Source organism: Tahibacter amnicola, assembly GCF_025398735.1.
In the GTDB taxonomy this organism is placed as follows: domain Bacteria; phylum Pseudomonadota; class Gammaproteobacteria; order Xanthomonadales; family Rhodanobacteraceae; genus Tahibacter; species Tahibacter amnicola.
In genome coordinates, this window is sequence record NZ_CP104694.1 from 1,265,001 (window position 1) to 1,321,165 (window position 56,165).

Annotated in this window: 53 protein-coding genes, 2 rRNA genes and 2 pseudogenes (2 of these 57 cut by a window edge); 36 read left to right on the plus strand and 21 right to left on the minus strand. The window is 66.0% G+C overall.

What is annotated here, in order from left to right; genetic code table 11:
* Positions 1-1,036, plus strand: a 23S ribosomal RNA gene (locus N4264_RS05220); it begins 1,837 nt to the left of the window's first position.
* A 118-nt stretch (positions 1,037-1,154) separates the two neighbouring features.
* Positions 1,155-1,267, plus strand: a 5S ribosomal RNA gene (rrf, locus tag N4264_RS05225).
* Positions 1,268-1,971: 704 nt separating this feature from the next.
* Here rrf and N4264_RS05230 read toward each other — a convergent pair.
* Positions 1,972-2,907, minus strand: a complete 936-nt coding sequence (locus N4264_RS05230) for a carbohydrate kinase family protein (RefSeq protein WP_261696014.1) — start codon at positions 2,905-2,907, stop codon at positions 1,972-1,974.
* 133 nt (positions 2,908-3,040) lie between these two features.
* Positions 3,041-3,637 carry a DUF924 family protein gene (locus N4264_RS05235; RefSeq protein ID WP_261696015.1) on the minus strand — a complete coding sequence of 199 codons (597 nt, stop codon included), beginning with the start codon at positions 3,635-3,637 and terminating at the stop codon, positions 3,041-3,043.
* A 105-nt stretch (positions 3,638-3,742) separates the two neighbouring features.
* Between N4264_RS05235 and N4264_RS05240 the strand changes: the two genes are divergently transcribed.
* The gene (locus tag N4264_RS05240) at positions 3,743-4,813 is read left to right on the plus strand and encodes a diguanylate cyclase (protein WP_261696016.1); all 1,071 of its coding nucleotides are present in this window, start codon (positions 3,743-3,745) and stop codon (positions 4,811-4,813) included.
* A 48-nt stretch (positions 4,814-4,861) separates the two neighbouring features.
* Here N4264_RS05240 and N4264_RS05245 read toward each other — a convergent pair whose 3' ends face one another.
* The 5 genes from N4264_RS05245 to N4264_RS05265 all read right to left on the minus strand — a co-directional run bounded on the left by N4264_RS05245 (position 4,862) and on the right by N4264_RS05265 (position 10,154).
* The gene (locus N4264_RS05245) at positions 4,862-5,227 is read right to left on the minus strand and encodes a BON domain-containing protein (protein ID WP_261696017.1); all 366 of its coding nucleotides are present in this window, start codon (positions 5,225-5,227) and stop codon (positions 4,862-4,864) included.
* A gap of 179 nt (positions 5,228-5,406) precedes the next feature.
* Positions 5,407-6,117: a pseudouridine synthase gene (locus N4264_RS05250; protein WP_261696018.1), complete on the minus strand. Its 711-nt coding sequence runs from the start codon at positions 6,115-6,117 to the stop codon at positions 5,407-5,409.
* Positions 6,118-6,190: 73 nt separating this feature from the next.
* Positions 6,191-8,224: a sensor domain-containing protein gene (locus N4264_RS05255; RefSeq protein ID WP_261696019.1), complete on the minus strand. Its 2,034-nt coding sequence runs from the start codon at positions 8,222-8,224 to the stop codon at positions 6,191-6,193.
* 59 nt (positions 8,225-8,283) lie between these two features.
* The gene (locus tag N4264_RS05260) at positions 8,284-9,066 is read right to left on the minus strand and encodes a nucleotidyltransferase domain-containing protein (protein ID WP_261696020.1); all 783 of its coding nucleotides are present in this window, start codon (positions 9,064-9,066) and stop codon (positions 8,284-8,286) included.
* Complete coding sequence (locus N4264_RS05265) at positions 9,063-10,154, minus strand: DNA polymerase beta superfamily protein (RefSeq protein WP_261696021.1); 1,092 nt, start codon at positions 10,152-10,154, stop codon at positions 9,063-9,065. Before N4264_RS05265 ends, N4264_RS05260 begins: the two co-directional genes overlap by 4 nt.
* A 146-nt stretch (positions 10,155-10,300) precedes the next feature.
* Here N4264_RS05265 and N4264_RS05270 point away from each other — a divergent pair, with 146 nt between their 5' ends.
* The 4 genes from N4264_RS05270 (at position 10,301) to N4264_RS05285 (ending at position 13,009) form a co-directional block, all read left to right on the plus strand.
* Positions 10,301-10,534 (plus strand): hypothetical protein, encoded by a 234-nt coding sequence (locus tag N4264_RS05270; RefSeq protein ID WP_261696022.1) that lies wholly within the window; start codon positions 10,301-10,303, stop codon positions 10,532-10,534.
* Between the two features lie 31 nt (positions 10,535-10,565).
* Positions 10,566-11,096 (plus strand): DNA-deoxyinosine glycosylase, encoded by a 531-nt coding sequence (locus N4264_RS05275; protein ID WP_261696023.1) that lies wholly within the window; start codon positions 10,566-10,568, stop codon positions 11,094-11,096.
* A 66-nt stretch (positions 11,097-11,162) separates the two neighbouring features.
* Entirely contained in the window at positions 11,163-11,897 is a 735-nt protein-coding gene (locus N4264_RS05280; RefSeq protein ID WP_261696024.1) for a hypothetical protein, read from the plus strand.
* Positions 11,898-11,911: 14 nt separating this feature from the next.
* Complete coding sequence (locus tag N4264_RS05285) at positions 11,912-13,009, plus strand: DegT/DnrJ/EryC1/StrS family aminotransferase (protein ID WP_261696025.1); 1,098 nt, start codon at positions 11,912-11,914, stop codon at positions 13,007-13,009.
* Here N4264_RS05285 and N4264_RS05290 read toward each other — a convergent pair.
* On the minus strand, positions 13,006-13,359 hold the full coding sequence (locus N4264_RS05290; RefSeq protein ID WP_261696026.1) for a glutaredoxin family protein: 354 nt from the start codon (positions 13,357-13,359) through the stop codon (positions 13,006-13,008). The genes N4264_RS05285 and N4264_RS05290 overlap by 4 nt on opposite strands.
* Positions 13,360-13,493: 134 nt before the next feature.
* Positions 13,494-14,054 carry a glycine zipper 2TM domain-containing protein gene (locus N4264_RS05295; protein WP_261696027.1) on the minus strand — a complete coding sequence of 187 codons (561 nt, stop codon included), beginning with the start codon at positions 14,052-14,054 and terminating at the stop codon, positions 13,494-13,496.
* Positions 14,055-14,298: 244 nt separating this feature from the next.
* On the opposite strand from N4264_RS05295, the gene N4264_RS05300 reads away from it, so the two are divergent.
* Complete coding sequence (locus N4264_RS05300; protein ID WP_261696028.1) at positions 14,299-14,568, plus strand: hypothetical protein; 270 nt, start codon at positions 14,299-14,301, stop codon at positions 14,566-14,568.
* A gap of 58 nt (positions 14,569-14,626) precedes the next feature.
* Here the strand turns inward: N4264_RS05300 and N4264_RS05305 are convergent, their stop codons facing one another.
* The 3 genes from N4264_RS05305 to N4264_RS05315 all read right to left on the minus strand — a co-directional run bounded on the left by N4264_RS05305 (position 14,627) and on the right by N4264_RS05315 (position 16,507).
* Positions 14,627-15,085, minus strand: a complete 459-nt coding sequence (locus N4264_RS05305) for an OsmC family protein (RefSeq protein ID WP_261696029.1) — start codon at positions 15,083-15,085, stop codon at positions 14,627-14,629.
* A gap of 60 nt (positions 15,086-15,145) precedes the next feature.
* The gene (locus N4264_RS05310) at positions 15,146-15,607 is read right to left on the minus strand and encodes a DUF2721 domain-containing protein (protein WP_261696030.1); all 462 of its coding nucleotides are present in this window, start codon (positions 15,605-15,607) and stop codon (positions 15,146-15,148) included.
* Between the two features lie 75 nt (positions 15,608-15,682).
* Positions 15,683-16,507 (minus strand): universal stress protein, encoded by an 825-nt coding sequence (locus N4264_RS05315; RefSeq protein ID WP_261696031.1) that lies wholly within the window; start codon positions 16,505-16,507, stop codon positions 15,683-15,685.
* Between the two features lie 185 nt (positions 16,508-16,692).
* Between N4264_RS05315 and N4264_RS05320 the strand changes: the two genes are divergently transcribed.
* The 5 genes from N4264_RS05320 to trhA all read left to right on the plus strand — a co-directional run bounded on the left by N4264_RS05320 (position 16,693) and on the right by trhA (position 20,783).
* The gene (locus tag N4264_RS05320) at positions 16,693-17,070 is read left to right on the plus strand and encodes a hypothetical protein (RefSeq protein WP_261696032.1); all 378 of its coding nucleotides are present in this window, start codon (positions 16,693-16,695) and stop codon (positions 17,068-17,070) included.
* A 134-nt stretch (positions 17,071-17,204) separates the two neighbouring features.
* Positions 17,205-17,633 carry a hypothetical protein gene (locus N4264_RS05325; protein ID WP_425508311.1) on the plus strand — a complete coding sequence of 143 codons (429 nt, stop codon included), beginning with the start codon at positions 17,205-17,207 and terminating at the stop codon, positions 17,631-17,633.
* A gap of 138 nt (positions 17,634-17,771) precedes the next feature.
* Positions 17,772-19,112, plus strand: coding sequence for a sensor histidine kinase (locus tag N4264_RS05330; RefSeq protein WP_261696033.1), 1,341 nt, complete (start codon positions 17,772-17,774; stop codon positions 19,110-19,112).
* Positions 19,109-20,011 (plus strand): response regulator, encoded by a 903-nt coding sequence (locus N4264_RS05335; RefSeq protein WP_261696034.1) that lies wholly within the window; start codon positions 19,109-19,111, stop codon positions 20,009-20,011. Before N4264_RS05330 ends, N4264_RS05335 begins: the two co-directional genes overlap by 4 nt.
* A 112-nt stretch (positions 20,012-20,123) precedes the next feature.
* Entirely contained in the window at positions 20,124-20,783 is a 660-nt protein-coding gene (gene trhA / locus N4264_RS05340) for a PAQR family membrane homeostasis protein TrhA (RefSeq protein WP_261696035.1), read from the plus strand.
* A 53-nt stretch (positions 20,784-20,836) separates the two neighbouring features.
* Here trhA and N4264_RS05345 read toward each other — a convergent pair whose 3' ends face one another.
* Positions 20,837-22,591, minus strand: coding sequence for a DUF885 domain-containing protein (locus N4264_RS05345; protein ID WP_261696036.1), 1,755 nt, complete (start codon positions 22,589-22,591; stop codon positions 20,837-20,839).
* 174 nt (positions 22,592-22,765) lie between these two features.
* Here N4264_RS05345 and N4264_RS05350 point away from each other — a divergent pair, with 174 nt between their 5' ends.
* Positions 22,766-23,164, plus strand: coding sequence for a GFA family protein (locus tag N4264_RS05350; RefSeq protein ID WP_261696037.1), 399 nt, complete (start codon positions 22,766-22,768; stop codon positions 23,162-23,164).
* Positions 23,165-23,231: 67 nt separating this feature from the next.
* On the opposite strand, the gene N4264_RS05355 is transcribed toward N4264_RS05350, so the two are convergent.
* The 3 genes from N4264_RS05355 to N4264_RS05365 form a co-directional block, all read right to left on the minus strand.
* Positions 23,232-25,628: a WD40/YVTN/BNR-like repeat-containing protein gene (locus N4264_RS05355; protein WP_261696038.1), complete on the minus strand. Its 2,397-nt coding sequence runs from the start codon at positions 25,626-25,628 to the stop codon at positions 23,232-23,234.
* A gap of 179 nt (positions 25,629-25,807) precedes the next feature.
* Positions 25,808-26,290 (minus strand): DUF456 domain-containing protein, encoded by a 483-nt coding sequence (locus N4264_RS05360; RefSeq protein WP_261696039.1) that lies wholly within the window; start codon positions 26,288-26,290, stop codon positions 25,808-25,810.
* Positions 26,291-26,323: 33 nt separating this feature from the next.
* Complete coding sequence (locus N4264_RS05365; protein WP_261696040.1) at positions 26,324-26,959, minus strand: PdaC/RsiV family protein; 636 nt, start codon at positions 26,957-26,959, stop codon at positions 26,324-26,326.
* A gap of 216 nt (positions 26,960-27,175) precedes the next feature.
* Here N4264_RS05365 and N4264_RS05370 point away from each other — a divergent pair, with 216 nt between their 5' ends.
* Positions 27,176-27,850 carry a protein kinase family protein gene (locus N4264_RS05370; protein ID WP_261697578.1) on the plus strand — a complete coding sequence of 225 codons (675 nt, stop codon included), beginning with the start codon at positions 27,176-27,178 and terminating at the stop codon, positions 27,848-27,850.
* Between the two features lie 43 nt (positions 27,851-27,893).
* On the opposite strand, the gene N4264_RS05375 is transcribed toward N4264_RS05370, so the two are convergent.
* Positions 27,894-28,553, minus strand: a complete 660-nt coding sequence (locus tag N4264_RS05375; protein ID WP_261696041.1) for an energy transducer TonB — start codon at positions 28,551-28,553, stop codon at positions 27,894-27,896.
* 208 nt (positions 28,554-28,761) lie between these two features.
* Between N4264_RS05375 and N4264_RS05380 the strand changes: the two genes are divergently transcribed.
* From N4264_RS05380 to N4264_RS25785, 5 genes and pseudogenes are all read left to right on the plus strand, one after another.
* Complete coding sequence (locus N4264_RS05380; RefSeq protein ID WP_282563031.1) at positions 28,762-29,772, plus strand: sulfate ABC transporter substrate-binding protein; 1,011 nt, start codon at positions 28,762-28,764, stop codon at positions 29,770-29,772.
* 84 nt (positions 29,773-29,856) lie between these two features.
* Entirely contained in the window at positions 29,857-30,675 is an 819-nt protein-coding gene (gene cysT / locus N4264_RS05385) for a sulfate ABC transporter permease subunit CysT (protein WP_261696043.1), read from the plus strand.
* A 19-nt stretch (positions 30,676-30,694) separates the two neighbouring features.
* On the plus strand, positions 30,695-31,558 hold the full coding sequence (gene cysW / locus N4264_RS05390; RefSeq protein WP_425508335.1) for a sulfate ABC transporter permease subunit CysW: 864 nt from the start codon (positions 30,695-30,697) through the stop codon (positions 31,556-31,558).
* Between the two features lie 2 nt (positions 31,559-31,560).
* Positions 31,561-32,274, plus strand: a pseudogene (locus N4264_RS25780) (sulfate/molybdate ABC transporter ATP-binding protein); the annotation flags it as partial.
* Between the two features lie 18 nt (positions 32,275-32,292).
* Positions 32,293-32,700 (plus strand): TOBE-like domain-containing protein, encoded by a 408-nt coding sequence (locus tag N4264_RS25785; protein WP_425508336.1) that lies wholly within the window; start codon positions 32,293-32,295, stop codon positions 32,698-32,700.
* A gap of 4 nt (positions 32,701-32,704) precedes the next feature.
* Here the strand turns inward: N4264_RS25785 and N4264_RS05400 are convergent, their stop codons facing one another.
* Positions 32,705-33,640: an NUDIX hydrolase gene (locus N4264_RS05400; RefSeq protein WP_261696046.1), complete on the minus strand. Its 936-nt coding sequence runs from the start codon at positions 33,638-33,640 to the stop codon at positions 32,705-32,707.
* A gap of 66 nt (positions 33,641-33,706) precedes the next feature.
* Positions 33,707-34,282: a hypothetical protein gene (locus N4264_RS05405; RefSeq protein WP_261696047.1), complete on the minus strand. Its 576-nt coding sequence runs from the start codon at positions 34,280-34,282 to the stop codon at positions 33,707-33,709.
* A 112-nt stretch (positions 34,283-34,394) separates the two neighbouring features.
* Here N4264_RS05405 and N4264_RS05410 point away from each other — a divergent pair, with 112 nt between their 5' ends.
* Positions 34,395-35,369: a helix-turn-helix transcriptional regulator gene (locus N4264_RS05410; protein ID WP_261696048.1), complete on the plus strand. Its 975-nt coding sequence runs from the start codon at positions 34,395-34,397 to the stop codon at positions 35,367-35,369.
* 49 nt (positions 35,370-35,418) lie between these two features.
* Positions 35,419-36,372 carry a patatin-like phospholipase family protein gene (locus N4264_RS05415; RefSeq protein WP_261696049.1) on the plus strand — a complete coding sequence of 318 codons (954 nt, stop codon included), beginning with the start codon at positions 35,419-35,421 and terminating at the stop codon, positions 36,370-36,372.
* 87 nt (positions 36,373-36,459) lie between these two features.
* Here N4264_RS05415 and rho read toward each other — a convergent pair whose 3' ends face one another.
* Positions 36,460-38,271, minus strand: a complete 1,812-nt coding sequence (gene rho, locus N4264_RS05420) for a transcription termination factor Rho (protein WP_261696050.1) — start codon at positions 38,269-38,271, stop codon at positions 36,460-36,462.
* Between the two features lie 237 nt (positions 38,272-38,508).
* Positions 38,509-38,835, minus strand: a complete 327-nt coding sequence (gene trxA, locus N4264_RS05425; RefSeq protein ID WP_261696051.1) for a thioredoxin TrxA — start codon at positions 38,833-38,835, stop codon at positions 38,509-38,511.
* 234 nt (positions 38,836-39,069) lie between these two features.
* Between trxA and N4264_RS05430 the strand changes: the two are divergent.
* The 14 genes and pseudogenes from N4264_RS05430 to N4264_RS05495 form a co-directional block, all read left to right on the plus strand.
* A pseudogene (locus N4264_RS05430) lies at positions 39,070-40,410 on the plus strand (DEAD/DEAH box helicase); the annotation flags it as partial.
* Between the two features lie 188 nt (positions 40,411-40,598).
* The gene (locus N4264_RS05435; protein WP_261696052.1) at positions 40,599-41,264 is read left to right on the plus strand and encodes a type II secretion system protein N; all 666 of its coding nucleotides are present in this window, start codon (positions 40,599-40,601) and stop codon (positions 41,262-41,264) included.
* Complete coding sequence (locus tag N4264_RS05440) at positions 41,212-41,535, plus strand: PDZ domain-containing protein (RefSeq protein ID WP_261696053.1); 324 nt, start codon at positions 41,212-41,214, stop codon at positions 41,533-41,535. The genes N4264_RS05435 and N4264_RS05440 overlap by 53 nt, the downstream gene beginning before the upstream one ends.
* A gap of 11 nt (positions 41,536-41,546) precedes the next feature.
* Positions 41,547-43,595, plus strand: a complete 2,049-nt coding sequence (gene gspD, locus N4264_RS05445) for a type II secretion system secretin GspD (RefSeq protein ID WP_261696054.1) — start codon at positions 41,547-41,549, stop codon at positions 43,593-43,595.
* On the plus strand, positions 43,592-45,070 hold the full coding sequence (gspE, locus tag N4264_RS05450) for a type II secretion system ATPase GspE (RefSeq protein WP_261696055.1): 1,479 nt from the start codon (positions 43,592-43,594) through the stop codon (positions 45,068-45,070). The genes gspD and gspE overlap by 4 nt, the downstream gene beginning before the upstream one ends.
* A gap of 60 nt (positions 45,071-45,130) precedes the next feature.
* Positions 45,131-46,549, plus strand: a complete 1,419-nt coding sequence (locus tag N4264_RS05455) for an APC family permease (protein WP_261696056.1) — start codon at positions 45,131-45,133, stop codon at positions 46,547-46,549.
* Between the two features lie 115 nt (positions 46,550-46,664).
* Complete coding sequence (locus N4264_RS05460) at positions 46,665-47,318, plus strand: LysE family translocator (protein ID WP_261696057.1); 654 nt, start codon at positions 46,665-46,667, stop codon at positions 47,316-47,318.
* 101 nt (positions 47,319-47,419) lie between these two features.
* The gene (locus N4264_RS05465) at positions 47,420-48,856 is read left to right on the plus strand and encodes an amino acid permease (RefSeq protein ID WP_261696058.1); all 1,437 of its coding nucleotides are present in this window, start codon (positions 47,420-47,422) and stop codon (positions 48,854-48,856) included.
* A 762-nt stretch (positions 48,857-49,618) separates the two neighbouring features.
* Positions 49,619-50,197: an acyl carrier protein gene (locus N4264_RS05470; RefSeq protein ID WP_261696059.1), complete on the plus strand. Its 579-nt coding sequence runs from the start codon at positions 49,619-49,621 to the stop codon at positions 50,195-50,197.
* Positions 50,198-50,302: 105 nt separating this feature from the next.
* The gene (locus tag N4264_RS05475) at positions 50,303-51,613 is read left to right on the plus strand and encodes a beta-ketoacyl-[acyl-carrier-protein] synthase family protein (protein WP_261696060.1); all 1,311 of its coding nucleotides are present in this window, start codon (positions 50,303-50,305) and stop codon (positions 51,611-51,613) included.
* Positions 51,613-52,749 (plus strand): beta-ketoacyl synthase N-terminal-like domain-containing protein, encoded by a 1,137-nt coding sequence (locus tag N4264_RS05480; RefSeq protein ID WP_261696061.1) that lies wholly within the window; start codon positions 51,613-51,615, stop codon positions 52,747-52,749. Before N4264_RS05475 ends, N4264_RS05480 begins: the two co-directional genes overlap by 1 nt.
* Positions 52,746-54,053, plus strand: coding sequence for a beta-ketoacyl-[acyl-carrier-protein] synthase family protein (locus N4264_RS05485; RefSeq protein ID WP_261696062.1), 1,308 nt, complete (start codon positions 52,746-52,748; stop codon positions 54,051-54,053). The genes N4264_RS05480 and N4264_RS05485 overlap by 4 nt, the downstream gene beginning before the upstream one ends.
* On the plus strand, positions 54,043-55,329 hold the full coding sequence (locus tag N4264_RS05490) for a beta-ketoacyl synthase N-terminal-like domain-containing protein (protein ID WP_261696063.1): 1,287 nt from the start codon (positions 54,043-54,045) through the stop codon (positions 55,327-55,329). The genes N4264_RS05485 and N4264_RS05490 overlap by 11 nt, the downstream gene beginning before the upstream one ends.
* A 17-nt stretch (positions 55,330-55,346) precedes the next feature.
* Positions 55,347-56,165, plus strand: the beginning of a protein-coding gene (locus N4264_RS05495) for an aminotransferase class III-fold pyridoxal phosphate-dependent enzyme (RefSeq protein WP_261696064.1). 2,055 nt of this gene lie beyond the right edge of the window; 819 of the gene's 2,874 nt are visible here — the first part of the coding sequence; it begins with the start codon at positions 55,347-55,349; its stop codon lies off the right edge, out of view.

The window sequence follows — 56,165 nt, forward strand, 5'->3', positions numbered from 1 at the left end:
AGCCGCAAGGCGAAGCTCTTGATCGAAGCCCCAGTAAACGGCGGCCGTAACTATAACGGTCCTAAGGTAGCGAAATTCCTTGTCGGGTAAGTTCCGACCTGCACGAATGGCGTAACGACAGCGGCGCTGTCTCCACCCGAGACTCAGTGAAATTGAAATCGCTGTGAAGATGCAGCGTTCCCGCGGCAAGACGGAAAGACCCCGTGAACCTTTACTATAGCTTTACACTGAACGTTGAGTTCGTCTGTGTAGGATAGGTGGGAGGCTTTGAAGTGTCGGCGCTAGCTGGCATGGAGCCATCCTTGAAATACCACCCTGATGTGCTTGACGTTCTAACCTGGATCCGTAATCCGGATCGGGGACCGTGTATGGTGGGTAGTTTGACTGGGGCGGTCTCCTCCCAAAGAGTAACGGAGGAGCTCGAAGGTACGCTCAGCGCGGTCGGACATCGCGCACTGTGTGCAAAGGCATAAGCGTGCTTGACTGCAAGATCGACGGATCAAGCAGGTACGAAAGTAGGACTTAGTGATCCGGTGGTTCTGTATGGAAGGGCCATCGCTCAACGGATAAAAGGTACTCCGGGGATAACAGGCTGATACCGCCCAAGAGTTCATATCGACGGCGGTGTTTGGCACCTCGATGTCGGCTCATCACATCCTGGGGCTGTAGTCGGTCCCAAGGGTATGGCTGTTCGCCATTTAAAGTGGTACGCGAGCTGGGTTCAGAACGTCGTGAGACAGTTCGGTCCCTATCTGTCGTGGGCGTTGGAGGTTTGAGAGGGGCTGCTCCTAGTACGAGAGGACCGGAGTGGACGATTCTCTGGTGTTCCGGTTGTCACGCCAGTGGCACTGCCGGGTAGCTATAATCGGAAGCGATAACCGCTGAAAGCATCTAAGCGGGAAGCGCGCCTCAAGATGAGACCTCCCGGAGCTTAAGCTCCCTAAAGGGCCCAGGTAGACTACCTGGTTGATAGGTTGGGTGTGTATCGCAGTAATGCCGAGCTAACCAATACTAATGACCCGTGCGGCTTGATCATATAACTCCAAGACGCTTCGCTAGCTTCAACACACCGTTCTAGCTCGCAAGTCCCAACTCTGTTCACATCCCAAGTCACAACGCCGAGTCCGCGCATAACTGCGCGACTCCAACGTCTCCCTGGCGGCCATAGCGGTTTGGTACCACCCGATCCCTTCTCGAACTCGGAAGTGAAACGAACCCGCGCCGATGGTAGTGTGCATCCGCATGCAAGAGTAGGTCACTGCCAGGGCCTTATCGCTCAAAAGGCGTCTCCGTTAGGAGACGCCTTTTGTCTTTTTCCGGCCGGCTCGTTCCCCGTGCGTAGACGTCGGATCTAAGCGTCTGCCGACGCATGTTCGCAGCGGTCGACCACCGCTCCGCAGGGCGGAGTCGCTCAGACCGAATACCAGCACCGCGGTCACGTGTGGTGTTACCGACCGGTCGGTGGCACTCCTGTCGATCGCCAACGACGAACGTCTCAGTCAATCCCCCCGCCATGCGCCAAATGAGGGCTGCACGACAGCGGAGCGATCTGCTAAGCGCCAAAGGGGGGGCGTTACAAGCAAATGGGCGAGACGTGCCTCACGTCGCACGAGCGTAGCGTGGTCGCCCCGACGTTTGCGGACCGTCGCGCTACAGCGTTCCCAAAAAGTCCACGCGTAACGCGTAACTCCCCGGGAGAACTCCAGAGCGCTAATGCATTGGTCAGTACTCTTCAACGGGCAAAGTCGTCGAGACTGATAAGGTGCGAAATGCCGGCAGTCGCGTGGTGCAGCCGGTCTGAACGCCGTCGGCGAGAGCGGGAATTCACCGGCACCTCCATTCAGGCGTCGAGCCGGCGAGCGGCAATCCTGCTGCGTCCCCGGGCTGGGCGTCGCGCCGTTCTTGCGGACTCGATCGCAAAAAAAACGCCGGCAAAAAGCCGGCGTTTCTCAACCTGGTCGGACAGCACACTCAGTCGAGAGCGTATCCGAACTGCTGGCGGAACTGATCGGCAAACTCGTCGTAGGTGAAGCGCTGGTTCTGTGTGCCAGGATGTTCAACCTTCAGCGCCCCCATGAGCGACGCCACGCGGCCGACGGTGGACCAATCCATGTCGCGCATCATCCCGAAGATGAGCCCCGCCCGGTAGGCATCGCCACAGCCCGTCGGATCCGAAACCCGACGCTCGTGCGCCGGCGGGATGTCGAAGGTTTCGCCGCGCGTGTGGATGAGCGAACCCTTCGGACCACGCGTGACGATATACGCCTTCACACGATCGGCAATTTGCTCCGGGCTCCAGCCCGTCCGCTCCTGGAGCAGCTGCGACTCGTAGTCATTGACGGTCACGTACTGGGCTTTCTCGATAAAGGCGCGGAACTCCTCGCCGTTGAACAGCGGCATGGCCTGGCCGGGATCGAAAATGAAAGGAATGTCCCGCTCGGCGAAGTCCTGCGCATGCTGCAGCATGGCGTCGCGGCCGTCCGGCGCCACGATGCCGAACGTCACATCCGCCACGTCACGCACGCGATTTTCGAACGATCGCATCATCGCGCCGGGATGGAAGGCGGTGATCTGGTTGTCGTCCAGGTCGGTCGTGATGAAGGCCTGCGCGGTGTAGAGGTCTTCCAATTCCTTGACGTGGTCCAGGCGGATTCCGCAACGCGTGAAATGCTCGCGATAGGGCGCGAAGTCCTGGCCTACGGTTGCCATGGGAATTGGATTCTCGCCGAGCAGCTTCAGGTTGTAGGCGATATTCCCGGCGCAGCCGCCGAATTCCTTGCGCATGCGCGGAACCAGGAAGGCCACATTCAGGATATGCACTTTGTCCGGAAGGATGTGATTCTTGAACTGGTCCTGGAACACCATGATGGTGTCGTACGCGAGCGAGCCGCAGATCAATGCAGACATGGAGCCGAAATCCTGGTTCTGGAGATGGGGCGATACCGCCCGGCCGGGCGGAGGGCGCGCATTGTCGCAGATTCAGCGCGAACGCGTGGATAGCCCGGGGCCCATGGCGCCGCCGATGGCTGGGGTCCGGCTGTCAGAATCCGCCGCCGTCTCGCAGGTAGGCCTCTTCGGCGGCCGTGTCGGCCCGGCCCAGTGCGCGGTTGCGGTGGGGGAATCGCCCGAAGCGGTGGATGACGTCCGCGTGCCGCCGCGCGTAGTCGAGAAAGCCTTCGAACTGACTGCGCTCGGCCGGGGGCGCGTCTGCAAGCAGGGCGGTGAACGCCTCGACACTGCGTGCCTGCAGACCGCCATCCTCGGCGTGTTCCAGCGGCAGGTACGCAAATACCCGTTGAACAGGCGGCAAAGCCAGATCCCACCCCTTGTCGATGCCTGACAACGCCACGCGTTGAGCCAGTGAATCACCGGCAAACGCGAGCGCGGTGCCGCGGTAGATATTGCGGGGGAACTGGTCCAGCACCAGGAGCAGAGCCAGCCAACCTCTCGGCTCGGCCGCCCAGTCCGCGCGAAGCCCTTGACGGGCGGCCGTAACGTGTTCCGCGAAGCGGTCGCGGATCGCCTCATCAAATCCGGCATCGGAGCGGAACCAGCGTCGGCTGACAGCGTCCTGGGATTCCCCTTCGGCTGGTAGAAACCAGAAGCCGAGAATGGCGTCGATGGTCGTGTCCGTCATGGGCTGCTGTCTGGCGATAGGGTCTGGCACCATGTATGCACCGATGGTCCGCAGATCAAGCCGTAATGTAGAGAGCGCCGCTTCCTTCCGGGAATCCAGCCGCCGATGGCCACTCCGCTTGCCGAAGCCATTCGATTCGTCCGCCGGGTCTACCGGCTGCGGATGCTCGGCCTCGGCTTGGGAGTGCTGTGCGCGGGAGCGGTACTTTACGAACAGCGGGCCGGCCCGATCTGGTGGATCCTCCTGTTCGTCAACGGCTACGTCTGGCCCCATCTGGCGTACTGGCGGGCGCGGCGGGCCGCCGCGCCGGAAAACGCCGAGCGGGAAAACCTGGTGATCGATTCCGCCTTCGGCGGATTCTGGATCGCGGTCATGGCGTTCAATGCGCTGCCGAGCGCGCTCTACGTGACGATGCTGGGCGTCGACAAGATTGCCGTCGGCGGGCCCAGGCTCTGGCGCCAGGCTGTGATTTCCCAGGCGCTGGCCACCCTGGTGACGTCGGCGGCACTCGGTTTCCCGTTCGCACCGGCCACCTCGATGGAAGTCGTGCTGGCGTGCCTGCCCTTCATGGTCAGCTATCCAACGGCTATCGGACTCGCCGCATACACATTGGCCCACACCGTCCGTCGCCAGAACCGCCTGCTGGATGAGCTCAACCGGATCGATTCGCTCACCGGCCTGCCCAATCGCAAGCATTGGAACGAGGCGGTTGCCGTGGAATTGCGGCGGCATCATCGCAATGGCCGCCCCGCGGCATTGCTCATGCTCGACGTCGATCATTTCAAGCTGATCAACGATGAATACGGCCATGCGGCAGGCGACACAGTGCTGCGCTGCGTCGCGGATGTGCTGCGCCGGTGCGTGCGTGACATCGATACGCCGGGACGGTTCGGCGGCGATGAGTTCGGCGTGGTCCTGGCGGAAACGACGGCTACGCAGGCTGCCGAAATTGCGGAGCGGATCCGCAGTCTGGTTGCGACGGAAACCCGCCTCGGAAACGGGTTGCCCGGCGCTACGGTGAGCGTTGGTGTCGCCACCGCCTCACCCGTGATCGGCGACCTGCGGATGTGGATGGAAGCGGCTGACGCGGCCCTCTATGCGGCCAAGCATGCGGGGCGGAACCGCGTTGAGCCCTTGCCGGCTGCGGCAAAGGCGGCGCTGGCGATGGACTCGTGAAGTCCGGGCCGTCCCTGGCCCCAGGGGCGATCCCTGCACGGTGAGCAACTACTTGCGCAGTTTCAGTGCGCGCGTGTCGACGTCAGTGACGCCCTTGACGTTCTTGGCGATGGTGATCGCCTTGTCGATGGCGACCTGGTTGTCGAGCACGCCGGCCAGGGTGACCACGCCGTTGATGGTCGTGACGTTGATATCGGTGCCCTTGACCGCCGAATCGGCCAACAGCTCGGTCTTCACCTTGGTGGTGATCCAGGTGTCGCCCATCGGCTGGCTGGAGTCGTGATCATTGTCGTGCTTGACCTGTTCCTGGCGGTCCTTGGCGTCGGTCTTGGGCGGATCATTCGCCCAGACCGCGATCGAGGTAACGCCAAGAAGCAGCGCGGCAGCGGACTTCGCGATGAACGGAATGCGCATGGTTGGTCTCCTTGGTGGGGTTGCGCGATCGACCGCTTCTCCGGTCGACACATCGGATCTCCCTACAAGGGATGTGCCAGCTACAATTCAATACAGATCAACGTGTTGCGCGATGGTGGATGCGGCAGAATGCACGTGTCCGCCGGTCAGGCTCGTGCAAGATGCCCTGGCATCGTGCACTACCACTCGGTGCGATGCGGCAGCAGGCCTTTCAATTCTGCCGGTGTCAGGTTGCGCCACTGGCCGAGCTTGAGATTGCCCAGCTTGATATTGACGATGCGGACGCGCCGCAACTGTTTGACCCGGTAGCCGAAGGCGGCGGCCATCAACCGGATCTGGCGGTTCAGTCCCTGGGTCAGAATGATGCGGAAGCCAAACTTGCCCAGCTTGTACGCCTTGCAGGGCTTGGTCATCTGGCCATGGATGCGCACGCCCCGGGCCATGCCGAGCAGGAATTCATCGGTCACCGGCTTGTTCACCGCGACCAGATACTCCTTCTCGTGCCGGTTCTCCGAACGCAGGATTTCATTGACGATATCCCCGTTGTTCGTGAGCAGGATCAGGCCTTCGGAATCCTTGTCGAGTCGACCGATCGGGAAAATACGTTCCCGGTGATCGATGAAATCGATGATGTTGTCTTTCACCGTCGATTCGGTCGTACAGGTGACGCCGACTGGCTTGTTCAGCGCGATATACACCGATTTTGCGCCGCCACGCTGGTTCTTCAGGCGCAGCAGCTCGCCGTCGACGCGCACTTCGGCGCCGTCCTCGACCACGCCGCCCACGGCCGCCTTCCTGCCGTCCACCGTCACCCGCCCGGCTTCGATCAGCGCGTCGGCCTCCCGGCGCGAGCATAAACCGGTATCGCTGATGAACTTGTTCAGACGCATGGACGCACAGCCAGCCAGTCGGACGGGCGCGAATGCTGGCACAGCCCGGCGCGCCACTCCAGTGACGCCGCGTCTATTCGGACACACGGTAGGTGTCACGGCCAGCCTGCTTGGCCCGGTAAAGGGCCTGGTCGGCCAGCTCCAGCAGCGCCGACGTCGACTGGGTGCCATCGCTAAAGGCCAGTCCCACGCTCGTACTCACCCGCACGGTCTGGCCGTCCAGCAGGAAGGGGCGCCGCATCGCCGTCACGATCTTCGCCGCCACCGCCGCCGCGTACTCGCGACGGCGCACGTTTTCGGACACCACCACGAACTCGTCGCCGCCCAGGCGCCCGACGGCGTCAGAGGTCCGCAGCGCGTCCGTCAGCCGCTGGGCAAAGGCCTTCAGGAGTGCGTCGCCGATGCCGTGCCCGAGCGTGTCGTTGACCTTCTTGAAGTAGTCCACATCCAGATACATCAGCGCGGCCTGGGTCTTCTGGTCGCGCGTGCGGGCGAGGGCGCGGGTGAGGCGCGCCATGAAGCCGGCGCGATTGAGCAGGCCGGTCAGGGGATCCTGCTCGGCCAGGTGCAGCAGCCGCTGTTCTTCGCGCTTCTGCGGCGTGACGTCCTGCACCATCGAGTGCACGCCAATGACTTCGCGTTCGTCTTCGTCCAGTTGCGGAATATAGGAGAATTCAAAAACGCGACGCTCTTCGTCCTGCGCATGTTCATCCTCGAAGACGATACGTTCACCCTGCAGTGCGCGCTCGATGTTGGCCCGGCGGCGTTCGAACTGGTCGGGGCTGAGGACATCGATGACCTGCCGCCCCACCACGCTGCGGCCTTGCGCAAACGTGGCCTCGTAGCGCGCATTGGCGAACACGAAACGCCACCCGGCATCCACGTAGGCGACCATCGCCGGCAAGGCGTTGGTAATCGTCCGCAGGCGCTGCTCGCTGCGGCGCAACGATTGCTCGGCATGCTGACGCGCGGTCACATCCTCGACGCTGCCCGCGAAGCCGGCGATTTCGCCGTCGACGACCACCGGGGCCGCCTGCACGTCGACCCAGAGCACGCGGCCGTCGGCCTGCTGGAAACGGAACTGGCGGAAGAACCGCCCGCGCGCGGCGACGCTGTCCTGCCAGGCGCGCTTGACTGCCACGCGGTCGTCGGCGTGGACAGCGTCGAGCCATCCGCTGCCGAGCGCGCTGCGGGTATACAGGCCTGAGAGGCGTTCATAGGCCGTGTTGACGTAGGTGACGTCGCCCTTGATATCGGCCCGGAACAGGCCGATCAGTGCGGCGTCGTTCACGGCTTCGAGCTCGGCCAGTCGCGCTTCTTCGCTCCGGCGTTCGAGACGCTCGGCCGTCACATCGTGGGCATTGCCGACGACCACCTCGCGCCCGTCGGGCAGCGACACCGAGCAATTGGCGTATTTCCAGTAGCGCAGACGGCCGTCGCGGTGCCGCAGTGCGAACACCCCCGTGTCCAGCCCATTCGCGCGCAGACGCTTCAAATAGCCGGGAAAGCGCCGGCTCATCGCGGGACCGAGATTCTTTGCCAGCGATAGTCCCTCCACCTGGTCCACCCGGTATCCCAGCGCCGTCGCGGCAGCGTCGTTGACCGCGAGAAGGCGCCCGTCCATGTCGTGGACGCAGAGCAGCGTGACGCTCTCGTCGAACGCGGCGAGCGCCAGGGATGTCCGCGGATACGCCGTGCGTGCACGCCCCTGTCGCCGTGCGAGCGCGAAATGCACGTGCCGGATGAGGTCGACATCTTTCTCGTCCGTGCGTACGCATTCGTCGATGCCGCGCGCCAGCACCAGACGGGCCTGCGCGTCGTCGCGCACGTCGACCGCCACCAGGCACAGCGTTTCCGGCGCATGCGCCACGACCGTGTCGATGACGGCCACCGAGCCGTGCAGCTCGGCCATGCCGAGCACGAGCACATCGACAGAGGGACCACCAGCGGAGACCAGGTCACCCAGCCGACAGATCGCCGGGCGGGCAAAACCGCACGCCTGGAGGCGTTCGACCAGGAGTGGGGCGCCGTTCTCGTCGGCGGCCAGCACGGCCAGCCGAGGCGCCGCGGATACATCGGAAACTTCGCCACGGCCGGGCTTTCGCATGCCGCATCGTATGCCGCGCGGCCAGCCGTGGGAAAGGCCAGACAGACGCGGCAGTAGCCTCACTCGGGTGACTGGCGCCACACCGACAGGAACAGGGCATCGAGCGCTGCGCGGTCGGGCGGCGTGCGGGCGCGCAGGCTCTCGCCAATCGCTTGTCCGGCGGCGATGGCGTCGACCAGCCACTGCCGTACCGCGGGATCCAGCGGTTCGCGCTGACCTTCCACGGCCAGCGTCTTGCGCTCCTGCAGCACGCCAATCCATGTACGCTCCTGCGTACTGGCGTCCTCGCCGGCCAGCAGCCGCGCGAAATCCGTCGGTGGCTGCGTCAGCGTCCGCGCAATCCAGCGGCAGCACAGCAGTGCGCGAAGGCAATAAAATACCTTTTTCAGCGTGACCTGATCCCCGGCCAAGTGCTCCGCATACATCTTGCGTGCGGTGGCCCAGTAGTGAAAGTAGGCGCGGGATGGCTGATAGCAGGCCGGCAGCGTGGCGCGCAGCGCGTCCATGAAGCCGTCGCGCTCGCGATAGACGATGGGCGAATCCAGCCACTCGCAAAGTGCGACATTGCCATCGGCAAACAGGCGCAGCGCCTTGCGCACGTCCCAGCCGGACAGGTCCAGGTCGCCCGGCAGCATGGCCTCGATCACGTCCTTGGGCTCGGCCAGTCGCAGGTACCAGTCGCGTCGGTGGGCATAGACGAAGCGCACGTCGTAGTCGCTGTCCGGCGAGGCAAATCCCCAGGCGCGGCTGCCCGACTCCACCGCCATCAGCACACGGATGTTCCGCTCGCGCTCCAGCGTGTCGATGGCCGAGCTGATCGCCTCGTCAATGGCGCGGGTCATTGCCGGCACTCCCATTGCGCCGTGATGGCTGCGAGGAGTTCGCTGGCCTGCGCCGGGTCCGTCGCGGCGGGGAGGTCCGATGCCGCGAGCAGCGGTTCGCAGCGGGCCATGATGGTCTGGGCCATGGCAAGAATTTCCGTGTAGGTGTAGCGCCCGCCGCGAACGTCGCGCAGCAGGGCCAGGTCGTCGCCTTCAAAGCGGACAATCGGTGTGGCGCGGGTCAGGATCGACTCTCCGGACATCAGCAGACGCAGGGTATGCTTGAGGTTCTTCGCGTCGTAGTCGACTTCGCCGCGTTCCTGCATCTGCCAACGCGATTCATTGCGTTCGCGGCGCCAGGTCCAGTAGTTGTGGTGGTCCGCCATGGCCTGGCGCCAGGCGCCTTCGTTGTAGAGCAGCAGGCCGATGTAGTCGGTCGTTTCGGCCTCGACGGGAATGCTCTCGCAGACGAGGTTGTCGCCGCGGAATACGCCAGCCGAACCGCCGCGATAGAGACGGTACACATCCCGGGCATGTTCCAGTCGCGCCACGCGGCAGCGCGACAGGTCAATGCCGCTGGCGTCAACGCGCACGGGACGGGCTGGCGGCGACGCATTACGGTTGCCGCGATCCTGGAGGATCAGGTGGCAGAAATCCTCCTTGCGCGGCGCTTCGACCGGTTTTGGATTGTTGATCCACTTGTTCTGCCCGCGCGCCTTCTTTACTTGTGAAAATGCGTAGTTCAGGTGCGCCTGGGCGCATTCGCGTGTGAGGAACAGGTGCCGGTGCGCCACAAGCTGGGCCATCCCGGGGCTGCTGAAGCGGACGCAATCGTCCGGCATGAACAACAGCTCCAGCAGATTGGGATTGCCTTGCGCCAGCAGCACCATGGCACGGCGCAGGCTGTAGAAAACCCGGTCGTTGCGCGCATCGGCGATCTGGTCTGGCGGTGCCGTGAGGTCCAGGTAACGCCGCATGGGGAAGACGAACAGGCCGCGGATGTCCTCGTCGCTGGCGGCCGTCGCCGTTCCGTAGGCGTGGCTGCCGCTGATGCAGGTAAAAAGGACGGCGGGATGTCCGGGACGAAGCAGACTGTCGATATCGAGCATCCGGCTATTGTGAAGCGTGGACGGCGGCGCGGAAAGCTCACGGCGGCGGTCATCGCAGGGTCGGTCCTAGCGGTTGCCGTGGCGCTTGGCGCCGGCCCCGGTACGCAGGTAGTCTTGGGCCATCCAGGCAGTTGCGTGAGCGATCCATGGCCAATCCCACGGTAGTGAATTCGGTCAATGCGCCGAGCGCCTCGCAGATCGCGCTGGAACTCGCCGCCGCCATCATCTCTTCGGGCCGGTATCCCATCGAAGGCGCCCGGCCGGACATGGCCGCGCAAGATGCGCTGACCCTGTACGAAATCATCCTGCAGCGTTTGAAGGATCGTGTCGCACGCCGGCATGAAGCCGAGGCCGCCAACCCGGAGGTGGCTGCCGAATAGGCTTTGCGTGGCGCAAAAGCGTACACGCCGGGTGCCGGCAGGCTCGGCCTATGTGGAGAGCATGCCGCCACAGGTGCCGGCCGGATGCCGTGTCCTGGTGCTCGGTTCCATGCCGGGCACGCGGTCGCTGGGGCAGCAGCAGTACTACGCCCATCCGCTCAACTTGTTCTGGCCGTTCATGGAAGCGCTGACCGGCGTTCCGGCCGCGCTCGACTACGCAGAGCGCCTGGCCCGGCTCAATGCCGCCGGCGTGGGGCTGTGGGATGTGCTGCGCGCCTGTGAACGGCCCGGCAGCCTGGACAGCGCGGTGGCGCGCCACAGTGAGGTTCCCAACGACCTGGCCAGGCTGCTGCGGGAGCGGCCCACGATTCGCGCGCTGGCATTCAACGGCGGACTCGCCTGGCAGGCCTTTCGGCGTCACGTGCTTGCCGGATTGCCGCAGGCCTTGTCCCGGGAAATTCCGCAGTTGCATCCCTTGCCGTCGACCAGCCCGGCACATGCGTCGGTCAGCCGGGCCGAGAAGCTGGCGCAATGGCGGGTGTTGCAGCCCTACCTGGAATAGCCGGCCCGGACGACGGGCGCGGGGGCTTTCGGTTATCGTCCGCGTTTTGTCGCGGGAGCCTCCGCCATGATCCGTGTGCCCATTCGCTGGCTGCTGATTCCGGCCGTCCTTACGCTCGCTGCCTGTTCCGACGGGGGCAAGCCGGCGGCGGCGCCGCCCGGCGCGGCGCAGCTGCAGGCACAGCAGCTGGCCGTGCAGGCCGCCGAGAAACTGAAGATGTACGAGCAGCTGCGCACCACCGAACGCTATGACCTGGCCGAAGGCATCGGCAGCGATATCGTCAAGCGCTTTCCCGGCACCCCTGCCGCCGACGAAGTGCAGAAGACCCTGCCGGCGCTGAAGGAGCGGGCGGCCGCGCTGGCCGAATCGCGCCGAATCGCGCGGCTGTGGACCTACAACCAGGTCAAGGAAGGCAAGGGCACGCAGTACACGGCCTACGTGTTCGCCCAGGGATCGCCCGAGCAGGAAGGGCCCGACCGTGTGCGGCTCGTGCTGCGCCAGCATCCGGAATGGGGGCAGAGTGTCTATCTCCTGCGCGACGAGGGTGGTTTCACCTGCGGACGTGACTGCTCGGTCAGCGTGCGCTTTGACGACCAGCCGGCCGAGCGGATGCCGGCGACGATTCCCCCCACCGGCGAGCCGGCGATGTTCATTGATCGCGACGTTGCGTTCATCGCGAAGGCGTCAAAGGCGCGGCATGTGTTCATCGACTGCGAATGGAAGGGCAAGGGCAAGCGCACCCTGGATTTCGAGGTGGCCGGCCTCGATCTGGCGAAGTTGCCAAACCCTCCGAAGAAATAATTCCGGAACTGAAAATGTCGACAATTCCCTTTCTGGACCTGCGTGCCGCCTACCTGGAACTCAAGGACGCGATCGATGCGGCCGTGGCGCGGTCGCTCGACAGTGGCTGGTACATCCTGGGCAGTGAGGTCGAGGCCTTCGAGGCGGAGTTCGCCGCCTACTGCGGCGTCGCCCACAGCGTCGGTGTGGCAAACGGACTGGACGCGTTGCACCTGGCATTGCGCGCCATGGACGTGGGGCCGGGTGACGAGGTCATCGTTCCGTCCAACACCTACATCGCGACCTGGCTGGCGGTCAGCCAGTGCGGGGCGACGCCGGTGCCGGTCGAGCCGGATCCGGCCACGCACAATCTCGACCCCGCACGTATCGAAGCGGCCATCACGCCGCGCACGCGGGTGATCCTGCCGGTGCATCTGTACGGGCAACCGGCTGATCTGGACCCGATCCTCGCGCTGGCGCGGCAACACGGCTTGCGCGTGCTGGAGGACGCGGCCCAGGCGCACGGCGCGCGCTATCGCGGCCGCCGTGTCGGCGGGCACGGTGACGCCGTTGCCTGGAGTTTCTATCCGGGCAAGAACCTGGGCGCTGTCGGGGATGCGGGCGCCGTCACCACGAACGATCCGATGCTCGCCGAACGCCTGCGCGTGCTGCGCAACTACGGGTCACGGGTGAAATACGTCAACGACGAACGCGGTTGGAACAGCCGCCTCGATCCGCTGCAGGCGGCGGTGCTGCGGGTGAAGCTGGCGCACCTGGACACCTGGAATGCCCGTCGTACCGCGCTGGCCGAGGCTTACACCCGGGCACTGGCCGGCGTTGACCTGGTTCTTCCCACGGTGCCGGCGTGGGCGGAACCGGCCTGGCATCTCTATGTCGTGCGGACGGGCCGACGCGAAGCGACGCAGAAACGGCTGGCCGAGCTGGGCATCGGCACGCTGATCCACTATCCGATTCCCCCGCACCGCCAGGACGCCTATGCCGATCTGGGGTTGCCACCGGGCAGCCTGCCACTGGCCGAACAGCTGGCAAGCGAAGTGCTGAGCCTTCCCATCGGCCCGCACCTGGAACCGCGGGCCGTGGAACAGGTGGCGGAAGCGTTGCAGCGTGTCTAGTTGACCTTGCGCGGGGCGTCGTCGCCCAGCGTGAGCGCGGCATCGACGGCGGCGGGCTGGTAACCGGCGATGACGGCATCGCCGACCAGGGTCAGCGGGGTACCCTGTCCGCCGCGCGCGTCGAATTCCTGCTTGGCCTGCGGCGAGGCGGCGATGTCCTTCTCTTTCCAGGAGACGCCCCGTTCACGCAGGTGGCTGCGCATTTTTTCGCAATAGCCACAATCGGGCAGGACATACATCACCACATCCTGTTTCGATACCGTCGCGGCGGCTTTCTGGCGATCGCCCGCCTGGGCGGCGGCGGTAAGTCCAAGGGTGAGCAGGGCAGCAAGCAGGGCGCGCAAAAGCATGATGTGGCTCCGGTAACGGCGATGCCGGAGTGGCACGCCTCCGCCCTGCGAGCGTGCGCAGGGCGAGGGAGTTTCTGTGGCCGGTCACGCCCGCGTTGAAGCGTGGCACGGCTGCGCCCGGCCGTTGCCGGAGGTTACGGTCGGCTCTGGACCGGCTGCACCGTCGGCTCCACGCGCAGGCGCGTGCCGGGGTCGTGATCCATCCGCGTGGTGTACTCGCGGCCGTTGTGCAGGTAGGTCACGTCGTAGCCGACGACCTTTTCGCTGACGTCTTCGACGGTGCGGCAGCGTGTCTCCGTACTGGTGACGACGCGTCCGCCGACGTGACGCTTGTCCATTTCGTGGCCGATAAAGCCGCCGGCGACGGCACCGCCAACGGTCGCGGCCTGGCGGCCCTTGCCGCCGCCCACCTGGTTCCCGATTGCACCGCCGACCAGCGCGCCGATCACGGTGCCGCCGACGTTGCCGTCGCGCTCGGGCAGGCGCTTGGTGACGGTAGCCTGCTCGCAATCACGCCGTGGCGTGGTGATTTTCTCGATAACCGGATGCACGCTGCGCACGTCGGCCCACAACGCGGCTTCGCGAGCGGCTTCGGCCGCAGCCTGCGACTGGCCGGAATACCGCTGCGCCGCTGCCATTCCCCCTACGGCAATCACCACCCCCGTGGCAATTCCCAGGATCAGTTTCGTTTCCATGACGTCTCCCTATGCGAAACAAAAACGCGCGCTGATTGCAGCTGACAGTCGCTGAACCGCGACCGCATCGTCGGTTCGGCCGAGAGCGAGGTCACACAATTGGCGTACGATTCGGACCTGCGTCGCGGTTTAAACTGTGAACTGCGTCACGCACGAGTGTGGCAGCGCGCAAAATCTGGGAGCAGGTGTCAGATTCATGCCATGGCCGGATAGCAGAATAGGCGCCTTTTCACAGGGGACCGCTATGAAATGGTTGTTGCTGGTGGCTGGATTTCTCACCATGACCGACGTGTGCGCCCAGAGCGCCCGCTTCGGCTCGCGCATGGTGTCGATCGGCGATCCGGTCACGCGCGTGCGTGATGTCGCCGGATCACCGGAGAAGATCGAACAGGCCGATGCGTCGGAAGGCGCGGAAGTCTGGGTCTATAAACGGAAAGGTCGCAAGATCCAGTTGTGGATGGCCAACGGCAAGGTTGTCCAGGTCGAAGACAAGAAAGACAGCGGCGACGCATGAGCGGACAGCCCCGGCGTCGGGCCGGGGCTGGGCATTGACCCGAATCACGCCCCGACGATCAGGATTCGATACGGATCGGCGTCGCCACTGAATTGGCCAGGAAACAGCGATGGTGCGCGGCCTCGTGCAGGGCCGTCAGTTGCGCCGCATCCGGCTGGCGCTCGCCACTGAACACCACCTTCGGTCTCAGTACGACGGACTCAAAGCGCGCCCGCCCGGGTTCGAACTCGCGCATGTGGCCCGTGGCGTCGTCTTCGTAGCTGTCCACGCACCAGCCGTCCTTTGCGGCCAGCGACAGAAACCACAGCATGTGACAGCTCGACAGCGCCGCGATGAATGCTTCCTCGGGATCGACGGCCGCTGCATCCGTGAGCGAAGGAGCGACCACCAGCGGCGAGGCCGCGGCGGCCACCGTGGCACCGCCGTCGAACTGCCAGCGGTGCGCCCGGGAATAGCGGTTGTCGACAAATCGTGCACCGTTGCGCTGCCAGCTGACGCTGGCGCCATGTTCACTCATGAGCCGGGTTCCTGGTCGGAATGGATAGGGTTGAACACTCCCAGGCTATTGCTGCGCCAGTCATCCGGCGCGCTTGCCGACAGGTATCGGCCCCAGCCGCAGGTGGATGGTCGCAAGGTAGATTTCCCGCAGAAATGCCACGAGGCCGGCGATCAGCGCGATCATGGCAGTGACGAAAAGCGTAGCAGCCAGAAGGCTCACGTTCACCCGTAACAGTGCGCCGGCGAACAGCACCACGATCACGCTGCTGATCAGCAGGGCGCAGGCCGTGACGAGGCTGATCGACCAGTTCATCAGGCGTGCACGCCGCGACAGTTTCGCCAGCTCGTCGAGGATCTCCGCATCGCGTGGTGGCGCGGCATTTTCCAGGCGGTCCTCCTGGCGTCGCGCACGATCCACCACGCGGGCCAGCCGGCTCGTCAGCACGCCGAGCAGGGCGCCGACGCCACTGAGCAGGAAAACCGGCGCGACGGAAAGCTGGATGACATGGGCAATGTCGTTGACGGGGAGGATGTCAGCCATGGAGACGGTCAGCAGGCGCGGGCGCAATCGTTTGCGGGGGGATGGTCCGCGCCCACTGGCGCTTGCGTGGCATCCTCAGTGCGCCACCAGCAGGGGCCGGTCGGCGTGCTGGAAAAGGTAGCGCGTCGCGCCGCCCAATACCAATTCGGTCAGGCGTGAATGGCCCCAGGCGCCCATCACGACGAGGTCGGCGCCGGCATCCTTCACGGCGGCCATCAGTGCGGCGCCGCGATCGGATTCCGCGGTGAAGGGGCGGAAGTTGGCACGTACGCCGTGCGCCTGCAGGTAGCGACGCAGGTCAAAGCGCGGCAGATGCAGGATTCCTCCATTGTTCGTCGGCGCCTCGCCATCGATGACGGTCACCGCTTCGGCACGCAGCAGGAATGGCAAGGCGCCGTGCACCGCGCGGGTGGCTTCGCGGCTGCCGTTCCAGAGCACGACGATGTGCCGCCCCAGCTCGTCGAAGACGACCCCTTCCGGTACGACCACGACCGGTACGCCGACCGCCAGCACCGATCGCGATACCAGCCCCCAGCCGACGGGAGCCTCCGCCTGGTGCTGCGCCCGTTCGATGACGATGAGGTCGATCCAGCGCGCCATGCTGGCGATGGCGTCGATAGCGTCAGCCTGGGCAACGGTCCAGTCCCCTTCCGCCGCGTTCATCGCCAGTAGTTCCTGCCACCAGGCCTCGGCACTCTGAGCGCCGCGGTAACGTCGGTCCGACTCGTGCACCAGTACGGCGACGGTTTCGGGAGAGGTGAACGCGGCCGGTGGGATTGGTGCGACGTACAGGCCGTGCAATCGGCCGGGAACGCGACGGCCCAGCGCCAGCGCGGCGCGGAATGTGGGGCTGTCACCGGCGTAGTGACGAACGTGGACCAGAACATCGAGCGCACGCATGGCACTGCTCCTGTCTTGCTTCCTCGTGGGGCTAGCTTATCGCACCGCCTCGCCGGAGGGGTTCGCCCGGTATGTGGCTGCGTTGTGCAAACGGTGCCCGGCAGGCGCCGGTTTAAACCTTCCAGCACTTGCCCGCATCCTCCTGCAGGCCTACCGTCGTTGACGAAAGCCGCAGGAGGAAAGACATGCTGACCGCAATGGTGTTGCTGACCCTGTCTTTGGTGGCAGTGGTGGTGCTGGGGGTGCTCGCGGTCGTGGCTGCCGCTGTCCTCGTGCCCGTGCTGATCGGCCTGGGCATCATCGGCGCGGTAGTGGCGCTCCTGGTGTGCCTGTTCCGACTGGTCGGATGGATCGTCGGTGCCGGCATTGCCGTCGCGGCGGCGGTGATAGCGCTGCCCTTCGTCGTGCTGGGCGGACTGGGAGCGGTCGTCGCGACGTTGGCCGCGGCCATCCAGGCCGCGTTGCCGCTGTTGCTCCTGATCGGCCTGGTGTGGCTGGTAGTGCACCTGGCCACCGCTTCCCGCGCGCCGCGCGAATCGCGGCCGTTGATCGCCGATCAGTAACCCTCGATGAACCGATGCCGCCGCGCGGGACTGCGCCGGCGGCGCCGTTTGCGCAAACCGTGGCGGGCGGCATGGCTGCGATTCAGTTTTTGCGCGCATCATTGGCGGCACGAAGACTCGCAAGGAGCCACCCCATGAAAGTCCTGCTTGGAACTGTCGCCGCGATCGCTCTTTCCCTGGGCATGACCTCCGCCCAGGCGGCCAAGATCGACTGTGAGCTGCAATATGACCTGTCGGGCTGGTCTGCCTTCTACAAGACCGCCAGTGGTGCCGGCATCATCCGTTGCAACAATGGCCAGACGATGAAGGTGAAAATCCGCGCCAAGGGCGGCGGCCTGACCTTCGGCAAACAGACGATCGAAGACGGCCGCGGCGAATTCTCCGAAGTGCACGACATCGATGAGCTGCTGGGAGCGTATGCCCAGGGCGGCGCCCACGCCGGCGTCGTCAAATCTTCCGGGGTCAGCGTGGTCACCAAGGGCGAAGTCTCGCTGGCTCTCGCCGGCACCGGTCGTGGCGTCAACATCGGAGTGGATTTCGGCAAGTTCGTTATCAGTCGCTGACCGCTTCACCGGGCGTTCTTCACCGGCGGATCCCATTCTTCCGGAATGGATCCGTCGGCGTATGTCGTCATCGATCTGACGTATCCGCCCCCTAGGCTCGCGCGGTCGCCGCTCCCTGCACCGCGGCCCGGGCTTGCCATGAACGCTTCTCCACTCCCCGCGCGGCATTCCGTGCCGACGCCCGATCTCTCTCCCGACCTCACGCAGTTGCAGCAGCCGGTCGAGCCGCTGACACCGCGCTGCACCGTACAGCAGGCCGGCGAACGGTTCCGCGAGCCGCGGCATGCCGCGCTGCTGTCCCTGCCGGTGGTCGAGCGCGGCAAGGTGCTGGGCTGCATCACCCGGCATGACCTTCTGATGCGGGTCTACATGCATCCCTACGGGCGCGAGCTGCACGGCCGCCGATCGGTCGCAACCATCATGAACGCCGACCCGGTGATCCTGCCCGTCAACACACCGATCGAGGCGGCCGGCAAGATCATCGGCGCGCGCATCCGCCGCCCGATCACCGAGGACTTCGCCATCGTCGACGCCGACGGCACCTACCGGGGCATGGGCATCGTTCTGGATGTGCTGCACGCCCTGGAGACCCGGCTGGGCGAGCATTCGCGCGAACTCGAGCGTGCCTGCCGCCACCTGCAGTCCTCGCAGAACCAGCTGATCCAGTCGGAAAAGCTCGCCACCCTCGGACAGCTCGTCGCCGGACTGGCGCATGAAATCAACACGCCGCTCGGCTACGTCCAGAACAACGTGGAGATGATCCGCCCGCTCCTGCAGGCGGCGGCCGAGTGGGTGGGGGCGGCGCAGGCGCTGATGCAGATCGGCGAAGACGCCGGCCTCGCGGTCGCCGAAGCCTGCGTGGAGCGCATGGCCGAGGCCAGCCAGGCCTTCGAACCCACCCTCTTCCGTGATATCGACGTGTTGCTGGAAGACACCCTCCACGGCGTCACGCAGATGGCGGACCTGGTGGGCAACCTCAAGGACTTCAGCCGCATCGACCAGCGCCGCAGCGACGATGTCGACCTGCACGGGGTCATCGATGCCGCCCTGCGCATCGGCGGGCACCTGTTGCGCAAGCGCCAGGTCGATGTGCGCCGTCACTATGGCGAGCTGCCACTGGTGCGGTGCGCCCCGGCGCAGATCAACCAGGTGCTGCTGAACCTGATCACCAACGCCGCGCAGGCGATTGACCACGACAAGGGCGTGATCGCCATCCGCACGCAGGCGCTGGGCGGCTACGCGATGATTGCCGTGCATGACAATGGCCGCGGCATCGCACCCGATGTGTTGCCGCGCATCTTCGAGCCATTTTTTACGACCAAGCCGACCGGGCAGGGTACGGGGCTGGGTCTGTCCATCTGCCAGCAGATCATCCACGCCCATGGCGGGCGCATTGCGGCAACCTCCTCGGCACAGGCCGGAACGCGTTTTGTCGTGGCCTTGCCGCTGGGCGGGCGTCCGCCCGGGAGCCCGGCATGAGCAAGCCCTGCCTGCTGCTGGTCGATGACGAGGCGCGCATCCTGCGCTCGCTGGCGCTGCTGTTTCGCACCCAGTACGAGGTGCTGACGACGACCGATGGCGTCGAGGCGCTGCGCTGGGTGCGCGAACGTATCGTGCATGTGGTGGTGAGCGACCAGCGCATGCCGGGTATCAGTGGCGTGGATCTGCTGCGCCAGATTCGTGACCATTCGCCCCGCACGATGCGTATCCTCCTGACCGGATTCGCCGACCTGGAGGCCGTGGAGGCATCGGTCAACGAAGGCGAGATTTTTCGTTTTCTGGAAAAACCCTGGAACGCCGCGCTGCTGATGCAGTCCGTCGCGCAGGCCGCCGCGATTGCGTGCGCCGAGTTCGCGGAAACGGGCGCCCGCACCGTGGCAACTGTCGCATCCGCGCGCGTGCTGGTGCTGGACGAGGATCCCGCCACGGCGGCTCTGATGGCATCGATCCTGCCGTCCGAAACGCCGGTGACGGCCTGTACCAACGTCGAATCCGCGCTGGCGCACCTGGGCGAAGCCGACTATGGGGTCATCGTGGCCGAAATCCGGCACGGATCGGACGATGTCATCGGTGCGCTCAAGCTGCTCAAGCAAGCCAGCCCCGGCACGCTGGCCATCGCGTGCTCCTCGCTCAGGGACGGACGCATCCTGATCGACCTGATCAACCAGGGCCAGGTGTTCCGTTTCCTGCCCAAGCCGCTGGGGCGCGAGCTGACACGCCGCGCGGTAATGGCTGGCCTGGAACGCCATGCCCTGCTGCGACGCGAGCCGATCCGCGTGCGCCGGCATGCGGTCGAGGCGCCGCGGGAGATCTCCCTGCCGGGCCGGGTGATGGACTACTTCCGCCGGATCCGCGACCAGGCGCGCCAGCGCGCCTGAGACACCCCGCCGCAGCGCGTATTCCGCACAAATTCAAACGATCGTTTGGATTCCCCGCGGTGCTGCGGTATCGTGGCCGCCGTTCCGTGTCCGGCGGTTGAAGGAGAATCCCATGGCCAGTGACAGTGCGCTCCCCCGCTACCACCTTGCCGAAGAAGTGGTTTCCAGCGCGATCCACGGCCTGGGCGTCGTCCTGAGCATTGCGGGCCTGGCGGTCCTGGTCGCCTTTGCAGCACTGCACGGCGATGCCTGGCACGTCACCAGCGTGGCGGTGTTCGGGACCACGCTGATCCTGCTCTACACCGCATCGACGCTCTACCACGGCATTCCCAATCCCGTGGCCAAGCCGACGCTGCGCACGCTGGATCACATCGCCATTTACCTCCTGATCGCTGGCACCTATACGCCCTTCACCCTGGTGAGCCTGCGCGGCCCCTGGGGCTGGACGTTGTTCGCGACGGTCTGGAGCCTGGCGTTGCTGGGAATTGCCTGCGAACTGACACCCCTGCGGCGCTATCGCGCGGCGGCGATATCGCTCTACATCGGCATGGGCTGGAGCGCGCTCGCGGCGATCGGGCCGCTGATGGCCAATGTGCCGACCGGCGGCGTGTGGCTGCTGTTCCTCGGCGGTGCGGCGTACACGCTGGGGGTGCCGTTCTATCTCTGGCGCTCGCTGCCGTTCAGTCATGCGATCTGGCATGCCTTTGTGCTGCTGGGCAGCGTACTGCACTTCTTCTCGATCCTGTTCTACGTCGTACCACTCGCTGCGTAGGCGGCGCGGTTGATGCCGGCGGGAAGGATCAACCCGCCGGCACCGGCCGTTGGCTACTTCTTCTGTTGCGCGGGGATGAATTCCTCACGCACCGCCCGGGCCAGCAGGTCCGGCGGCAGCAATCCCTGGTTGATCAGAAAATCGTTGAACGCCAGGCGGTCGAACTTGTCGCCCAGGGCGATCTCGGTTTCCGCGCGCAGTTCCATCAGGCGGGTGTAGCCGTAGAAATAGGCAGTGGCCTGCCCGGGGGCGCGGAAGGTGTAGCGGTCGATCTCCTGCTGCGCCATGGCGCGCGACAGGCCGACGTCAACCATCAGCACTTCCAGACCTCGTTCGGGCGTGATCTGGCCGAGATTGAGCATCGGGTCGAGGATTGCGCGTGCGGCGCGCTGCAGGCGTGCCTGCAGGGCGAAGAGCTGGCCTTCCAGCGGCTCGTAGGGCTTGGTTTCCGCCTCGGCGTACAAGGCCCAGCCTTCCACATTCACACTGTTGAACGCGAACAGGCTGCGCGGCAGCGACACGCCGCGTTCCACCATCGCGGTGAACTGCAGCTCGTGGCCCGGGCGGCCTTCGTGTGCGCTCAGCGTCCAGGTGGCGCCCTTGTGGCTGAAATCGTCATACCCCTCGGACTTTCCGTCGGTCGACGGATTGCCGGCGGTCAGCACGAAGGTGCCGCGCTCGCCCTTGTTGTTGATCAGGGCCGGCGGATCCATGTGCGGAGCCGGTTGCGCTGCGGTTTCGGCATCGGAGGCCATGCGCATGATCATCGGCCGTGATGGCAGCGAGATGATCTTCTCGCGCCGGATGATTTCCTCGATCTGGCCGATGACCTCGTGGTACGTGGCTTCGACCTTGTCCGGCGGCAGCTGCTCCTTCTTGAGCACCTTGATCACGTCGCGGTAGTTGCTGGACGGCAGCTTGCGCTGCGCCGCGATCTGCGAGGCGATGCTCTGCATTTCGTTGCGGATCTCGGAGAACGCCAGCCGTGCCTTCTTCACCAGTACTTCCGGGGGAATGTCGAGGCCGACGTTGCGCAGGTTGTCGGCGTAGAGATCCGGCGGCAGACGGAAGTCCTCTCGCGACACCGGTATGACGGTGGTGCGTACCCAGTTGTCGTAGTCCTTGAGCTGGGTTTCCAGGGCATCGAGGGCCTTGTCGGCGCCCTTGATCTTGTACTTGGCGTAGAGCTGGCGGATGCCTTCGACGTAGCGCGGCGTGTTGCCCAATGCCTGTTCGACCTGGGCCTTGACCGGTCCCAGCATGCCCGGCTTGCCCAGTTGCTCGGTGAAGCGCGCCTTAGCCAGTTCCGTGACGGGCGTGTAGCCCGATTCGAGTCCGACGTAGCGCTTGAGACGGACCAGGGCCGCTGCACGGCGCTTGGGCGGCATGTCGTCCTGCAGCAGCGCGAACTCGCCCTGGAAGATGGCCTGGCCGATATCGGTGTAGGGCAGGAGGTATTTCTGGTTGATCTCGCTCGAGGCGATCTGGCGTTCCGTGGTGTCGATAAGGATGTCCAGATCCTGCTGCACGCGCACGTCGGTTTCCGACTGGCGCTTGGCCTTGAGTGCCGCCAATGCCTCGGTGGCCGTCTTGCGGAATCGTTCGTTGACCTCGGGCTTGAGGTCGGTGACCGCCTGGTCGTACTCGGCAAGCCCGACACTGGTGGCGAACTCCGGACTGAATTCGGACAGCACCTTGAGCAGGGGCTGGGCATTTTCATTGCTGCGGGCGATCCAGTCCGAGGCGGCCGTGGCGGGCAGCGCCAGGACGAGCAGCGTGGCGGCGACGAGCTTGCGAAGTTGAGGCATGCGATGGGCTCCCATTGGAACCGCGAGTCTCGCCCTTCGCAGGCGTCCTGCAAATGTGCCGGAGGTCGCAGAGGCGTTGCCAACTGGCGCAGGAACAGGCAGGTCTTCCGGCAGGGGGCGGACCGGCCGGGCGGTCCGCTACTATGGCGGACCTCTTTCAGGCCGGCAGAATCCATGCATCCAGACCATGTCCTGCATCACGGCGGTTGTCACTGCGGCCGCGTGCGCTTCGAGGTGGAGGCGCCCGCGCAGATCGACGCGATCCGCTGCAATTGTTCCATCTGCCGCATGACGGGCTTTTTGCACCTGATTGTTCCGGCCACGCGATTCCGCCTGGTCGCGGGCGCGGAGCACCTGTCCGAGTACACCTTCAATACCGGTACGGCAAAACACCGCTTTTGCGGCGTTTGCGGGGTAAAACCGTTCTACATACCGCGTTCCAATCCGGACGGCTTCGACGTCAACGTCAACTGCCTGGATGCGGGTACCGTCGCGTCGGTGCGCGAGACACCGTTCGACGACACGCAGCGTGAGGAAAGCGAGGCGGCGATCCGCCACCTTTCCTTGGGGTGATCGGCGGGGACTGACCCGGTGTGAGCGGTGGGCGCCGTGCGGCGGTAGCGGCACGGCGCCCGCGTGCTCAGGGGTTGAAACCGTTCGCGAAGATCGTGTCGTTGTCTGCGCCGAAGGTCAGCTTCCAGGCGCCGCTGCCGTAGGTGCCGGCCACCAGCACGTGCGGCGACGCGGAGATCTCCAGGTCCACCACGACTGTGCCCGGCGGCAGGCCGAGCATCAGCGGACGGAACGACGCGCCGCCATCGGTGCTTTCGTACACGCCGATGTCGGTGCCGACGAACACGCGCTGCGTGTTGACTGTATCGACGACGACACTGTTGGCGGGCACGTCCGGCAACCCCGTGCCGGCGGCCGACCAGGTCGATCCCCCGTTCGTGGACTTGTACAGTTTGCTGCCGCCGAAGGCGGAGCGGGTCACGTAGATGACGTCATCATTGCCCGGGGTCAGCGCGATATCGCTGGGGCGCCCGCCCGGGTAGCCGGCAGTGATGTCGGTCCAGGTCGGCGATGCGGCCAGGGCGTCTGTCGTGCGCCACAGCTTGCCGTTGGAAGTGCCCGCATACAGGCGCAGGGGCGAAGTCCCTGCAGCGGCCGGCTGGCTGAGGACCGAGATGCTGTTGCTGCCGTCGCCGGAAAGGTTTGGCGACATCTTGGTCCAGGTGAAGGCGGAGTTGGTCTGGCTGGTCGCGGCGCGATAGACGAAATTGGACCCGGCAAACAAGGTTCCCTTGGTCACCACCAGCGGCGTCACCCAGGGGAAGGGTTCGCCGTCGCTGATGCCGGTCTTGGCCAGGCCGCCGAAGCTGCTCGGCGCGCCGAAATTGCTTGAGCGCGAAATCGCTGGTTTGTTCGCTTGTGGATAACTGGTCTGGTAGACATTCTTGCCATTGTCCGCGCCCGCGCCCGGCTCCGAGGCGTTCATGAAGCCGTCGCCGCTGACCATGGTGACCGCCCAGACATTGCTGCCGTTGCGCACTTCCGAGGAATTGTCCTGCGAACCGCCGTAGATGCGGTCGGGGCTGCGTACGTCGAGCGCGATGTCGTAGAACTGCGTGATGTGCAGCCCGGCATTGAGATTGGTGTAGTTGACCCCCTGGTCCTCGCTGCGCCACAGGCCGCCATCGGAACCGATCCACAGCCGCGAGCCGTTGCTGCGCGAGAAGCGGACGATGTGGATGTCCTGGTGCACCTTCTGCGCGCTGCCCCAGGTGGTGGTGAGCGTGGTAAGCGTGACGCCGCCGTCGGTGGAGAGCGCCGGACGGATGGTGCCGACCAGCACCCTGTTCGGATCCGTCGGATGCACGTCCACGGCGAGGTTGTAGGAGCATTGCCCTTCGCAGGCCGCGGCGTTGACCTTGGTCCACGTGGCGCCGGCGTCGGTTGTCTTGTAGAGGCCGACGGGACTGCCGGCGAGCGCATAGAGCGTATTGCTGTCGCTGGGCGCCATCGCCAGCCGCACGTTCGATGCGCTGGCGGGCATGCCGCCAGCGAGCACCGTCCAGGTGACGCCGCCATCGGTGGATTTATGCACACCGCTGCCGTTCACCGCCGCGTAGGCGATGTTGCCGTTGCCCGGATGGAAGACGATGTCCATCGAGTTGCCGGTGCTGATGACGCGCGTCCAGGTCGCACCGCCGTCGGTCGTGCGGTAGACACCGGATCCGCTCGAGGATCCGCCCGTGCACTTGCCGCTGCCGCCCACCAGGAGTGTCTGCGTGTTGGCCGGATGCCGGGCGATGGCATTGATGAAGGAAAGGTTCAGTGCGGTCGAACCGCTGCCGTTGCGTGGCGTGAAAGTCGCGCCGCCGTCGGTCGAATGATAGATGCCCTGGCCGAAATAGCCGCCGCAGCCGCCGGCATAGGCCTCGCCCGTGCCCACCCAGACATCGTCGGGCGCCGAACCGGCACCGGCATTGGCGAGCACGGCGCCGATGCTGGGCGAATCGAGCACGTCCGAGAGGCGGGTCCAGGTGGCGCCGGCGTTGGTCGACTTCCATAGGCCGCCAGCGGCGGTGCCCAGGTACAGCACGTTGTCATTGCCCGGGCGGACCGACAACGAGGTCGTGCGTCCGGCCACCAGGCCCATCGTCCAGCTGAGCATGCTCATGGCATTCGGACCGACGGATTCCCACCGTTCGCCGGCGCTGATCAGTGGCGGTACGCCGGCGCGCAGTGCGGTGCGCTGGCTGGCCATCGCGGCCGCGCGGCGCTCGCCCGCGTCGGGCTGCCGTTCAAGCCCGCGCGTCTGGATGAACCAGCGCTGCCGCTGCTCGATCTGTTCCGCTTCGCCTTCCTCGCGGTCGATCCGGCCAAATGCCGGGTGCTCGCCGTACTCCCCGGTTTCGTATTCATCGGCGGCGACTTCGCCAAATCCCGTTTCCGGTTCTTCCGCGGCGGCGGTGGACGGCCAGAATCCCGTCTGCGCTGCAAGCAGCGCAAGCGTAAGCAGTGCGTGACGCATGAATCCCCCCAGCTGTGGCAATTGCCGGTGCGGGCAGGGCCGGTATCGGCGCGCCCTTCGCGTCCCCTTCCTCCGTGAAGGAAACGTGACGGCAAACTTCGCCAACCATAATCGAACTGCTCAGCCTGCTGGAGGGTATTTGGCGTGACCGGCGTCGCAGGTTTCGCGAGCGGTCGTTCCTACCGGAGCCAGAGTGCGAACAGGAACACACCCAGCATCGTGAACGCGAGGGCGATCTTGGACAGGGTGCCGAAGAGAAAGCCCAGCCAGGTGCCCACGCCGACGTTGGTCGCGCGGGTCCAGTCGCTGCCTGCCAGGAGTTCGCCCGCCAGTGCGCCCACGAACGGGCCGAGGATCAGTCCGGGCAAGGCGAAGAAGATGCCCACCACAGTGCCCACCGCGGCGCCGACCAGGGCCCAGCGGCTGGCACCGACGCGCTTGGCGCCCAGCAGGCTGGCGACCAGGTCCACCCCCAGGGCGATCACGCACAGGACCCCCAGGATCACCAGCGTGACCCAGGTGATTTCCTGGAATCCGCCCACCCACGCGACGAGGAACATGCCGGCGTACATCAAGGGGACGCCCGGCAGGGCCGGCAGGATAGTGCCGGCAAGACCGGCGAGGATGAGCAGGGCGGAAAGCACGTAAAGCGCGGTGGTCAAAGCAGGAATCCTTCTCGCCGCGAGGCGGGCGCGTCATGGCACGGTGGCGGCGAACGTGCGACGCAGGTTCTTTTTCAGATGCGGGAGCAGAATGGTGCCGGGTATTGGAATCTCGATGAAGCCCCTGGCATAGGGCGCGACCTGGTACGGTGGAAAGATGACCGTGATGCCCGAACGTCCCGGGCTGCCGTGGACAAAATAGGTCGCGTAGTTCTCGACCACCGGCGCCGTGCCCTGGAGCATGCGGTCGCGGTCAGTCAGGGCCATCGCCGGGTCGCGACGGCCGCGCGCCGTCAATTCACGCCGGACGTGTGCGGCGATGGCGCGAAGGCCCGCATCGCGGTTGTCGAACAGGTCGGGCAGGGCGATCACCTGCCGGCTGCCGCGGTGCCAGTTGAAGGCGGCCAGCAGTGGAACGCCGCGCGCGCCGCCGGTATACATCTCTCCGGTGGCAACAATGCTGACAAAGTCATCCGTGTCGTTGCGCAGGGCGAAGTCCAGCCGCAGGTGACCTTCGGCAACCGCTGTGTCCACCGTTGCGGGCCGCTTGCCGGCCTCTGCGCGGAAGTTGCGTTTCTGCTGCTCCGCAAAGGCGTGGAGATGCGGCAGCAGGCCCTGGTCGCGGTCGGCCAGCGTCGGATACGTGATGGCGTAGCGATCGGGCGCCACGCCGCCGGCATCGGCGGGGGCCGCGCGGGCGGCGCCGGTGGCCGGCTGCAGGCCGGAACGATGCTGCTGGCCAGAAGCAGCACGATCGCCTGTGCTCGCATCACAACCCTCATCGGTGACTGCCCTTCGTCGAGTCTACGCAGTGCAACTGAATCAGGACCCCGGCGCAGCCTGAACACGGCGGCGGCCCGGGAGGGCGTGGTAACCTCGATGACCATGTCCGCCGATGACGAAATCCGCGATCTCCTCAAATCCGACACGTTCGGACATATCGAACGCGTGCGGCGTGGCGACCAGGTCTTCGTCCGGCGCGACACCCGCAGTGCCCACTGGTTGTTGCGTCCGGCGGCACGCTGGGCGGCACGGCACGAGGCGCGAGGGCTGGAGCGCCTGCAGGGGCTCGCTGACGTACCGCAACTGCTGCGCTGGGATGGAGAAGTGCTGGAACGCAGCTGGATGGCCGGTGCGCCGATGCAGGTGGCAGCGCCGCAGGACCCGGCCTGGTTTCGCCAGGCACATCGCCTGCTCAAGTCCCTGCGGGGCCGCGGGCTGGCGCACAACGACCTGGCCAAGGAACCAAACTGGCTGGTCACGCCCGACAACCGCCCGGCGGTGCTGGATTTCCAGATCTGCTGGATCAGCCGTCGGCGCGGTGCGTGGTTCCGCATGCTCGCGCGCGAAGATCTGCGTCACCTGCTCAAGCACAAGCGGACCTATTGCCCCCAGGCGCTTACCCCGGTGGAACGTCGCCTGCTGGCGCGACGTTCGTGGCTGGCACGCACCTGGAAAGCCACCGGAAAGCGTGTGTACAAGTACATCGCCCGGCGCTGGTTCGGCTACTGGGACGATGACGGCGGCGCGCTGCGTGTTCGCCGCACGCCGCCGCCGTAATCGCGGGAAAGCCGCCTCCCCGGCTATCCCTGGCCTGCATCACTTACAGCTGGTTGAGCTTGAACGATACGGGCACCAGCCCCCACCCCTCCACCGGCTGGCCGTTGTGCGTGCCCGGTGTGAAGCGCCATTTCATCACCGCCGTGCGGGCGGCACGGTCCAGGGTGGTCGAGCCGGACGAGCGTTCGATTTCGATGGTCTTGGGCACACCGTCCGTTCCGACCAGCACCCGCAGCATCACTTCACCTTCCTCGCGCTTGCGCAGGGCCTCGGCGGGGTATTTGACCTGGGACATCTTTCCGTAGGCCAGGCCCACCGAGGGCGAGGTGTCGGGTGGTGCGATGTCCGTCGGCGGTGCCGCTTTTTCCGTGGTATCGACCGTGTAGGACCGCGGCGTCACTTCCTCGGTGATCACCGGCGGCGCCTGGACGACCGGCGGACGCGGCGTCTGGCGCACGCGTTCCACCACTCTTGGCTTGAACTTCGGCGGCTCTGGCGGTTTCGGGGGTTCCGGCGGCTTCGGTGGTTCGGTCACCAGGTTGACCGTCTGTACCGGCGGTGGCGTCTTGGCTTCGCTGGGATGGAAGGCCGGCGGTGCGAGCATCAGCAGGAGTGCGACGGCGTGCACCGCCATGGTGGCCGACATCGCGGCGCTGCGTTTCCACTGGAACGAGATCGGGTTCGGATTGAGCGCGACGGGCATGGCGTTAACCCCTGGTCAGCCGGTGTTGGCAGGGGGTGAAACGCCGGGGCCGCCGGGGCGGGGTTGGCGCCCGAATTCCTGATCATTTTCGCCAAGTCCTTGACTTGCATCCTTGTTTGGCGGGGCGCTCGACATGTCATAAGGTGATAACAGGGCGTCAATTCCCGCTTCACTGCACTCGCTTTAGGCTTTTCCCAACTTCCTCGAGATGGCTGCGATGACCAAGCCCCTGAACCTGCTCCTTGCCGCGCTATGGTCGCTATCAGCGCCGGCCTTTGCCGCGGACGTCACCATCCTCAATGTGTCCTACGACCCCACGCGCGAGTTGTACAAGGACGTCGCCACGGCGTTCGCCGCAAAGCACCGGACGGAAACCGGCGATCAGGTTACCGTGAACGCTTCCCATGGCGGCTCGGGCAAGCAGGCCCGCGCCGTGATCGACGGCCTGGAAGCCGACGTGGTGACGCTGGCCCTGGCCTATGACATCGACGCGATCGCGCGGACGGGTCTTGTCGGCGCGGATTGGCAGAAACGACTACCGAACAACGCTGCACCGTATACCTCGACCATCGTCTTCCTGGTGCGCAAGGGCAACCCCAAGGGCATCAAGGACTGGCCGGACCTGATCAAGCCGGGCGTGCAGGTGATCACGCCCAACCCGAAGACGTCCGGTGGCGCACGCTGGAACTACCTGGCGGCCTGGGGCTATGCCTTGCGGCAACCCGGCGGCAATGCCACCAAGGCGCGCGAGTTCGTGGCGGCGCTGTACAAGAATGTGCCGGTGCTGGACACGGGCGCCCGCGGTTCGACCACGACCTTCGTCCAGCGCGGCATCGGCGATGTGCTGCTGGCCTGGGAGAACGAAGCGCTGCTGTCGCAGCGGGAACTGGGCAAGGACCAGTTCGAGATTGTCGTGCCGTCGATTTCGATCCTGGCCGAGCCCCCCGTGGCCGTCGTGGACAAGGTCGTCGACAAGCGCAAGACACGCGCCACCGCCGAGGCCTACCTCAACTTCCTCTACACACCGCAGGCGCAGGAACTGGCCGCGAAACACTTCTACCGCCCGCGCCTGGCTGAAGTCGCTGCCAAGTACGACAGCCAGTTCGCGAAAGTCACTACGTTCACCATCGACGAGGTGTTCGGGGGCTGGAAGAAGGCGCAGGCGGAACACTTCGACGACAACGGCGTGTTCGACCAGCTCGGTACGGCAAACAACTAGGCACTCCTTCGTGCAAACCGTTCTTGAAACGCCATTTCCCACGACGGCCGGTATCCCCGGCCGCTCGCCATGGAGGCGACAACCATGACGCGCCGCGTGCTGCCGGGCTTCGGGCTGAGCCTGGGCTACACCGTGGTCTACCTGGGCCTGATCGTACTGCTGCCCTTGTCGGCGCTGGCGGTCAAGGCCGCGGGCATCGGCTTCGATGGCCTGTGGTCGATTCTCGCCACGCCGCGCATCGTGGCCGCGTTGAAGCTGAGCTTCGGTGCGGCGGCGCTTTCCGCGGTAATCAATGCGGTGGTGGGCCTCCTGGTGGCCTGGGTGCTGGTGCGCTACGAATTTCCGGGCAAGCGCCTGTTCGATGCGCTGGTGGATCTTCCGTTCGCGCTGCCGACTGCGGTCGCCGGTATCGCACTGACCGCGCTGTACGCACCCAATGGGTGGCTGGGCCAGTGGCTGGTGCCGCTGGGCATCAAGGTGGCGTTCTCGCCGCTGGGCGTGCTCGTCGCCATGATCTTCGTCGGGTTTCCCTACGTGGTACGCACAGTTCAGCCGGTGCTGGAAGCCCTGGACCGGGACGTCGAGGAAGCCGCGGAAAGCCTTGGCGCCACGCGCCTGCAGACTTTCGTGCGCGTGCTGTTCCCGCTGATGCTGCCGGCCTTGCTGACCGGGGTCGCGCTGGCCCTGGCGCGTGCCGTCGGCGAGTACGGATCGGTCATCTTCATTTCCGGCAACCTGCCGATGCAGTCGGAAATCCTGCCGTTGGTCATTGTGCAAAAACTGGAACAGTATAAATATGCCGACGCGGCCGCGGTCGGCGTGATCATGCTGGCGATCTCGTTCGGCCTGCTCCTGGCGATCAACATGTTGCAGCGCTGGAGCCGGCGCTGGGCGGAGCGGTGACATGGAAGATCTGTTGCGTTTGCGTGCGAAACACCGCTCCCGCTCAAGCTGGTTGGCGCGGGAAGTGCTGCATGTGCTGCTCATCGGCGGCGCGCTGGGGTTTCTCGTTCTCTTCCTGGTGCTGCCCCTGGCGGCCGTTTTCGTCGAGGCGCTGCGCAAGGGGCTCGGGACGTATTTCGAGGCGCTGGCCCATCCCGAGGCCGTGTCCGCGATCAAGCTGACCCTGCTGGTGGCCGGCATCTCGGTGCCGCTGAACACGATCTTCGGCCTGGCGGCGGCCTGGGCGATGACGCGCTTCGAATTTCGCGGCAAGACCTGGCTTGGCGCGCTGATCGACCTGCCGTTCTCCGTGTCGCCGGTGGTGTCCGGCCTGATCTACGTGCTGCTGTTCGGCGCGCAGGGCTGGTTCGGCCCGTGGCTGGCGGCGCATGACATCAAGCTGATTTTTGCCGTGCCCGGGCTGGTGCTGGCCACCGTATTCGTCACCCTGCCGTTCGTGGCGCGGGAGCTCATTCCGCTGATGCAGGCGCAGGGCAGCGAGGAAGAAGAAGCGGCGCGCGTGCTCGGCGCCACCGGCTGGCAGATGTTCTTCCGCGTGACCCTGCCCAACATCAAGTGGGCGCTGCTCTACGGCGTGCTGTTGTGCAACGCGCGCGCCATGGGCGAGTTTGGCGCGGTGTCGGTGGTGTCGGGTCACATCCGCGGGCTGACCAACACGCTGCCCCTGCAAGTGGAAATTCTTTACAACGATTTCGCCTCGGCGGCGGCATTTGCCGTGGCGTCGCTACTGGCCCTGCTGGCGCTGGTCACGCTGGCGCTGCGTACCTTCCTGGAATGGCGCTATGGCGCCGAACTCGCGGCGCGAGCGCCGCGCGGACATTGAACATGACGATCGACATCGCCAACCTGCATCGCCGTTTCGCCGACTTCCGGGCGCTCGATGATGTCAGCCTCACTATCGCGCCGGGCGAATTCGTCGCCCTGCTGGGCCCTTCGGGCTCGGGCAAGACGACCCTGCTGCGCATCCTGGCCGGCCTTGATTTCCCCGACGCCGGCAGCGTCACGCGCGACGGCCGCGACCTGCTGGGCATCAGTGCGCGCGAACGCGGCGTCGGCATGGTGTTCCAGCACTACGCGCTGTTCCGCCACATGACCGTGTTCGACAACATTGCCTTCGGCCTTCGCGTGCGGCCGCGTGCCAAGCGGCCCAGCCGTGCGGAAATCGCCGACCGCGTCGAAAAGCTGCTCAAGCGCGTGCAGCTGGAGGGCTTCGCCAACCGTTATCCGGCGCAGCTGTCCGGCGGTCAGCGCCAGCGCGTGGCGCTGGCGCGTGCACTGGCGACCGAGCCGGATGTACTGCTGCTGGACGAACCCTTTGGCGCACTGGATGCGCAGGTCCGCATTGCGCTTCGTCGCTGGCTGCGCCACCTGCACGAAGAGCTGGGGCTCACCACCGTCTTCGTCACCCACGATCAGGAAGAGGCGCTGGAGCTGGCCGATCGCGTCGTGGTGATGAACCTGGGCAAGATCGAGCAGGTCGGTACGCCGGACGAGATCTACCAGCAGCCCGCAACGCCCTTCGTGTTCGAGTTCATCGGCAAGGTGAACAAGGTGCCGGTGCGCATCAGCGGCGGCCGCGTCCACGCGGGCGATCAGCGTTTCGACGCCGACCCGCTCGACGGCGTGGCCGATGGCACCGCGGTCGCGTATGTGCGGCCCGAACACCTGGCGCTGACGCCGGCCGCGCTTGAATCGGGCTGGAAGGCGACGCTACGCCATGTGTATCTGTCGGGCAGCGTGGCGCACCTGGAACTGGATGTACCGGCACTGGGGCAGACACTCGAAGCGGAGCTCGGTGGCGACGAGGCACAGCGCCGCTCGCTCACCACCGGCGTGACAGTGACCGTCCAGCCGCGTCACCTGACCGTCTTTCCAATCGATTCGAAGACCGGCAAGCCGGACCTGCAACGGCGGCGTGTCGTGCACCCGCGCTACGGTCAGGCGGCGATCGCGCGCTGGCGTTAAGCGCTCACCGCCCCCACCAGGCGCCCGGAAAGTAGACGCCGGGCGCCGGCCGCTCGCGGAAGACTTCGTGGCGGAACCGGAACAGTTCCGCCGGACGGCCGCCCGTCGCAGGCGCCAGCCGGCCGGTTCCCTCGACCAGTCCGGCGCTTTCCACCAGTCGGCGGAAGTTCTGCTTGTGCAGGCGGTTGCCGCTCAGTGCCTCCACTACCTGTTGCAGCTGCAACAGGGTGAATTCCGGGGCGAGCAATTCAAAGACGACCGGGCGGTATTTCAGTTTGCCGCGGACGCGCCCCAGCGCCGTCGCCAGTATGCGCCGGTGATCCAGCGCCATTGGCCGCCCGCCGGCAGCGGGCGGGGAATCGCCTGCGCCACGTTCACGCAGGGCTTCGGCAACCAGTCCGGCCTCCCACAGCAATTCGTAACGCTCCAGCGTGCGCTCCGGATCCCAGGGCGTGGCATCCAGGCCGAAGGTGAGGTCGACCCGTTCGCGTTTGCGCTTGTCGCGTCCGGCCCAGGCATGCAGGCGCGGGGCGAGGTCGCGCTCGATCAGGGTCGGCCGGCCGTTGCGCCAGTCTTCCCAGGGCAGGTAGCCGTACCAGTCGCGCCAGTGGGCGCCCAGCCGCGCGGGCATGGACTGTTCGCGCACGAGGGCCAGATAGGCGGTCGAGATGACACGCCCGCCGCCCATGCGTTCGCGCGGGTCGCGATAGCGGTCGCCAAAGGTATACAACTGTTCGACGTAGCCAAGCTGGAAGCCGGTCTGCTGCGAGACCCAGTCGCGAACGCCGCGTTCCAGCGTCTGGTGGGCCTCCAGGTCGAGCGGGCCGGAGGGCAGGGCCTCCTCGCCGCTCGGGTCAGCCACCGTCAGTACGCGCGGCGCCTCGGCGGTGACCGCAATGATGACGGCGTCAAGGCCGATATGGATGGACGACTCGGGCATGCGCCCAGAATAGCGGACTTGACGCGTCGTTTACCGCCCGTTCCCTGCACGCTGGCACAGGCGCCGTCAGGGTTTCTCGACGCGGATGCTCGCGTCGTCGTAGTCGAAATAGCGGATGCGCGTGGTCGACTTGACGCCCATGAATGCCCCTTGCGATTCCAGCTGAAGCGGCAGGCCTGATTTCTGCGAGATCCACACCTTCACGTCGGCGCGATGCGGCTGTGAAATGGTGTAGTTGTATATATTGGCCGGCTCGCCGTCGACGGTATCGCTGCCGGCCGCCTGCACGGTCATGTCGCCTTCCAGCTGCTCAAGTGTCTTCTGGTTCCGGTACTGGCCGACGATCTTGCCCACCGGCATCGGCAGGCGGATGCTGCGCCCGTCGATTACCGTGTAGGCATCGTCGCCAACGATGACCTGCTCGGCCTGCCCCTGGCCGGTGACGATGTGGTAGCGGTCCGGGGCGACAAAATCCATTGACGAGATCTGCTGTCCTTTCTTCACATCCACCACCGTGGCGCGAAAACTCTTGGCGGCCAGGAACTTGGAGAATGCCGCATGCAGATCTTCCCGCGGTGACGCGGCAGCGGCAGTGCTGGCGAAGGCAAGGACCAGTGCGAGGAGGGACGGGCGGCGCGGCATGGATGCACTCCAGGGGTGCGGCAGAGTCGGGCACTCGCAATGCTATACGCAAAACCGGGCGACGGACCGACGGGGCTGGCGAAGCAGCGGCCCTAGCCGCCACAATCGGGACATGGACCGATACGAACGCATCTTAAGTCTGCACCGCATCCTCAAGGCCTCGCGCTATCCGGTCAGCCTGCAGCGGCTAAAGGACGAGCTGGGATGTTCCCGCGCCACCCTGTACCGCGATGTCGCTTTCCTGCGCGATGCGCTCGGCGCTCCGATCGAGAGCGGCGAGGGCGACCAGGCCGCCTTTCGCTACGATGGCGCGGAAGCCGAGCGGTTCGAGTTGCCGGGCCTGTGGCTGACCAGCGACGAGCTGTCGGCCCTGCTGGCACTCAACGCGCTGACGGCCAAGAGCGGGCCGGGCATCCTCTCCGATGCGCTGGCGCCGTTCGAGAAACGGATCGAGGCGCTGCTCTCGGATCACGTCAGCGGTAGAAAACTGCCGGTTGAGCGCATTCGCGTCATCGCCAGCGGAAATCGCAAACTGGACGAAATCAGTTTTCGCGTCGTGGCTGGCGCCGTCGTGGCGCGACGCCAGCTGAAGTTCCGCTATCGCGCTCGCTCCACCGGGCAGACCACCGAACGCCAGGTCTCCCCACAGCGCCTGGCGCACTACCGCGACAACTGGTATCTCGACGCCTGGGACCATGAGCGCGAAGGACTCCGCAGTTTTGCCGTCGACCGGATCGCGGCCCCGCAGATGCTCGATGCCGAGGCGATCGATCGCGACGACGCCGAACTCGACAAGCATCTGGCCGCCAGCTACGGCATCTTTTCCGGCGCGCCCAAGGCCTGGGCCACGATCCGCTTTTCGCCGCATGCCTCGCGCTGGGTGGCCGACGAACACTGGCATTCGCAGCAGCAGGGCGCATTTCTGTCGGATGGCCGTTACGAACTGAAGGTGCCCTACAGCAATTCCAAGGAATTGCTGATGGATGTCCTCAAATACGGACCGGATGCCGAGATCGTCGCGCCGCTGAGTCTGCGCGAGGAAATGAAAATCCTGCTGCAGCTGTCGATCGGGGCGTACCAGGCCTGATCGGCGGCACCCCGCCACGCTTTTGTCCCTGAGGATCCGCGTACCGGCCATGAATACGCCCGTCGTTGTCGCCAACCCCGAACCGCCGCGCCGCAGCGCGATCTCCCTGGTCCTCGGATCGGGCGGCGCGCGCGGATACGCCCATGTCGGCGTGATCGAGGAGCTGCAGGCACAGGGCTATGTCATCCAGTCGGTCGCCGGCAGCTCGATGGGAGCGCTGGTCGGCGGGGTTTTCGCGGCCGGCAAGCTGGAGGCTTATCGCCACTGGTCGAGCAGCCTGAAGACCTTCGACGTGCTGCGCCTGGTCGACTGGACCTGGCGGGGCGGCGGACTGATCAAGGGGCACCGCGTCATCAGCGCGCTGCGCGAGATGGTCGGTGACATCGATATCGAAGACCTGCCGATCAGCTATACCGCCGTCGCGGTCGATATCGACGCGCAGCGCGAAGTGTGGTTCTCACGCGGCTCGCTGTTCGACGCGATCCGTGCCTCGATTTCGATTCCCACCGTCTTCCGGCCACACCTGTACCAGGGGCGTCGCCTGGTCGATGGCGGCCTGCTCAATCCCGTGCCGGTGACGCCGACGCTGCGCGACCTGACCGACGCGACGATCGCCGTGGACGTCAACGCGGAAGCCGAAGGGATCTCCGAGCGCGAAACGCCGATCACGCGTCCGGAAATCGTCGAGCCGGTATCGGCGGATTCCGCGGGATTCAGCTTTTCGCGGATCGGTGCGGCATTCGAGCGGTTCATGGAAAAGCGATCACGGCGTGTCGCCGTCACCGAGCCGGGCCTGCTGGAACTGTTCGCCCGCTCGCTCGATGTCGTGCAGGAAACCCTGACCCGCTACAAGCTCGCTGCCCAGCCGCCGGATCTGGTGATCTCGATTCCGCGCAATGTCTGTGCGTTCTATGAGTTCCAGCGCGCCGACGAAGTGATCGAGGTGGGCCGGCTGCGTACGCGCGAGGCCCTGGCGCGTTGGCAGCGCGCGCGGCGCGGCTGATATCCGCCGGCAGCCGGTTCCCGCCTGGAACCGGGAAACAAAAAAGGCCGGTTTCCCGGCCTTTTTTTACGTCTCGGTCAGCGGCGATCAGCCACGCTTCATCGAGTTGAAGAACTCGTCGTTGGACTTGGTGTTCTTCATCTTGTCGAGCATGAACTCCATCGCGCCGAGTTCGTCCATCGGATGCAGGAGCTTGCGCAGGATCCAGATCTTCTGGAGCAGGTCCGGTTCGATCAGGAGTTCTTCGCGGCGCGTGCCCGAGCGATTGATATTGATGGCCGGATAGACGCGTTTCTCACCGATACGGCGGTCAAGATGCACTTCCATGTTGCCGGTGCCCTTGAACTCTTCGTAGATGACCTCGTCCATCTTCGAGCCGGTATCGATCAGCGCGGTGGCCAGGATGGTCAGCGAGCCGCCTTCTTCCACATTGCGCGCGGCGCCGAAGAATCGCTTGGGGCGTTGCAGGGCATTGGCGTCGACACCGCCGGTGAGCACCTTGCCCGAGGACGGCACGACCGTGTTGTACGCGCGCGCCAGGCGGGTGATGGAGTCGAGCAGGATGACCACGTCCTTCTTGTGTTCGACCAGGCGCTTGGCCCGTTCGATCACCATGTCGGCGACCTGCACGTGGCGCGCGGCCGGTTCGTCGAAGGTGGAGCTGATGACCTCGGCGCGCACGCTGCGCTGCATTTCGGTCACTTCTTCCGGGCGCTCGTCGATCAGCAGGATGATCAGGTGCACTTCCGGATGGTTGTTGACGATGGCCTGGGCCACGTTCTGCAGCATCATCGTCTTGCCCGCCTTGGGCGGCGAGACGATCAGGCCGCGTTGGCCCTTGCCGACCGGCGAGATCAGGTCGAGGATGCGGCCGGTGATGTCTTCGGACGAGCCGTTGCCGCGTTCCAGGTGGAACGACCGGCGCGGGAACAGCGGCGTGAGGTTCTCGAACAGGACCTTGTTCTTCGACGCTTCCGGCGGCTCGCCGTTGATGTCGTCGACCTTCAGCAGCGCGAAGTAGCGTTCACCGTCCTTCGGCGGACGGATGCGGCCGGTGATGTAGTCGCCGGTGCGCAGGTTGAAGCGCCGGATCTGGCTGGGGCTGACGTAGATGTCATCCGGGCCGGCCAGGTACGACTCGTCGCCCGAGCGCAGGAAGCCGAAGCCGTCCTGCAGGATTTCCAGTACGCCTTCGCCCCAGATGCCGCCGCCGCTGCGGGCATGCGCCTTGAGGATGTTGAAGATGACGTCCTGCTTGCGGGCGCGGGCGACACCTTCCTGGATACCGAGGCCTTCGGCCATGTCCAGCAGCGCCGCGGCCGGCTTGCGCTTGAGCTCGGTGAGGTTGATCAGCGGACCATTGCCGCCGCCATTGCGCTCGTCGGGAATTTCGTCCTCGTAATTGCCGCCGCGCATCTGCTGCTGGCGATTCTGGCGATTACGGTTGCGGTTGCGCCCTTCGCGGCGGCTGCCCTGGTGCTGGCCCTGGCCGTAGCCCTGGTTCTGGCCCTGCGGGCCTTGGCCGCCCTGGCCCTGGGCGCCGTTGCCGCCGTCACCGGAGGCGGCGTTGCCCGAATCGGCGCGGTCGCCGCTGAAGAGGTCCTGCGTGTTCTGGCGTTCGGCCGGCGCCTCGTCGCGCGGCGCGTGTTCGCGCAGCGACAGTGGCTCGCGGGGTGCCGATTCGCGCGGCTGGGTGTCGCGCGGGGCGGCTTCACGGCGCTCCGGCGCTTCGCCGGCCTGGGCCTTTGCCTCCGCCTTGGCGGCAGCCGCTTCCGCCTTGGCGGCGGCTCGGGCGGCCTGCGCTTCGCGCCGCGACGGGCGGCTTTCGGCAGGCGGATTGTCGGGACGCGCATCGGCCGTTGCGGCCGAGCCGTTTTCCTTGTTCTCGATATCAGACACGGGCAAACCTCGCATGGGCGCCGTTGGCCGGCAATCAACTCGCCGGCGGGATGGAATCAGGGGGTGAACCGGAAGGGGTGGGGCGCTGCGCCCCGAAACGCTTCGGCTACGTTAGCACTGTGAAATCGGTGCGTAAAGCGGCAGACCGGCGGACTTTGCTTTCGACGCGACAGCGCGCCGGTGCCCTGCGGGCCCGCGCGCCGGCCGGTGGGCCGAGGCGCGGGGGGCCGCGCTGGATCAGATGGTGCGGTCGATCAGCTGGGTGAGCTGGTTCTTGGAGACGGCGCCGATCTGGGTGGCCTCGATCTTGCCGTTCTTGAAGATCATCAGGGTCGGGATGCTGCGCACGTTATAGTTGCGCGGCGTCTTCTGGTTGTTGTCGATGTTGACCTTGACGACCTTCATGCGGCCTTCGTAATTGGCCGCCAGTTCGTCGAGGATCGGCGCGATCATCTTGCAGGGGCCGCACCATTCAGCCCAGAAGTCCACGAGCACCGGTTCGGCCGAATTGAGCACGTCGGTTTCGAAGGAATCGTCGCTGGCATGGGCTATGAGCTGGCTCAAGGGAATTCTCCGTCTGAAGGATTTCCGCCAAACTGCGGAAATGTCTAGGTTTGGGCTACACTCGCGGACGTCGCGAACAGCAGCGGGAAGCGGGTAGCATGGCCGAGAGGGCGGAATTTGAGCCCAATCGACCGAGCGTTTCAAGTTGGGACCTCAATATGGGGTACTGGCAAGCTTCCTCAAGTGTGGTGCGTGAACCAGCGGCGAGGCGCGCCGGCCTACTGGCCATCATGAATGTCCGAACACGTACTAACTGACAGTTTTTTCGACAATTTCGACCTGCACCCGCGTCTTCTGGCCGGGCTGCACGACAGCGGCTTCACGCGTTGCACGCCGATCCAGGCGCTGACCCTCCCGGTCGCGCTCGCCGGCCGCGACGTCGCCGGCCAGGCCCAGACCGGTACCGGCAAGACCGGCGCCTTCCTGATCGCCGCGATGCAGCGCCTGTTGACGGTCCCGGCCCTGGCCGAGCGCAAGGAGACCGATCCGCGCTGCCTGATCCTCGCACCCACGCGCGAGCTGGCCATCCAGATCGACAAGGATTTCAAGAACCTCGGGCGCCATACGGGCCTGCGCTCGGCCCTGATCTACGGCGGAGTGGACTACGACAAGCAGCGCGAACAGCTGCGTGGCGGCGTCGACATCATCATCGCCACGCCCGGCCGCCTGATCGACTACTTCAAGCAGCATGTGTTCAGCCTGCGGGCCGTCGACGTGATGGTCATCGACGAAGCCGACCGCATGTTCGACCTCGGTTTCATCAAGGACGTGCGCTTTGTCCTGCGCCGCCTGCCGGCGCGCGACCGCCGCCTGGGCCTGCTGTTCTCGGCCACCTTGAGCTACCGCGTGCTCGAGCTGGCCTACGAGCACATGAACAACCCGGAGAAGCTCTCCGCGGAGACCGAATCGGTCACCGCCTCGCGGGTGCGCCAGGCCGTCTATTTCCCGGCGACCGAGGAAAAGATGCCGCTGCTGCTGAATCTGATGTCGCGCGACGAGGTCCTGCGCAGCATCGTGTTCGTCAACACCAAGATCGCCGCCGAACGGGTAACAACGCGCCTGGAGCGCCACGGCTTCCGTGTCGGCGCGCTATCCGGTGACGTGCCGCAGCGCAAGCGCCAGAAATTGCTTGAGCGGTTCCAGAAAGGTGACGTGGATGTGCTCGTCGCCACGGACGTGGCCGCGCGCGGACTGCATATTCCCGCGGTCAGCCATGTCTTCAATTACGACCTGCCGAACGATCCGGAAGACTACGTCCACCGGATCGGCCGGACGGCGCGCCTGGGCGCGGAGGGCGATGCCATCAGCTTCGCCTGCGACATGTACGCCATGGGCCTGCCGGACATCGAAAGCTACATCGAGCAGAAGATTCCGGTGGCAACCGTCACCACCGACCTGACCGTGGCGCCACCCCGCCGCGAGCGGCCCGCGGTGGTGAGCGACGACGACAACGATGACGCGGAAGCCGCGCCGGCTGATGCGGCACCGGCCGAAGCGGCGCCCTCGGGTGCGCCGAAGCGTCGCCGGCGCCGCCGGCGGAGCGGCAGCGGTGATGGTGGACGGTCCGGCGGCGGAAATTCCGCACCGCCGACGCCGCCGGCCGCGCAATGAACCAGGCTGGCCAGTGATGGCCGGCCCGGCGGTCCTTCGGGGTCGCCAACCCTCCGGGGCGGATGATCGCGGGGGGACCGGGCAGCAGTAGCGGGTCGGCGCGAGGCAGGAAGATCGCCGCCGATCGTGGGGACAGGGGAAAGAGCAGGGCCATGCCGTATTTCGCCGAGTGGACCAGCACGGATATCGAACGCGCGTCGCGCCTGACGGCCCAGGCTGTCTGTGCCGCGGCGGCCCTGCTGTGCGTGCTGATGGCGGTCCGGCTGGCCTGGGTGGCACTGCCGCGGGGCGTGGATCTCTCGCTCGAGCCGCTGCCGGTCGCGCCGGTGGAAGCCACCTCGGCCCCGGTCACGCTCTCCAAATGGCATCTGTTCGGCAGCGCCGGTCCGAGCCTGAACGATCTGGCCCGCTCGGCCCCGGCGACGCAGCTGCAACTGAACCTGCGCGGCACGATTGCCGAGGCCGATCCGCGCGAAGGCATGGCCGTCATCGCCGACCCGACCTCCGGGGAGCGGGCTTATCGCGTCGGCGACACCCTGCCGGGGGGCCATCCTGGATGCGGTCTACCCGGACCGGGTGGTTCTCCTGCACGACGGCGCCCAGGAGACCCTGGCATTGCCGTACGACCAGCCTTCCGCGCCACCGCCGGCGGGTACGCCCTCGGTGACACCGTCACCGGGTGGCACAGCGCCGGCGCCGGCGCGTCCGATTTCATCGCCGCCGGGGGTGCAGGGCGGAGTGGCGCCGGTATTCGTGCCGCCGCAGATGTCCCAGGGGGCGGTCGATTTCTCCAAGATTTCGCAACAGCTCAACCTTGATCCGGCCGCCCTGGCGCGCCAGGTGAATGCGCAGCCGGTGTTCGAGAACGGCAAGATGACCGGCGTACGCCTGGCCGGCGGTCCCGATGCGGCGCTGGTCGCCAAGCTCGGCCTGCAGCCGACCGACGTCGTCACCTCTATCAACAGCGTCCCGCTCGATTCGCCAGCGCGCATCCAGCAGGTCGTCAACACCGTCCAGAATGCCAGCCAGGTGACCGTCACGGTCATGCGCGATGGCAAACCCGTCACCCTCAGCGTGAACGTCAAATGATGCGTACCCTCATGACTACGGCTTCATTGCGCGGCATCGCCCTTGTCCTGGCGCTCGCGTTGGCTGCTCCCGCCGTGGCGCAGCCGCCGCCGTCCGCCGCCGGCAACCCGCCGGGGACCCACACGCTCAACCTGAAGGACGCCGACATCCAGGCGCTGATTGCGACGGTGTCGGAAATCACCGGACGCAACTTCATCGTCGGCCCCAATGTGCAGGGCAAGGTCAGCGTGATCTCGGCCAAGCCGATGCAGCCGGACGAGATCTACGATGTCTTCCTGTCCGTGCTGCGCGTTCACGGCTACGCCGCGGTCTCCGCCGGCAGCATGATCAAGATCGTCCCCGAGGCCATGGCCCAGGCCGAAGGTGGCAACAGCGTTGCCACGGCAGAATCGGGCGACGCGATCGTCACCCAGATCGTGCCACTGCGGCATGTGGCGGCGGCGGAGCTGGTGCCCATCCTGCGTCCTCTGCTGCCGCAGGGTGCCCAGCTCATCGCCCACCAGACCAGCAACTCGTTGGTGATCTCCGACCGCGCCAGCAATGTGCAGCGTGTCGCCGGCATCATCGCGCGCATCGACACCGTGTCCGATGCGGAGGTCGAGGTGATTCCGCTCGAGCACGCGAACGCGGCCGAGATGGCACGCACGCTCACCATCCTGGCCGACGACAAGGCGGCCCAGGCGGCCGGCGAGTCGCCGCGCATCCTGGCCGACGAACGCACCAATTCCATCCTGATCGCCGGCGCCAAGAGCGGCCGGCTGCGCATGCGCACCCTCGTCACGCACCTGGATACGCCCCTGCAGAAGGGCGGTGATACCAACGTGGTCTACCTGCGCTACGCCAAGGCCAAGGACCTCGTTCCCATACTGACGGGCGTTGCAGCGACGCTGAACAACGAGGCGCCGCCGAAGGAAGGCGCTGCCGCCAACAACAGCAACGCCACGATCCAGGCGCACGAGGAAACCAACGCGCTGGTGATCAGCGCCGCGCCGGCGGTGTTCCGCTCGCTCGAAGGTATCGTCCGGCAGCTCGACGTGCGCCGCGCGCAGGTACTGATCGAAGCCGTGATCGCCGAAGTCGCCAGTGAAACCGCGCGCGAGATCGGCGTGCAATGGTTTACCGCGCCGCAGACCCAGGGCGACAAGATCGGCCAGGGCGTCATTGGCGGCCAGCTCTTCAATGGACCAGGCGGCCAGCCGAACCTGCTGCAGATCGCCGCCGATCCGACAGGGCTTGCCAGTACCGCGGGCGGCCTGACCCTGGGCTACGTCGATGGCGTGGTGAACATCGGCGGCAAGGAGATCCTGAACCTGGGCGCCATGATCCGTGCGTTGCAGGGTGATGGCCGCTCGAACGTGTTGTCCACGCCGTCGGTGCTCACCCTCGACAACCAGGAAGCCATCATCAAGGTGGCGCAGGAAGTGCCGTTCAAGACCGGCCAGTACACCAATGCCACGGGGACGACGGGCGGCACGAATCAGGCACTCACGCCGTTCCAGACGATCGAGCGCAAGGACGTGGGCCTCACCCTCAAAGTGACGCCGCACGTTAACGAGGGCGATTCGGTGCGCCTGGACCTGCATCACGAATTGTCTTCGCTGGCGCCCTCCGTGGCCGGCGCGGTGGACCTGGTCACCAACAAGCGCGAACTGTCGACCAGCGTACTGGTCGCCGACAACGCCACGCTCGTCCTGGGCGGCCTGATGGACCACACGGCGTCCGACACGAACAACAAGGTGCCGGGCCTGGGCAGCATTCCGGTGCTGGGCAACCTCTTCAAGTACCGCAACAACAACGTTTCCAAGCGCGACCTGATGATCTTCCTGCACCCGCGCATCCTGCGCGATGCGGCGACCGAGCAGGCCGTATCCAGTGAAAAGTACAACTATATCCGCACCGAACAGATCCAGATGCGGCAGAACCGGGAAAGCCTGACGCCCAGGTCGCTCCAGCCGGTCTCGCCGGAAATGCACGATTTCCTGGCCGATCCGGACGGCCCGGCGGCGCCGGCGCCCGCCAAGGCGGGGGCGGCAGCCAAGCCGGCGCGGGGCAAGAAGTGACTGATGCACGACCGGCGCGCCCCAGCTTCGGCTTCGCGCGCCGCAACGGCGCCACGCTGGTGGCCTGGCACGACGACCACGCCGAGGTGGCCTGCCGCGAGGGCGTGAAACCCGAGGCGCTGGCGGAACTGCGCCGTTACCTGGGCGCGCCGATGAAACTGACGCGTCACAGCGCGGCTGATTTCGAGCAGTTGCTGCGCCGCCTGTACGAGCAGGGCGACGACGCGCGCGGTGTCGTCTCGGACATGGACGAGGCGCTGGATCTGAAGTCCCTCGCCGACGACCTGCCCGAGCCGGAAGACCTCCTCGAAAGCGACGACGACGCGCCGATCATCCGCCTGATCAATGCCCTGCTCACCGAAGCGGTGAAGGAAGGGGCCTCGGATATCCATATCGAGCCGTATGAGAATCGCCTGGTCGTGCGATTCCGCATCGATGGCGTGCTGCGCGAGATCCTCTCGCCGCAGAAAGCGGTCGCCAATGCGGTCGTCAGCCGCATCAAGGTGATGGCCAAGCTCGATATTGCCGAAAAGCGCCTCCCCCAGGACGGCCGCATCGGCCTGAAGATCGCCGGCCGGCCGGTGGACGTGCGTGTGTCGACCATTCCCGCCGGCCACGGCGAGCGCGTCGTGCTGCGCCTGCTCGACAAGCAGGCGGGTCGGCTGGATCTGGTGCAGCTGGGCATGTCCGCCGAGGACCGCGCGCGCATCGAGACGATCATCGAGCGCCCCCACGGCATTTTCCTCGTCACCGGCCCCACCGGTTCGGGCAAGACGACCACGCTCTACGCGGCGCTGCTCAAGCTCAACGATGCCAGCCGCAACATCATGACGGTGGAAGACCCGATCGAGTACTACATCGACGGCGTCGGCCAGACCCAGGTGAACACCAAGGTCGAGATGACCTTTGCCCGCGGCCTGCGCGCGATCCTGCGCCAGGATCCGGACGTCGTGATGGTCGGAGAAATCCGCGACCTGGAAACCGCCCAGATCGCCGTACAGGCGTCGCTGACGGGCCATTTCGTGCTGTCCACGCTGCACACCAATTCCGCGGTCGGCGCGGTCACGCGCCTGCGTGACATGGGCGTGGAGCCGTTCCTGCTGTCGTCCTCGCTGGTCGGCGTGCTGGCGCAGCGGCTGGTGCGCGTGCTCGATCCCGCCACGCGCGAGGCCTACGGCGCCACGCCGCGCGAGCTCGCCGGATTCGGCCAGCCGGCGGATACGCACGCCGTGCTGTACCGGCCTGCGGAAGGGCTCCCGGGCCGTACGTCCGGGTATCGTGGGCGAACCGGTATTTACGAACTCATCGCCGTCGACGAAACTTTTCGCCGTCTCATCCACGAAGGTGCATCGGAAGCCGACATGGAGCGCTATGCGCGCTCGCGCGGCCCGTCGATCGCCGATGATGGATGGAAGAAATGTCTGGCGGGCGTTACCTCCGTGGAAGAAGTCCTGCGGGTGACGCGCGACGACTGACGCTTTACTTCGACGCCGCTCCGGGCCGCGACGTCACAACCGTGCCCTGGGAGACTGCGCGTGACTCAAAGCGATTCGTCGTTTCATCGTTCCTTGACCCTGCTCGACGGCACCATGCTGGTGGCCGGCTCGATGATCGGGTCGGGTATTTTCATCGTCAGCGCGGACATTGCGCGCAACGTGGGGTCCGCCGGCTATCTCATCCTGGTCTGGCTGATCTCGGCCCTGATGACCATCGTCGGTGCGCTCAGCTATGGCGAGCTGTCGGCGATGTATCCGAAAGCCGGCGGCCAGTACGTGTACTTGCGTGAAGCGTGGGGGCGCCTGCCGGCCTTCCTCTACGGCTGGTCGTTCTTCACGGTCATCCAGACGGGCACCATCGCCGCCGTGGGCGTGGCCTTTGCCAAATTTGCGGCCTACCTGTTCCCGGCGCTGGGTGACCAGAACATCCTCTTCTCGGCCGGCGTGTTCAAGCTCAGTGCGGCGCAGCTGGTGTCGATTGCGCTGATCTTCTTCCTCACCTTCGTGAACAGTCGCGGTGTGGAGAACGGGAAATGGATCCAGACCGTTTTCACCCTGGCCAAGATCGTCTCCGTGCTCGCGCTGGTGCTCTTCGGCGTGTTCCTCGGTGCGCGTTCGGAAATCTGGAGCGCCAACTGGGCGAACGCCTGGCAGGGCGTCACTGCCGTGGATACCGGCACGGTCGCCCTCGCCCTGTTGCCGGCAATCGGCGTGTCGATGGTCGGCGCGCTGTTTTCGTCCGACTCCTGGAACAGCGTCACCTTCATTGCCGGCGAGATCCGCGATCCGAAGCGCAATGTCGGCCTCAGTCTGTTCCTGGGCACCGCGATCGTCTGCACCCTGTACGTCGTGGCAAACCTGATGTACCTGGCGGTGATGCCGCTGGACGGCATTGCGCACGCCGAAGCCGACCGCGTCGGTGTCGCCGCGGCGCAGGCCGCATTCGGTCCGGCCGGCACGACCGTGATCGCGTTGCTGATCATGGTGTCCACGTTTGGCTGCGTGAACGGGCTGGTGATGTCGGGTGCCCGCGTGTACTACACGATGGCCAATGACGGCCTGTTCTTCCGTCAGGTCGGTACCCTGAACAAGCGCGCCGTGCCGGGCTGGGGGCTGTGGCTGCAGGCGATTTACGCCTCGGTGCTGTGCCTGAGCGGCCGCTACGGCGATCTGCTCGACTACGTCATCTTCGTCGTGCTGCTCTTCTACATCCTCACCATCGCCGGGCTGTTCCGCCTGCGCGCCACGCGTCCGGAGGCGGAGCGCCCCTATCGTGCCTTCGGCTACCCGCTGTTGCCGGCGCTCTACATCGCGCTGGCGGTGGCGATCTGCGTGGCGCTGCTGATCTGGCGTCCGACCTACACCTGGCCGGGCCTGGGCATCGTGCTGCTGGGCGTGCCGACCTACTACTACCTGCGCCAGCGCGGCCAGGCGACACCGGCCCTGGATACGCCCTGACCGTTGCGGGCCGCCTTGCGTCGATTGCAAGGCGGCCCGCCGCCCGCGCGCCGCCACATGCCGCAAAATTCCAGCGGCGCCGCGGCGAATCTTCTATGCTCTGGCGGATATCCTCGTGGAGTCCGCCGCTATGCATTGGGATGTGGTTGCAGCCTTTACGGCGACGCTGCTGGTCATGTGCCTGATTCCCGGACCGGCGGTCCTGCTGGTCGTGGGCCACGCCGTGAAGTCCGGTTGGCGCGACAGTTTCTACGCCTCGCTCGGCGTGCAGGCCGGCAACGGCATCTACTACCTGCTGTGCATCGCAGGACTGGGCGCACTGCTCGCCACGTCGGAAACCGTCTTCCACATCATCAAGTGGATCGGTGCGCTCTACCTGATCTACCTGGGACTGCGCACGATCGCACTGGCGAAGAAGAACGCCATGCCCAGCGAAACAAGGACGGTTCCGCTGCTGGCGCGTCCTTTCCTGCAGGGCATGCTCGGGCAGCTGGCGAATCCGAAATCCGTGCTGTTCTTCGGCGCGCTGTTGCCGCAGTTTCTCGATCCCGGCTACCCGCTGCTGCCGCAATACGCGTTGTACGGCGTGCTGTGCTTCGTGGTTGAGGTGCCGATTCTCGCCGTCTACGGCTGGCTCGCGGCGCGTGGCAGCACGTTGTCAGCCAGCCCGCGTGTCGCCGTCTGGCGCGAACGCGTTTCCGGCGCCTGCCTGGTGAGCGTGGGCGCGAGCATTGCTGCCGTCCGCCGCACGGTGCAGGCGGCGAGCTGATCCTGTTGTTTCATCACCTGCCGGTGCGCAGCGTGCCGGCGGGCTTTCCGCAGTGACGGCTGGTGTTGCCAGCCGATGGAATGGCCAGCCAGGAGTGCTCCATGAGCTTGTTTGAGACGATCACGCGGCACAAGACGATCGAACAGTTGCAGGCCGAGGCGGGAAGCCGCGGCGATTTCCGGCGCGTATTGGGGTTGTGGCAGCTCACGGCGATCGGCCTGGGCGGCATCATCGGCGTGGGCATCTTCGTGCTGGCCGGCCAGCAGGCGGCGACCAACGCAGGCCCTGCGGTGGCGCTCGCCTTCATCATCGCCGGCATTGCCAGCGCCGCAGCGGCGCTGTGCTACGCGGAATTCGCCGGAATGATTCCGGTCACGGGCAGTGCCTACACCTACGGCTATGCCGTGCTGGGCGAAGGCGTGGCGTGGTTGATCGGATGGGACCTCCTGCTCGAATACGCCCTCATCGTCGCCGCGGTGGCAAGTGGCTGGTCGGGTTATCTGCAGAACCTGCTCGCGGCGATGGGTATCCATCTGCCCGTCTGGGCACAGGGTGCGATGGGCACCGGTGACGGGCGCGTGTTCAATGTCATCGCCGCTGTCGTCGCGCTGGCGGTTGCGGGCCTGCTGACCGTGCGGACGGAGTGGGGCGCGCGTTTCAACACCCTGATCGTGGCGATCAAGGTGCTTGGCGTTGCGCTGGTGATTGGCGTGGGCGTGTTCTACGTCAATCCCGATAACTGGTTTCCGTTCATCCCCGCCGAAGTGGTGGATGCCAAGGGCGTGAGTCACTACGGATTCAACGGCGTCGTGACCGCGGCGGCCGTCGTCTTCTTTGCCGTGTTCGGCTACGACACGCTCACTACGGCGGCTGAGGAAGCGAAAAACCCACAGCGCGACCTGCCGCGCGCCGTGTTGTTGTCGCTGGCCGTATCGATGGTGCTGTACCTCACGATCTCGATGGTGCTGACGGGCGTTGCCCACTACTCGACCCTCGGCAATGACGCCCCCGTCGCCAACGCCTTCGGCGCACTGGGCCTCACCTGGGTACGTATCGCAATTTCGGCCACTGCCGTGACAGGCATCATCAGTGTCGTGTTTGCCTTCATGCTGGCCGCGGCGCGCATCTGGTACTCGCTGGCGCGTGACGGCCTGCTGCCCGCGTGGTTTGCGAAAGTGCACCCGACCTACGGCACGCCCTATCGCCCGACGCTCGTGCTGGGCGTGGTGACGGCGCTCGCTGCCGGTGCGCTGCCGATCGGCGAACTGGCGGAGCTGGTCAATATCGGCACGTTGTGCGCGTTTATCGTCATCTGTTCCGCGATTATCGTGCTGCGTCGCACGCGGCCCGACGTCAAGCGGGCGTTCCGCACGCCGTTCGTGCCCGCGGTGCCCATTATCGGCGTGATCTTCTCGGCATGGCTCGTGTCGAAACTGCCCTGGGCGACCTGGTGGCGTTTCGGCGTATGGATGCTGGTGGGCCTGGCGATCTATTTCGCGTACGGAATCCGTCACAGCGTGCTGGCCAGGAACAAATAGCGAACTCGCGTACGCTACTTTTGCGGCGACTGGGCCGGGTGGGTGAGAACCTACCCGGCCTTTTTCGTCTTAAGCCCCCGGTGATTCCTGGTCGCGTCCTGCGCGTTGCGGCATTTGCGCAGCGTTGCGGCAGATTGCCGCGGGTGTGTCCTGTCCCGTTGTCGCAGCGCGGGCATGCAATCGTATGCATGCGGGTCCAGTGGTCGCGGAGTTGTCCGGATATGGAATTCTAAATGGCTTTCACAACACGCATTTTGCGCCCGGCACGCTGCTGCATGCATTTTTGGTGCAAGCAGCACGCAGATGCCGGTGCCGTTTAGCATTGTTCGCTTTGTGAACGGATTGGCGTTTTTGTGAGTGCACCGGGCGTCGTCCTTTAACCGGAGTGTGCCTTCGCGGCACTTAACAGGAAGTTGCCTGTCCCACAAGGGTTTCGTCTCGGCGCGATGACCGTTCGGGTCGCCGCAAACATGCAGATACGTGATATGGGCGCCGCCTTCTTTGCGCTTGTTGCAATGTGAAGTAAGCAACATGCGGCGCGTTAATCGATATGTTGCGTGTCTCTCAATTTGCGACTTGTGCCCGAAATGATCTGGCACTTCCGCGGGTCCTTTTGCGTATCCGTGCCAGAGGTGTCAGAGGTATTGACGCTTTCGCCAACAGGCAGGAATGACCGGTGGTATGCGCCAGGACGTAGTCGGATGGTTGTCATCGTAGAACCGGTTCATGGGAATGGTGCTAATTCACTGGAGTAATGCGGTCATGAAGAATCCCTACGACGAAAACAAGATGGTGGCGCTGGTTCAGGCCACTCTGCAGAACGTGCTCGGCCTTGGCGCTGACGAGATCACTCCTGACTCGGCCATCGGCGACGACCTGGGCGCCGAGTCGCTCGACTTCGTCGAGATGCGCTACAGCCTGGAGCGCCAGCTGGGTATCGTGCTGCCGCAGCGCAGCGTGCTCGATCACTACGCTGCCGCTGCCGGTGATCCACAGGCGCCCTATGACAACGGTCGTCTCAGCCAGGCAGGCGCAGTCGCGCTGCAGAAGAGCTTCTTCGCCTACTCGTCGGAGCAGGCGTCGGCCGGTATGTATCCGGCGCAGGTGATGGGCAACGCCACCGTGCGCAACTGGGCGCTGCTGTGCCTGCGCATCCTCGATCACCTGCCGGAGAAGTGCCCGGACTGCCAGCACACGACGGCGGTTGCCGCGCCGTCCGGCAAGCCTGTCTGCGCCGGCTGCAATGCGCCGCTCAAACCCCTGAGCGGCGACGAGGCGATCGCCGCGTCCATGGCGGCGCTGGTTGCCCCCCGGCAGCGTGAGGAAGTCGCCGCCGCGTAACACCGTTCCCCGCTGACTACCGCAGTCGTTCCTGCCCGTCGCGTCGAAATGGCGCGGCGCAGGTTTCTGCATCTTCGTGATTGCCATCTGCTCGGATGAAGGGCCATGTATTCCGAAACTGAAATAGAACCGCAGGAAGTCGTCGTCACCGGCGTGGGTGTGGTGTGTGCCGGTACGCTGGGCGCGCAGGCGCTGTTTGACCGGCTGGCTGGTGGCCAGACCCTGATACGCGACAACGCCGAACTGACCAGCATGGGTTTCGGCAATCCCGCCTGCGCCTTCGTCGACGAGGTGACCTGGAGCCGCGTCGACGCGCTGATTGGCCAGGTGGAGCCCGAATGGGGCGGCCAGACGCGCCTGGCGATGGCGGCCGCAACGATGGCCTGGCAGCAGGCGGGACTTGGCGGTTCGGTCGAGAATCATGGCGGCGTGTTCCTCGCCAGCAACCGTCAGCTGTTTGACGAACATGCCATCGCCGAACTGGCGCCCATGCTGGATGTGCACGGCGAATCGATCGACTTCGATGCCTATCTGGATGCGCTGGTCGAAGCGGACCGCCGCAGCATCGAGCACCACTATTTCCACAAACAGCAGGATCTGGCCACGCTCGCGCTGGCGCGTCGCTTCGGCCTGCAGGAGCACCACGGTGCCCACGGCGAAGCCTGTGCCGCCGGCGCGATGGCGATCGGTGCGGCCGCCCAGCAGATCCGGTCAGGCCTGATCGACGTGGCCCTCGCCGGCGCGACCGAGACGCCGTGCAACTTCATGACCTTCGTCGCCTTCAACGGCGTGGGCGCGCTGGCCGACGGCAGCAGCGTGCAGGGTGCGGCGATCAGCCGCCCGTTCGACCGCGAACGCTATGGCTTCGTGATGGGCGAGGGCAGCGCCTTCCTGGTGCTCGAATCGGCCGAGCATGCGCGCCAGCGCGGCGCGCGGATCCTGGCGCGGGTGAAGGGTTTTGCCGGGGTGCTGGAAGCGCACCGCATCACTTCCAGCGATGCCGATGGCACCGAGTACGCACGCTGTATCCGGCTGGCATTGGAAGATGCGGGTTTGACGCCGGCCGATATCGACCACGTCAACGCCCACGGCACCTCGACGCCGACCAACGACGCCTGCGAGGCAATGGCGCTCAAGCAGGTCTTTGGCGAGCGCATCGGCCAGGTGCCGGTCACGGCGAACAAGTCTGCGCTGGGCCATTCCCTCGCCAACAGCGGCGCGGTCGAGGCCGTGCTGTCGGTGCTGTCGCTGGAGAACCAGCTGTTGTTGCCGACGGCCAACTACTGCGAGCCCGACGAGGCGTGTTCCGGGCTGGACGTGGTGACGCAGCCGCGGCCGATGAAGGTCCGGCGCGTGCTGAGCAATTCGTTTGGTTTCGGCGGCGCCAATGTCTCGCTGATCCTGGAGGCCGCGTGATGCATGCGCGCGTTGCACTGCGCCGCCCGTCGATCCGTTCGGCGTTCGGCAACGACTGGCAGCAGGTGATCGCCTCACTGGCATCACCGCCACCGTTGCAGGCGCCGCCATGGCCCGACGCGCACACGCTCGGCATCGAGGGCGTTCGCGCTGCCGGAGAGCCGGACCTCAAATCACTGGGGCTGGACCGCAAGCTCTCACGCACGATGGAGAAACAGTCGCGCCTGATGCTTGCGGCAGCGGCCGACACGGCCGGCATCGCAGAAGTGGAGCAGCGCGCACAAACCGGCCTGTATCTGGGGCTGCCCATGGTGGATGAGCCGATTCCCACCTGGTCGGCGCTGCAGAACTGGCACGAGGATGGCCGGCGCACCCCGTTCGGCGTGCACCTGCAGCGGGAAACACCGCCGTTTTCCGGGTTGTCGATGCTCAACAGCTCGGCCGCGGCGCACATCGCGTCGACCTTGCGCATCAGCGGCAGCCTCGCGGTGTACTCGGCCTTCGCCGACGCGGGACTGAATGCGCTGATTGACGGCGCCTGCGCGGTCGCGGAGGGCGACTGCGACGAGGCCCTTGTGGGAGCCGTATCGCCCAAGCTCGATCCCTTGCTGCCCGTGCAACTGGCGGCGTGGGATCTTTCCCCTGCACGCCTTCCGCCCGCGGAGGCCGCCGGCTGCGTGATGCTCGAGCACGCCGCCGCTGAAGATGATGTCCTGCTGCTGGGATATGCGCGCGGCTTCGAACGCCATCGGCTGCAGGGTGAAGAAGTTCTGGGCAGCCTGATCGACGCGGCGCTCGCCATGGCGTCGCGCCGCAACGAGGACATCGGTTGGTTGCTGTACTCGGCGCCCTGGCATTCGGCGCAGGTCGTCGCACTGGGGCGCGTCCTCGACGCGCGCTGGCAGCTGGATACGCCACCGCGATTCGCCGTCGAGCGTGTATTCGGCCGACTGGGTCCGGCGGCTGCCCTGGTGGCCGCCAACCTGGCCGTGACCGGCCTGCGCGAAGGCCGCTGCTGGAGTTCCAACGGACGCGCCGCTGAGGCGCGTCCGCTAGTCGCGCGCAATGCATTGGTCATCACCCTGGCGCCGCTCGGACAGTGCGCGGTCGCCGTGCTTGGCGGAGGTGACGCATGAACGCGCGTCGTGTCGTCGTTACCGGCCTCGGCGCGGTGACGGGCTTGGGCCTGGGCTGGCGCCCGCTCTGGAACGGGCTGTGCGAAGGTCGCTCGGCGATCGCGCCCTGGTCACTGGAAGGCGTTGCGGACTTCCCTGTGAAGTACGCCGCGCCGGTGGATTGGGACGCCTTCAGTGCGGCGCATCGCCACGCCGACTGGTGGGACCAGCCGATGGAGCGTCGCAGCCGCTTCGGCATGGCTGCCGTCGACGAGGCCATCGCGGACGCGGGCGATTCGCTACTGGCGAGCCCTGCGATGCGCGTGGGCGTTGCGATCGGCTCGGGTGTGCCCGAACGCGATCCGGCCGACATGTTGCTGGCGATGCAGGCCGACGGCCCTTCGTGGGCCGAACTCTATCGGCGCGTCGATGCGCTCAATCCGCACAGCGGCCTGGTCAACAGCAACGATCACCTGGCCGCGCGCGCGGCACGTACCCTGCGCGCCGCAGGACCAGTGATTCACTTCTCGACCGCCTGTGCGGGCGCGGCGCACGCCATCGGCCACGGATTCCGCATGATCCGTCGCGGCGAAGTCGACGTCATGCTGGTCGGCGGCGCTGACTCGGTACTCAACCTCTCGACGATGGTCGGGCTCCACCTGCTCGGCGCGCCCTCGGTCGCCGACCAGTTCGGAACCGCGCTGTCGCGACCGTTCGACCGTGACCGCTCCGGTTTCGTCGCCGCCGAAGGCGCGGCCATGCTGGTGCTGGAGAGCGAGGAATCGGCGCGTGCACGTGGTGCCCGCATCTACGCGGAAATCGCCGGCTTTGGCAGCGCGCTGGACGCGTACCGGATCACGGCCCCGCATCCCAATGGCGACGGTGCCGCCATGGCCATGCAGCGGGCGCTGCGTGATGCGCAGCTGTCACCGCACACCATTGACCATATCAATGCGCACGGCACGTCGACACCGCTGAACGACCCGGCCGAAACCCTGGCGATCAAGCGTGTGTTCGCCGAGCACGAGCACTATCGATCCATCGCGGTGTCGTCGAACAAGTCGATGATCGGACACCTGATCGCCGCCGCGGGCGCACCCGAATGCGTAGCAACGGTGCTCGCCGTGGCCGATGGAAAGGTGCCGCCGACGCTGAACCTGAGCCAGCCGGATGCCAGCTGCGACCTGGACTACGTCCCCGGGACCCGGGCCCGCCAGCGCACGGTTCGCGCGGCACTGAGCAACTCCTTCGGATTTGGCGGCCTCAACGCCGTGATCGCCGTGAGAGCACATCCGGACGCCGGGGAGTTACGTCATGCGAGCTGATCTACCGCCCGTCGCGATCACGGGAATCGGCAGTGTTCTTCCCAGTGGTGCGGGTGTCGCACCTCACTGGCAGCAGTGGTGCGAGGACACGCCTGCGCTGGGTGCCTTCGGGCACGCCCTGTTCCGCACCCAGCGCATTACGGTCTACGGTGGTATCGCCGCCGGTCTGCGCAGGGACGCGCTGGAGTCCGTGCCGTTCAAGTTGCGCCGCTACAGCACCGAGCCGTCGCAATGGGCGGTGCATGCGGCCGGCCAGGCGATCGCCGATGCGGCGCTGGACTGGGACAGCGTCGCCGAAGACCGTCGTGGCCTGTTCTCCGGTCAAGGGGATTACACCCAGCCGGATATCGGCTCGGTGCGCGCCGCCGTGCTGGCCGCGCGGCAACCGGGCGGAAATATCGACTACAACGCGCTCGGCCGGCTGGCCCTGTCCCGGCGCGGCGCCGACCCGTTCATCTCGATCAAGGGCCTGGCGAACAACGCCCTGGCACTGGTCAGCCTGACGTTCCGCTGCCGCGGTGTTGGCGCGGCGTATGTGCAGAACGAAGCGGCGGGCATCGCCGCACTGCGTCGCGCTGTTTTCGAGCTGTCGCATGGCCATTGCGACATCGCGCTGGTGGTTGCCTGCGGCAGCTACGCCGAACCCTTCACGTTGGCGGAACTGTGGGGCCGCGGCCTGCTCGGACAGGATGGCGCCATTCCCGACCGGCTAGCCGCCTTCGACCAGAAGGCCAGCGGTACCGTACTGGGCGAGGGCGCGGTGGCGCTGCTGCTGGAGCGTCCCGCGGATGCGCGGGCGCGCGGCGCACGCACGCACGCGCTTGTGCATGGGGCGAAAAGCTACGCCGCGCGCATCAATCGCCTGGAAAACCACACGGATCACGGCGCCGAACTCGGCTATCGCAGCGTGGCGCGCCACCTGCCAACCCTGGAAGGGCCGGTTGCGGTGATGGCCGACGGGCGCGGCCATCCCGCGCTGGACCGCTTCGAGGCAGGGCAGATCCAGGCCGCGGTACCGGAGGCGGTGCCCGTGTCGTCCGCGCGCGCTATCACCGGCGTAGTGCCGGCTGCCGGTGCCCTGGCTGACCTGGCCCTGGCAACACAGGTATTGGCGAATGACCAACTCCCGGCCATTCCAGGCCTGGACCAGCCTGTGCTCGCCGGACCCGACTGGGTGCGGGCGACGCCACGCACGGGCCGCTTTGAACATGTGCTCTGCCTGCAGCAGGGCTTCTCCGGATTCTTCTCCGCCGTCACGGTAAGCCGCGCGGCCTGACCACTATCGAGGATTGCATGGACGAACATTACGGGCAGTACGTCAAGCCGCGACTGGCGAAAGTGCTGCGGGCCATCGGGCTCGATGTCCGCTACGAGCGGGCGCAGGGCGACTACATGTACTACCGAGACGCCAGTGGCGCGGAGCGGCGCGTGCTCGACCTCCTCGGTGGGTACGGCGCCCTGCTCCTGGGGCACAATCCACCGGTCGTACTGGATGCGGCCCGCCGCATGCTGGATGCCGGCGTGCCGGTGCACGCGCAATTCTCCTTGCGCGGCAAGACCGGCGAGCTGGCGCGGGCGCTCAACCAGATCGTGCGTCGCGACAGCCGCAGCGATACCGATTTCGTGGTGACCCTCGCCAACACCGGCGCCGAGGCGATCGAGGCCGCGATCAAGCACGCGGAACTGGAGCGGGTGAAGAAGCTCGAGCGCCTGCTCGATGCCATCACGCTCAACATCGAGCACGTCCGTGACGCGATCCGCCGCGGCGTGGTGGAGATCCCGCCGGATCTGTACGAATCCACCGACATGCGCGAGTACGTCTTCGACGTGCGCAGCTTTGATGACCTGATCGTGGCGCTGATCAATCACAACAGCAAGGAAATGGCGCGCCGACCGATCTTCCTGGCGCTGGAGAAGTCCTTCCACGGCAAGCTGGCCACCAGCGTTCAGCTGACCTGGAACAAGAACTTCCGCCGCGCCTTCCAGTCGCTGGGTCTGAAGACGCGCTTCATCGCGATGAACGATGCTGCCGCGCTGGACCGGATCGCCCGGGAAGAGGAGAGCGAGCTGTTCGACGTCGGCATCGTCGACGGCAAGGTCGCACTGATCCGG

What these genes read in the sequence shown, in the direction of transcription:
- N4264_RS05400 (WP_261696046.1), bottom strand. Translation starts at nt 33,640, where the DNA reads ATGCCCGAGTCGTCCATCCATATCGGCCTTGACGCCGTCATCATTGCG.
- N4264_RS05325 (WP_425508311.1), top strand. Translation starts at nt 17,205, where the DNA reads ATGAAAGTCCTGCTTGGAACTGTCGCCGCGATCGCTCTTTCCCTGGGC.
- N4264_RS05345 (WP_261696036.1), bottom strand. Translation starts at nt 22,591, where the DNA reads ATGCCTCAACTTCGCAAGCTCGTCGCCGCCACGCTGCTCGTCCTGGCG.
- N4264_RS05485 (WP_261696062.1), top strand. Translation starts at nt 52,746, where the DNA reads ATGAACGCGCGTCGTGTCGTCGTTACCGGCCTCGGCGCGGTGACGGGC.
- N4264_RS05320 (WP_261696032.1), top strand. Translation starts at nt 16,693, where the DNA reads ATGCTGACCGCAATGGTGTTGCTGACCCTGTCTTTGGTGGCAGTGGTG.
- N4264_RS05440 (WP_261696053.1), top strand. Translation starts at nt 41,212, where the DNA reads ATGTCCCAGGGGGCGGTCGATTTCTCCAAGATTTCGCAACAGCTCAAC.
- N4264_RS05305 (WP_261696029.1), bottom strand. Translation starts at nt 15,085, where the DNA reads ATGAGTGAACATGGCGCCAGCGTCAGCTGGCAGCGCAACGGTGCACGA.
- N4264_RS05235 (WP_261696015.1), bottom strand. Translation starts at nt 3,637, where the DNA reads ATGACGGACACGACCATCGACGCCATTCTCGGCTTCTGGTTTCTACCA.
- N4264_RS05410 (WP_261696048.1), top strand. Translation starts at nt 34,395, where the DNA reads ATGGACCGATACGAACGCATCTTAAGTCTGCACCGCATCCTCAAGGCC.
- N4264_RS05465 (WP_261696058.1), top strand. Translation starts at nt 47,420, where the DNA reads ATGAGCTTGTTTGAGACGATCACGCGGCACAAGACGATCGAACAGTTG.
- N4264_RS05310 (WP_261696030.1), bottom strand. Translation starts at nt 15,607, where the DNA reads ATGGCTGACATCCTCCCCGTCAACGACATTGCCCATGTCATCCAGCTT.
- N4264_RS05265 (WP_261696021.1), bottom strand. Translation starts at nt 10,154, where the DNA reads ATGCTCGATATCGACAGTCTGCTTCGTCCCGGACATCCCGCCGTCCTT.
- N4264_RS05490 (WP_261696063.1), top strand. Translation starts at nt 54,043, where the DNA reads ATGCGAGCTGATCTACCGCCCGTCGCGATCACGGGAATCGGCAGTGTT.
- N4264_RS05475 (WP_261696060.1), top strand. Translation starts at nt 50,303, where the DNA reads ATGTATTCCGAAACTGAAATAGAACCGCAGGAAGTCGTCGTCACCGGC.
- N4264_RS05270 (WP_261696022.1), top strand. Translation starts at nt 10,301, where the DNA reads ATGGCCAATCCCACGGTAGTGAATTCGGTCAATGCGCCGAGCGCCTCG.
- N4264_RS05435 (WP_261696052.1), top strand. Translation starts at nt 40,599, where the DNA reads ATGCCGTATTTCGCCGAGTGGACCAGCACGGATATCGAACGCGCGTCG.
- N4264_RS05335 (WP_261696034.1), top strand. Translation starts at nt 19,109, where the DNA reads ATGAGCAAGCCCTGCCTGCTGCTGGTCGATGACGAGGCGCGCATCCTG.
- trhA (WP_261696035.1), top strand. Translation starts at nt 20,124, where the DNA reads ATGGCCAGTGACAGTGCGCTCCCCCGCTACCACCTTGCCGAAGAAGTG.
- N4264_RS05250 (WP_261696018.1), bottom strand. Translation starts at nt 6,117, where the DNA reads ATGCGTCTGAACAAGTTCATCAGCGATACCGGTTTATGCTCGCGCCGG.
- N4264_RS05355 (WP_261696038.1), bottom strand. Translation starts at nt 25,628, where the DNA reads ATGCGTCACGCACTGCTTACGCTTGCGCTGCTTGCAGCGCAGACGGGA.
- N4264_RS05295 (WP_261696027.1), bottom strand. Translation starts at nt 14,054, where the DNA reads ATGGAAACGAAACTGATCCTGGGAATTGCCACGGGGGTGGTGATTGCC.
- N4264_RS05285 (WP_261696025.1), top strand. Translation starts at nt 11,912, where the DNA reads ATGTCGACAATTCCCTTTCTGGACCTGCGTGCCGCCTACCTGGAACTC.
- cysT (WP_261696043.1), top strand. Translation starts at nt 29,857, where the DNA reads ATGACGCGCCGCGTGCTGCCGGGCTTCGGGCTGAGCCTGGGCTACACC.
- N4264_RS05280 (WP_261696024.1), top strand. Translation starts at nt 11,163, where the DNA reads ATGATCCGTGTGCCCATTCGCTGGCTGCTGATTCCGGCCGTCCTTACG.
- N4264_RS05230 (WP_261696014.1), bottom strand. Translation starts at nt 2,907, where the DNA reads ATGTCTGCATTGATCTGCGGCTCGCTCGCGTACGACACCATCATGGTG.
- N4264_RS05240 (WP_261696016.1), top strand. Translation starts at nt 3,743, where the DNA reads ATGGCCACTCCGCTTGCCGAAGCCATTCGATTCGTCCGCCGGGTCTAC.
- N4264_RS05470 (WP_261696059.1), top strand. Translation starts at nt 49,619, where the DNA reads ATGAAGAATCCCTACGACGAAAACAAGATGGTGGCGCTGGTTCAGGCC.
- N4264_RS05350 (WP_261696037.1), top strand. Translation starts at nt 22,766, where the DNA reads ATGCATCCAGACCATGTCCTGCATCACGGCGGTTGTCACTGCGGCCGC.
- N4264_RS05315 (WP_261696031.1), bottom strand. Translation starts at nt 16,507, where the DNA reads ATGCGTGCGCTCGATGTTCTGGTCCACGTTCGTCACTACGCCGGTGAC.
- N4264_RS05255 (WP_261696019.1), bottom strand. Translation starts at nt 8,224, where the DNA reads ATGCGAAAGCCCGGCCGTGGCGAAGTTTCCGATGTATCCGCGGCGCCT.
- N4264_RS05245 (WP_261696017.1), bottom strand. Translation starts at nt 5,227, where the DNA reads ATGCGCATTCCGTTCATCGCGAAGTCCGCTGCCGCGCTGCTTCTTGGC.
- N4264_RS05405 (WP_261696047.1), bottom strand. Translation starts at nt 34,282, where the DNA reads ATGCCGCGCCGCCCGTCCCTCCTCGCACTGGTCCTTGCCTTCGCCAGC.
- gspD (WP_261696054.1), top strand. Translation starts at nt 41,547, where the DNA reads ATGACTACGGCTTCATTGCGCGGCATCGCCCTTGTCCTGGCGCTCGCG.
- N4264_RS05290 (WP_261696026.1), bottom strand. Translation starts at nt 13,359, where the DNA reads ATGCTTTTGCGCGCCCTGCTTGCTGCCCTGCTCACCCTTGGACTTACC.
- N4264_RS05480 (WP_261696061.1), top strand. Translation starts at nt 51,613, where the DNA reads ATGCATGCGCGCGTTGCACTGCGCCGCCCGTCGATCCGTTCGGCGTTC.
- N4264_RS05330 (WP_261696033.1), top strand. Translation starts at nt 17,772, where the DNA reads ATGAACGCTTCTCCACTCCCCGCGCGGCATTCCGTGCCGACGCCCGAT.
- N4264_RS05300 (WP_261696028.1), top strand. Translation starts at nt 14,299, where the DNA reads ATGAAATGGTTGTTGCTGGTGGCTGGATTTCTCACCATGACCGACGTG.
- N4264_RS05380 (WP_282563031.1), top strand. Translation starts at nt 28,762, where the DNA reads ATGGCTGCGATGACCAAGCCCCTGAACCTGCTCCTTGCCGCGCTATGG.
- N4264_RS05415 (WP_261696049.1), top strand. Translation starts at nt 35,419, where the DNA reads ATGAATACGCCCGTCGTTGTCGCCAACCCCGAACCGCCGCGCCGCAGC.
- N4264_RS05375 (WP_261696041.1), bottom strand. Translation starts at nt 28,553, where the DNA reads ATGCCCGTCGCGCTCAATCCGAACCCGATCTCGTTCCAGTGGAAACGC.
- N4264_RS05370 (WP_261697578.1), top strand. Translation starts at nt 27,176, where the DNA reads ATGTCCGCCGATGACGAAATCCGCGATCTCCTCAAATCCGACACGTTC.
- N4264_RS05260 (WP_261696020.1), bottom strand. Translation starts at nt 9,066, where the DNA reads ATGACCCGCGCCATTGACGAGGCGATCAGCTCGGCCATCGACACGCTG.